General features: G+C 37.1%; 44 protein-coding genes. 5 read left to right on the top strand and 39 right to left on the bottom strand.

The window, feature by feature from the left end:
* Positions 1–44 precede the first annotated feature (44 nt).
* On the bottom strand, positions 45–605 hold the full coding sequence (locus M3175_RS13100; RefSeq protein ID WP_251519602.1) for an HPP family protein: 561 nt from the start codon (positions 603–605) through the stop codon (positions 45–47).
* 236 nt (positions 606–841) lie between these two features.
* Between M3175_RS13100 and M3175_RS13095 the strand changes: the two genes are divergently transcribed.
* The 3 genes from M3175_RS13095 to M3175_RS13085 are packed head-to-tail and all read left to right on the top strand — an operon-like array spanning position 842 to position 4,573.
* Positions 842–2,386, top strand: a complete 1,545-nt coding sequence (locus M3175_RS13095) for a spore germination protein (RefSeq protein ID WP_251519600.1) — start codon at positions 842–844, stop codon at positions 2,384–2,386.
* Entirely contained in the window at positions 2,367–3,467 is a 1,101-nt protein-coding gene (locus M3175_RS13090; RefSeq protein ID WP_251519598.1) for a GerAB/ArcD/ProY family transporter, read from the top strand. The genes M3175_RS13095 and M3175_RS13090 overlap by 20 nt, the downstream gene beginning before the upstream one ends.
* Entirely contained in the window at positions 3,464–4,573 is a 1,110-nt protein-coding gene (locus M3175_RS13085) for a Ger(x)C family spore germination protein (RefSeq protein WP_251519597.1), read from the top strand. The genes M3175_RS13090 and M3175_RS13085 overlap by 4 nt, the downstream gene beginning before the upstream one ends.
* Positions 4,574–4,623: 50 nt before the next feature.
* Here the strand turns inward: M3175_RS13085 and lacZ are convergent, their stop codons facing one another.
* The 7 genes from lacZ to M3175_RS13050 all read right to left on the bottom strand — a co-directional run bounded on the left by lacZ (position 4,624) and on the right by M3175_RS13050 (position 15,767).
* Complete coding sequence (lacZ, locus tag M3175_RS13080) at positions 4,624–7,650, bottom strand: beta-galactosidase, LacZ type (protein WP_251519596.1); 3,027 nt, start codon at positions 7,648–7,650, stop codon at positions 4,624–4,626.
* A 41-nt stretch (positions 7,651–7,691) separates the two neighbouring features.
* Positions 7,692–8,510, bottom strand: coding sequence for a carbohydrate ABC transporter permease (locus M3175_RS13075; protein WP_285852272.1), 819 nt, complete (start codon positions 8,508–8,510; stop codon positions 7,692–7,694).
* Positions 8,503–9,366 (bottom strand): carbohydrate ABC transporter permease, encoded by an 864-nt coding sequence (locus tag M3175_RS13070; RefSeq protein ID WP_371321692.1) that lies wholly within the window; start codon positions 9,364–9,366, stop codon positions 8,503–8,505. Before M3175_RS13070 ends, M3175_RS13075 begins: the two co-directional genes overlap by 8 nt.
* A 191-nt stretch (positions 9,367–9,557) precedes the next feature.
* A complete protein-coding gene (locus tag M3175_RS13065; protein ID WP_251519595.1) occupies positions 9,558–10,844 on the bottom strand; it encodes an ABC transporter substrate-binding protein in 1,287 nt (428 codons plus the stop codon).
* A gap of 179 nt (positions 10,845–11,023) precedes the next feature.
* Entirely contained in the window at positions 11,024–12,781 is a 1,758-nt protein-coding gene (locus tag M3175_RS13060; protein WP_251519594.1) for a cache domain-containing sensor histidine kinase, read from the bottom strand.
* A gap of 13 nt (positions 12,782–12,794) precedes the next feature.
* Complete coding sequence (locus tag M3175_RS13055) at positions 12,795–14,315, bottom strand: response regulator transcription factor (RefSeq protein WP_251519593.1); 1,521 nt, start codon at positions 14,313–14,315, stop codon at positions 12,795–12,797.
* 573 nt (positions 14,316–14,888) lie between these two features.
* Positions 14,889–15,767, bottom strand: coding sequence for an aldose 1-epimerase family protein (locus M3175_RS13050; protein WP_251519592.1), 879 nt, complete (start codon positions 15,765–15,767; stop codon positions 14,889–14,891).
* Between the two features lie 189 nt (positions 15,768–15,956).
* Between M3175_RS13050 and M3175_RS13045 the strand changes: the two genes are divergently transcribed.
* Entirely contained in the window at positions 15,957–16,583 is a 627-nt protein-coding gene (locus M3175_RS13045) for a metal-dependent hydrolase (RefSeq protein ID WP_251519591.1), read from the top strand.
* A gap of 101 nt (positions 16,584–16,684) precedes the next feature.
* Here the strand turns inward: M3175_RS13045 and M3175_RS13040 are convergent, their stop codons facing one another.
* From M3175_RS13040 to M3175_RS13000, 9 genes are all read right to left on the bottom strand, one after another.
* Entirely contained in the window at positions 16,685–17,191 is a 507-nt protein-coding gene (locus tag M3175_RS13040) for a M15 family metallopeptidase (RefSeq protein ID WP_371321691.1), read from the bottom strand.
* 143 nt (positions 17,192–17,334) lie between these two features.
* Positions 17,335–19,170 carry a carbohydrate-binding domain-containing protein gene (locus tag M3175_RS13035; protein WP_251519588.1) on the bottom strand — a complete coding sequence of 612 codons (1,836 nt, stop codon included), beginning with the start codon at positions 19,168–19,170 and terminating at the stop codon, positions 17,335–17,337.
* Between the two features lie 112 nt (positions 19,171–19,282).
* Entirely contained in the window at positions 19,283–21,214 is a 1,932-nt protein-coding gene (fbp, locus tag M3175_RS13030) for a fructose-1,6-bisphosphatase (protein WP_251519587.1), read from the bottom strand.
* 165 nt (positions 21,215–21,379) lie between these two features.
* Positions 21,380–21,865 carry a nitroreductase family protein gene (locus M3175_RS13025; protein WP_251519586.1) on the bottom strand — a complete coding sequence of 162 codons (486 nt, stop codon included), beginning with the start codon at positions 21,863–21,865 and terminating at the stop codon, positions 21,380–21,382.
* A 134-nt stretch (positions 21,866–21,999) separates the two neighbouring features.
* Entirely contained in the window at positions 22,000–22,455 is a 456-nt protein-coding gene (locus tag M3175_RS13020) for a MarR family winged helix-turn-helix transcriptional regulator (RefSeq protein ID WP_251519585.1), read from the bottom strand.
* Positions 22,456–22,660: 205 nt separating this feature from the next.
* A complete protein-coding gene (locus tag M3175_RS13015; RefSeq protein WP_251519584.1) occupies positions 22,661–23,623 on the bottom strand; it encodes a siderophore ABC transporter substrate-binding protein in 963 nt (320 codons plus the stop codon).
* Between the two features lie 308 nt (positions 23,624–23,931).
* The gene (locus M3175_RS13010; protein WP_371321688.1) at positions 23,932–25,746 is read right to left on the bottom strand and encodes an ABC transporter ATP-binding protein; all 1,815 of its coding nucleotides are present in this window, start codon (positions 25,744–25,746) and stop codon (positions 23,932–23,934) included.
* A complete protein-coding gene (locus M3175_RS13005) occupies positions 25,739–27,502 on the bottom strand; it encodes an ABC transporter ATP-binding protein (protein WP_251519583.1) in 1,764 nt (587 codons plus the stop codon). Before M3175_RS13005 ends, M3175_RS13010 begins: the two co-directional genes overlap by 8 nt.
* Positions 27,503–27,600: 98 nt before the next feature.
* Positions 27,601–28,026 (bottom strand): MarR family winged helix-turn-helix transcriptional regulator, encoded by a 426-nt coding sequence (locus M3175_RS13000; protein WP_251519582.1) that lies wholly within the window; start codon positions 28,024–28,026, stop codon positions 27,601–27,603.
* A 517-nt stretch (positions 28,027–28,543) separates the two neighbouring features.
* On the opposite strand from M3175_RS13000, the gene pdxR reads away from it, so the two are divergent.
* A complete protein-coding gene (pdxR, locus tag M3175_RS12995) occupies positions 28,544–29,983 on the top strand; it encodes a MocR-like pyridoxine biosynthesis transcription factor PdxR (RefSeq protein WP_251519581.1) in 1,440 nt (479 codons plus the stop codon).
* 51 nt (positions 29,984–30,034) lie between these two features.
* Here the strand turns inward: pdxR and M3175_RS12990 are convergent, their stop codons facing one another.
* The 22 genes from M3175_RS12990 to M3175_RS12885 form a co-directional block, all read right to left on the bottom strand.
* Positions 30,035–30,481 carry a YfmQ family protein gene (locus M3175_RS12990; protein ID WP_251519579.1) on the bottom strand — a complete coding sequence of 149 codons (447 nt, stop codon included), beginning with the start codon at positions 30,479–30,481 and terminating at the stop codon, positions 30,035–30,037.
* A 359-nt stretch (positions 30,482–30,840) separates the two neighbouring features.
* On the bottom strand, positions 30,841–31,929 hold the full coding sequence (locus tag M3175_RS12985; RefSeq protein WP_285852270.1) for a tartrate dehydrogenase: 1,089 nt from the start codon (positions 31,927–31,929) through the stop codon (positions 30,841–30,843).
* Between the two features lie 37 nt (positions 31,930–31,966).
* Positions 31,967–33,394 carry an aldehyde dehydrogenase family protein gene (locus tag M3175_RS12980; RefSeq protein WP_251519578.1) on the bottom strand — a complete coding sequence of 476 codons (1,428 nt, stop codon included), beginning with the start codon at positions 33,392–33,394 and terminating at the stop codon, positions 31,967–31,969.
* A gap of 24 nt (positions 33,395–33,418) precedes the next feature.
* Positions 33,419–34,378, bottom strand: a complete 960-nt coding sequence (locus M3175_RS12975; protein WP_251519577.1) for a transketolase family protein — start codon at positions 34,376–34,378, stop codon at positions 33,419–33,421.
* Complete coding sequence (locus M3175_RS12970; RefSeq protein ID WP_251519576.1) at positions 34,378–35,232, bottom strand: transketolase; 855 nt, start codon at positions 35,230–35,232, stop codon at positions 34,378–34,380. Before M3175_RS12970 ends, M3175_RS12975 begins: the two co-directional genes overlap by 1 nt.
* A gap of 115 nt (positions 35,233–35,347) precedes the next feature.
* Positions 35,348–36,622 (bottom strand): TRAP transporter large permease, encoded by a 1,275-nt coding sequence (locus M3175_RS12965; RefSeq protein ID WP_251519575.1) that lies wholly within the window; start codon positions 36,620–36,622, stop codon positions 35,348–35,350.
* 4 nt (positions 36,623–36,626) lie between these two features.
* On the bottom strand, positions 36,627–37,118 hold the full coding sequence (locus tag M3175_RS12960) for a TRAP transporter small permease (protein WP_251519574.1): 492 nt from the start codon (positions 37,116–37,118) through the stop codon (positions 36,627–36,629).
* 62 nt (positions 37,119–37,180) lie between these two features.
* Positions 37,181–38,200: a TRAP transporter substrate-binding protein DctP gene (gene dctP, locus M3175_RS12955; protein WP_251519573.1), complete on the bottom strand. Its 1,020-nt coding sequence runs from the start codon at positions 38,198–38,200 to the stop codon at positions 37,181–37,183.
* A gap of 87 nt (positions 38,201–38,287) precedes the next feature.
* The gene (locus M3175_RS12950; RefSeq protein WP_371321690.1) at positions 38,288–39,346 is read right to left on the bottom strand and encodes an NAD(P)-dependent alcohol dehydrogenase; all 1,059 of its coding nucleotides are present in this window, start codon (positions 39,344–39,346) and stop codon (positions 38,288–38,290) included.
* An 82-nt stretch (positions 39,347–39,428) separates the two neighbouring features.
* The gene (locus M3175_RS12945; RefSeq protein WP_251519570.1) at positions 39,429–40,460 is read right to left on the bottom strand and encodes a zinc-dependent alcohol dehydrogenase; all 1,032 of its coding nucleotides are present in this window, start codon (positions 40,458–40,460) and stop codon (positions 39,429–39,431) included.
* 295 nt (positions 40,461–40,755) lie between these two features.
* Positions 40,756–41,757: a LacI family DNA-binding transcriptional regulator gene (locus M3175_RS12940; protein ID WP_251519568.1), complete on the bottom strand. Its 1,002-nt coding sequence runs from the start codon at positions 41,755–41,757 to the stop codon at positions 40,756–40,758.
* A gap of 160 nt (positions 41,758–41,917) precedes the next feature.
* Positions 41,918–42,859 carry an agmatinase gene (gene speB / locus M3175_RS12935; protein WP_251519566.1) on the bottom strand — a complete coding sequence of 314 codons (942 nt, stop codon included), beginning with the start codon at positions 42,857–42,859 and terminating at the stop codon, positions 41,918–41,920.
* 326 nt (positions 42,860–43,185) lie between these two features.
* Positions 43,186–44,562: an APC family permease gene (locus M3175_RS12930; protein ID WP_251519564.1), complete on the bottom strand. Its 1,377-nt coding sequence runs from the start codon at positions 44,560–44,562 to the stop codon at positions 43,186–43,188.
* A gap of 365 nt (positions 44,563–44,927) precedes the next feature.
* The gene (locus M3175_RS12925) at positions 44,928–45,512 is read right to left on the bottom strand and encodes a TetR/AcrR family transcriptional regulator (RefSeq protein ID WP_251519671.1); all 585 of its coding nucleotides are present in this window, start codon (positions 45,510–45,512) and stop codon (positions 44,928–44,930) included.
* Between the two features lie 77 nt (positions 45,513–45,589).
* Complete coding sequence (gene ribD, locus M3175_RS12920) at positions 45,590–46,693, bottom strand: bifunctional diaminohydroxyphosphoribosylaminopyrimidine deaminase/5-amino-6-(5-phosphoribosylamino)uracil reductase RibD (RefSeq protein WP_251519562.1); 1,104 nt, start codon at positions 46,691–46,693, stop codon at positions 45,590–45,592.
* Positions 46,686–47,441: a GTP cyclohydrolase II gene (locus tag M3175_RS12915; RefSeq protein ID WP_251519560.1), complete on the bottom strand. Its 756-nt coding sequence runs from the start codon at positions 47,439–47,441 to the stop codon at positions 46,686–46,688. The genes ribD and M3175_RS12915 overlap by 8 nt, the downstream gene beginning before the upstream one ends.
* A gap of 33 nt (positions 47,442–47,474) precedes the next feature.
* Positions 47,475–48,533, bottom strand: coding sequence for an LLM class flavin-dependent oxidoreductase (locus M3175_RS12910; protein WP_251519558.1), 1,059 nt, complete (start codon positions 48,531–48,533; stop codon positions 47,475–47,477).
* A gap of 217 nt (positions 48,534–48,750) precedes the next feature.
* The gene (locus tag M3175_RS12905) at positions 48,751–49,929 is read right to left on the bottom strand and encodes a sulfite reductase subunit alpha (RefSeq protein WP_251519556.1); all 1,179 of its coding nucleotides are present in this window, start codon (positions 49,927–49,929) and stop codon (positions 48,751–48,753) included.
* Between the two features lie 207 nt (positions 49,930–50,136).
* Positions 50,137–51,762, bottom strand: a complete 1,626-nt coding sequence (abc-f, locus tag M3175_RS12900) for a ribosomal protection-like ABC-F family protein (RefSeq protein WP_251519554.1) — start codon at positions 51,760–51,762, stop codon at positions 50,137–50,139.
* 277 nt (positions 51,763–52,039) lie between these two features.
* Positions 52,040–53,806, bottom strand: a complete 1,767-nt coding sequence (locus M3175_RS12895; protein WP_251519553.1) for a CE1 family esterase — start codon at positions 53,804–53,806, stop codon at positions 52,040–52,042.
* A 64-nt stretch (positions 53,807–53,870) separates the two neighbouring features.
* On the bottom strand, positions 53,871–55,952 hold the full coding sequence (locus tag M3175_RS12890; RefSeq protein WP_251519552.1) for an S-layer homology domain-containing protein: 2,082 nt from the start codon (positions 55,950–55,952) through the stop codon (positions 53,871–53,873).
* A gap of 274 nt (positions 55,953–56,226) precedes the next feature.
* Positions 56,227–57,660 (bottom strand): aldehyde dehydrogenase family protein, encoded by a 1,434-nt coding sequence (locus M3175_RS12885; protein ID WP_251519551.1) that lies wholly within the window; start codon positions 57,658–57,660, stop codon positions 56,227–56,229.
* Positions 57,661–57,671: the final 11 nt, after the last annotated feature.

Below are 57,671 nucleotides of genomic sequence, written 5' to 3'. Positions count from 1 at the left end.
AATAACTCTACGGACGTACACTTTTACAATATGAATATCATGGTTTACAGCCAATGTTTGGGGTATTGTCTCTTAGGAAATAGATTATTATATAGCATGGAAACAAACACTAGTAAAAAGATGCCTATGAAAACTGGAATAAGATAGCCCCATCCTGTTTCAAAGTTAATCGCAACTAGAGCACTAGCTGCTGCCGGTGGGTGAATGGTTTTTGTTAGAGCCATTAAAAGTAGGACAATAACTAAGGTTATGACTATGATAAATAGACTCTTCCCAAATATACTCCATATGAGAATACCGGTAACAGTGGAAAGTATGTACCCTCCAATCACTTGCCTCGGCTGAGATAAAGGGCCGTTGTGCGCCGCGAATACTAAAATACTGCTCGCACCTAAAGGACCTATTACCATAGAGTAATTTGAGGAGAAAGCTAAAAAACAAATGATGCTTACAGCTAGAAAGACCCCTACTACACTTATAATAGAATCTATATAATCAAACTTAGTCTCATTTCTAGATTCACCCTTCATTTTATTAAAGTATACAATCAATCGTTCAAACGATTGATTTTTTATATTGTCATTTGACTTTTCTAAAGTATTCATTGAATTCCCCTATACTAACTAAAATGTCTATCTAATTCAGTTTCTACTACTGCTATGTTATATATCTTATAGGAATACTATGAATTTTTAAATACTTTTTTTAAATAAGCTATACTCGAGCTAAAAGGGGTAAAAAGAATTTCCTTTAAAAGCAGTAATGGATAATGATAGCCAAACTACATAGTTATTCCAATAGTGGGAATAGTAATAGAAACCGTATGAGATGGAGTTAGAAAATGAAACTCACTTCCCTTATTTTCAAAAGGCCCAAGAAGAGGGATAACAAACAAAATCCTTCCAAGCAAGAATCTCAAGTATTTAAGGAGGTATTCGATACAATCGATGATAATACTTCTTTCTTTAAACAAGCATTTTCTGGTTCAGATGATTTAAAAATTAATACATTAAATGTAAGGACTATCTCTGGAATTCTGGTCTTTTTAGAAACGATGGCAGATAAGGAAAAAATTCAAAAAGATATTTTAAAACCTATTATGGAATCAGATAATACTCAAGTGGGAGATCTACTGAAATCTACCTTCCAGAGATCAACTAATCTGTACCAAGCTCAACAAGAACTTTTAAACGGTACCTGTATTTTGATATTGGATGGAAATAAGAAATATTACATGTTGGATGTTGCTTTATCCAAGGACCGGCCAGTCCAAGAACCAAATAATGAACAAGTAATTCAGGGGTCTCATGAAGGTTTTGTAGAAAACCTTATGACGAATCTTCATTTAATTAGAAAAGCTATAAAAACTCCAAATTTGAAGTTAGAACATTTAAATGTTGGGGACCAGATTCAATCCAAATTATCCCTCGTTTATAGAGAAGATCTTGCAAATAAAGAATTAATAAAAGAATTCAAACAGCGAATTGACGGTGTCTCTATCGATTATATCCCTAGTTTTGGATATCTACAGGAATTAATTGAAGATTCCACCTGGTCACCCTTTCCGCAAATATTATATACAGAGAGAGTCGACCGTGTGGTAGGTCATTTAAATGAAGGAAGAGTTGCCGTTTTTATAGAAGGAAATCCCTCTTGTTTGCTAATACCTATTACATTTTTTGCCTTCTTCCATTCGCCAGATGATTATAATTCACGCTGGATTATTGGTTCATTTGTTCGTTCATTAAGGTTCTTGAGTATTGTTATTGCCGTTAATTTACCTGCTGTTTATATTGCAGTAATCGGCTTTCATTTCGAGGTATTGCCTGATGAGCTAGTACTTCCTGTAATAAGTTCAATTAGAAATATTCCTTTTCCACCTTTAATTGAAGCACTTGTTATGGAATTGACCATAGAATTGATCCGAGAAGCAGGGGTTCGTCTTCCCTCAAGAATTGGACAAACCATTGGTATTGTTGGAGGTCTTGTTATTGGTGACGCAGTTGTCCGTGCAGGTCTGATTTCAAATACTATGATTGTTGTTGTTGCCATTACTGCTGTAGCTGCATACAGCATTCCTACGTCTGCTATGAGTGATGCCGTACGTTTTTTGCGCTTTATTCTTATGTTACTTGCATCCACTTTTGGATTTGTTGGAATTGCTTTTGGAACAATGTTGATATTATCTCATTTATGTCGACTAGAATCTTTCGGTACTCCCTATTTTACACCTTGGGCTCCTTTTCATTTAAAGGACTTGAAAGATACTTTTATCCGCTTACCTATCTGGAAATTTAATACACGGCCATATGATTCGAAATCCACCAACCCTGATAGACAGTCTTTGGCAAGAGGATGGAAGTTTAATGGAAAAAGACAAAAATAAGGTCACGCATAAACAGCTAGTTTTTATGATTATTCAAGCTCAGATTGGTGTAGGAATTCTATCTTTGCCACATGATGTAGCATTAGTAGCTAAGCAGGATGGCTGGATTTCTACACTAATAGCTGGAGCTATCTCTCAAGTCATTATTTTAATCATTTGGGGACTTTGCATGAGATTTCCTTCCTTTTCTCTATACCAAATCCTTCCTCACTTACTTGGAAAAGTGATAGGAAAGTTTCTCACGCTCAGTTATTCCCTGTATTTTATGGTAACAGGAAGCTTAGTTTTAGCAAGATATAGTGATATCATTGATAAATGGATTTTACCACGGACCCCCAATTGGATTACTATGGTTTTAATCCTTATCACCTGTATTTACATTGTTAGTGCAGGTCTAACAAGTATTGCACGGTTTTATGTACTTGTATCTCCTATTCTTTTTTTATTACTCGTATTGATCTCGTATAGTATGAAAGATGCTAATTTCCTTTATATCCTTCCCATAGGGAGTCATAACATTTCTACTATCCTTAAAGGATCAAAGGAAGCCGCATTCTCGATGTTAGGCTTTGAACTCTTTTTATTTATCCATCCTTTTGTGCAATCCTCTGGTAAAAATAAGCTTAAATCCTTTACAACTGCCAATATTTTTGTCACGGTCTTTTATACCTTTATGGTGTTTGCGAGCCTTGTTTATTTCGAAACGAATGCTGATATTGCCCTAACTCCAGAGCCTTTGTTGTACATGATCAAAGCCTACTCTTTTCAGGTACTTGAAAGAACGGATTTATTTTTCTTATCGTTGTGGCTTATAATCGTTGCTACTTCCATTGCGAATTGGCTATTTTTATCTGCATGGGGCTTAGCAAGCCTAGGTAGGAAAAAAAAATATACTGCTTTTCTCCCACTTGTAGCAGGTTTCAATCTAGTTCTAGCTCTTGTTCCTGATCAGGAAAAAGATTTCGAAAATTTCAATCAATTTCTTGGTCCAACCCACTATATTTTTATTGTTATAATACCTTTTGTACTATTATTACTTTCAATCATTTTGTCAAAAAAAGAAGAGGTGAATAAGGTATGAAAAGGAAACTCAGTACCTTATTTCTCCTTTGTATATTGCTTACTGGTTGTTGGGACCAACATCTGATGAAGAATGCCATATTGGTACAGATTTTGAGTTATGATTTATCAGAAGACGAGGAATTTTTATTAGGGGTCTCCATTCCTATCATCGAGGAGCCATCCGGTGGCCCTCAAGCCTTGGTTAAAAGTGAAACATTCTCTGCAAAAGGTCTAACACCAAGGGAATCTCGAAAGAAAATAGCACGTGAAATATCTGGAAACTTAGATACATCCAAAAACAAATTAATCCTTTTCGGTGAACAAATCGCAGTTAATGATATCTATCCTACCTTAGATGTCATTTGGAGAGATCCGAGAAATTCATTAGGAGCTACATTAGGAATTGTAGAAGGACGAGCCGTTGACTTGCTAAATATCAAACCGAAACATCAGTCAAATGTAAGTGAATATATACAAGACGCCCTTACTAGTGCAGAAGAAAACACCATCATTCCAAATGAAACGATTCAGACATTAGCTTCAGAGATGTTAGATCCGGGAGAAGATATTGTACTGCCACACCTAAAACGAAATGACAAAAATAGTGCAGTTGTGGTCGGACTTGCCCTAATGAATGAAAGAAAATATGCGGGGAGCCTTTCCCCTCAAGACTCAACCCTTCTTCTCTTAATGAAAGATAAAAAAGGGAAATTCGCGCGATTCACTAAAAAAGTGAACGATGAAGAAGAGTTCAACATAAATAATTATATTTCATTTAATGTCCAACATTTGAAAAGGAAATTAAAAATACAAGTAAAAAATGGCCTTGTTTCTGTTAAGCTAAATCTTGATCTTAAAGTAAACATTGAGGAATATCCGAAGGGCGATGTACCAAAACAAATCAATCGGCTAAACAAAGAATTATCAGAAGAACTTACAAATGATGCGAACCGGGTTATAAAAACACTGCAACAGTTGAATTGTGACCCTTTCGGAATGGGAAGAAGATTAATGGCCTTTCATCCCAACACTTGGGAAATGCTAGATAAGAAGGATTATTTCAAAAACATTGAATTTACTACTAATGTGAAAGTTGATATCATATCACACGGTATAGTGATGTAAAGTACAGAGAATGAAGAAAGAGTCCCATCATCGGGACTCTTCTCATGCATTTAGATTCTTTCAATTATAAACTCAAATTCCATGTCTTTATCTGCCTTGATGAGATGTTCTTCATGAACAGGAGCACCCCAGCTGTCATCCCCCCCTACACCCATCTGTCTTCCAGCCACAGTAACAACTGTATAATGGATATTTGGAAGTTCATACATATGCTTTGCATTTTCAAGCTCAAACGCTGTATACGGGGATAAATTAACTTCCAATGGTTGCACCACAGAAGAAATTTTTAATCCGTGACCATTTAGGTTAGTTACATTAACACGTCGAACTCCTGTATGATTCCCAGACTCTTGTGGCATTAAATAACTTGATAGATTGTCAGTTACCTGATTTTTGAATATACCAAGCTTCGCTCCCATCGAACGGTCCGTATAATTCTCTTCCGGACCCATCGCATACCACTCTAATTGGTTGTAATCAGCCGGTAGTTTAAAAGAAACAGCAAAGATCGGCAGCTGAGGCAAGTTCTTCGTGCCTCTATAAGTTGAATTCACACGAACACATCCATTAGGGAATACGGTGTAATCTATTTTCACTTCTAATTCACTATTAATTGAGAAATGATACGTAAAAGATACCTTTACTTGATTCTCACTTTCTTCTAATGTAACATCCACGCATTTTCTAGCTAAACTTGCTACGTACCAAATTCCGGAATGAAAGCTTTGTGAAAATCCTCGATCATTATCCGTTGTTGCTCTCCAGAATAATGGTTCTGGAGGAAGAGCAATCAATTCCCTTCCGGCATATTTTAATGAAATTAAACTTCCCACCTGTTTGGAGAACATGACCGTGAAATCTTTCCCGTGTACACCAATATTCACATCCCCGTCAACCACACGCAGCTGTCCTTCAACATTGAACATTTCCTTTGAACCAACTTGGTAAACAAACTGTCCAAAGGCCATTTCATACCCTGCATCTGCCCAAATCGTGCTTTCTTTTAGCTTTAATGAAACTTGAACGCAATATTCACCATTGGTTTTTTTTATGTCCACAGGCCATTGAAACACATAGCTTCTTTCACTTTGAGGTTCCACATCCGTTACTAGTGTGTTTCGATATAACTCCAACCCTTCTAAAAACAAGGCATATTCAACCACATAATTTTTGGTATTTGAGAATAGATTGTCATTCTTAATCGTTACATCTGATTCAGTTGGGATCAGCTTAACATTTTGATATAAATATTTCACTTCCTGCATTTTTGGGGAGAGTTCTCGATTGGCATAGACAATTCCATTTGTACAAAAACCATAATCGGTTGGTCGGTCCTCAAAATCACCACCATAGGCTAAGTACTCTTTTCCATAGCGATCTATTTTATAGATGGATTGATCAATATAATCCCAAATAAATCCACCTTGATACATTGAATACTTTTGTTCTAATTCTGTGTATTTGTACATTCCACCAATTGAATTTCCCATCGCATGCATATACTCACAGCTTATATATGGCTTTTCTGGATTTTCCGTTAAGTATTTTTCAATATCCGCTGGCTTTGCATACATCCGGCTTTCCATATCACTAGTATCATTATAGTCACGGTTATGGAACACTCCTTCATAATGGACAAGACGACTTGGATCTACCCTTCTAAAATAATTAGAGACGTTTAGAATGACCTCCCCAGCATAAGATTCGTTTCCACAAGACCAGATAAGAATGGAAGGATGATTTTTATCCCGTTCGACCATTGAAATCGCTCGATCCATAACAATATCTTGCCATTCTAAATAATTCCCAGGTATATTCCAAGAAGGTTCGACCGCCCCCATCTTTTGCCAAGAACCGTGCGTTTCAAGATTCATTTCGTCAATTACATACACTCCATATTCGTCACATAATTCATACCAATAGCTTTGATTCGGATAATGTGACGTACGGACCGCATTGATATTATTTTGTTTTAATGTTTTAATATCCCAGATCATATCTTCTTTGGTAATTGCACGGCCCCGGCGAGGATTGAATTCATGACGGTTGACCCCTTTAAACACGATTCGTTCTCCATTTAGGCACATCACATTATTTATGAGTTCAAATCTTCTAAATCCAACCTTTTGCGGCACAACCTCGACCAATTGACCATCCTTGTTATAAAGCTGAATATATAATTGATACAAATATGGACTTTCCGCACTCCACAGCTCCGGCTTATCAAGTGTCATTGTCATAGAACATTTGCCGTCGTTTACTTTTCCATTTGTTGACGAAACAACGTCTCCGTTACTATTTACTAATTCAGCTGAAATTTTTGAAGCAGAACCTTGGAGCATTAAATCGGCCGACAAAGTACCTTTTGTGAAAGTTGAATCTAATTCCGGTCTAAGATGTAAATCACCAACATGTATGTCTGGTACTGTGTACAAAAACACATCACGGAAGATGCCTGAAAATCTCCAAAAATCCTGATCTTCCAACCAACTACCTGTACTTCTCTGATACACCTCCACTGCTAGCTTATTTTCTCCTTCTGTTACATAAGACGTAAGTTCGAATTCAGCCGGAGTAAACGAATCTTCACTATAACCAACAAACTTTCCATTCAACCAAACATAAAAAGCGGACTCGACCCCTTGAAAGGATATATATACCGGCTTCATTTTCATATTTTCAGGAATAGTAAAAGTTTTAATATAGCTCCCTACAGGATTATGATCGGTTGGAATTTCGGGTGGTCGAATGTCATTATGGCCGTCCCAAGGGTACATTGTATTCACATATTGAGGCTGACCATACCCTTGTAGCTGAATATGACCAGGAACTGAAATATTCCCCCATCCGGAACAATTAAAATCGAGTGTGTAAAAATGTTCTGGGCGGTTATCCGGGTTGACGGAATAACTAAATTTCCATTCTCCATTCAGACTTTTCCTCATATTCATTGTTGCCGAGTTTTTTGCTTCCTCCATGGTTTCGTAATAGCGATGATCAGAGTGTGCTGGAAGACGATTCACAGCGAACACATTTAGATCCGTAAGCCAGTTAATTGTTGGATTATTTGTTTTCATTTTTTCACACCTTCGATTAAATTTTGTAACTATATTCCGAACTATTTCACAGACCCCATCATCCCAGCCACAAACTGCTTTTGCATGATGAAGAAGATGAATGCAGCGGGTAATGTAGCAATTACTATCGCGGTCATGATCACCCCAAAGTCTGGGGAGTAGCTTGATCCGAGAACGGATATTAGTAAGGGTATGGTTTGATTTTCAGGTGACTGCAGAACAACTAACGGCCACAAGTAGCTATTCCAGCTAGCCATAAATGTAATAATTGCAGCGGCAGAGTAGGTTGTTTTCATTGTCGGAACATAGATTCTAAAGAAACAACCAATCTCGGTTAAACCATCGATTCTCCCTGCTTCCAGGATATCTTTAGGAAACATTTTCGTACTCTGTCGAAAGAAAAAGATTAGAAACGCAGTGGTTACTGTGGGTAGGATAACAGCTGCAAAGGTATCGATTCCAATAAAAGGCGCTGTCTGTGAAATCGATCCAAACATCCTAAACAACGGAACCATTAATGCGGCAAAAGGTATCATCATTGATAACAATAAGAAATTAAAAACCATATCTTTGGCTTTACTTTGATAAATCTCAAAGCCATACCCTGCAAGTGATGCGATCAATAACGAAAGGATAGTAGTTGTAATAGAGATTTTTGCTGAATTCATTAAAGCTGGCACCAAATCAACCGTCTCCAATAGATTGCTTAAATTCTCCAAAAAATAACTTCCCGGTAATAGCCGTCCTTTCGTAACATCAACTGATTTATTAGTTGAGCTGATAATCATCCATAAAAATGGAAAGAACGAGATTATTGCTGCAATAGTAAGAAATGCATAGCTGAACACTCTTTTAAGCATTTTTATCACCTGCCACTTTAAACTGGAAAATGGAGAAGATCACAATCATGATGACAATCGCGTAAGAGACTGTGGCTGCATAACCAAAGTCAGGTGTATATTTAAAAGACAGATTGTAAATATATTGAGAAATCGTAATGGTCGCATTTCCCGGTCCACCTTGCGTAATATTCATGACTTCATCAAACAATTGAAGTGTTCCGATTGTCGAAGTAATGGAAGTGAATAAAATAATGGGCTTTAATAACGGAATCGTAATCTTAAAAAATATTTGAAAGGGTGAAGCACCATCCATTTTTGCGGCTTCGTATATCGAGTGATCAATGTTTTGCAAGGCAGATAAGTAAAAGATCATATTGTATCCAGTCCATCTCCAGGTTATGGCAACAATAATGGCCACCTTTGCCCAGAAAGGATCTGTTAGCCATTGAATCGGCTCTGATATAATCGATAACTTCAATAAGAAAATATTAATAATTCCATCCTGACCGAACAAATATTTGAATATAACCGAATAGGCCACTAATGAGGTGACACAAGGAAGGAATATTGCCGTACGAAAGACGCCCTTTAGCTTCAATGTTTTATCATTTAACAACACAGAGATAAACAGAGCAAGAATAATCATGATGGGCACTTGAATGATTAAATAAATCACTGTATTTTTTACGGTTGTTAAAAACGTTGGGTCCTGCAATAAGCGTGCATAATTATCTAAACCAACAAAAGTTAAATTGGTTCCAGTCCCTGATTGCATTGACATAATTAATGCCTGCACCATTGGATAAAAATAAAACAAGCATATTAAAACGGTTGCAATCGCAATAAAGGACCAGCCAATTGCTGTATTTTTCATGCGAAGACTACGGGTAGAATGCATGGGTTGAATATTTTGCTTTGTTTTTACTGTGATCACACTTTTCATCTCCTCACCTAGTAAACAGAACTAGCCCCGGAACAAGTAGTTCCCCTCATTGATCAGATCCATTCAAAGACTGAATAGGAGAAGCCGCCGAGTTTCCGAGGCTATTTTATCAATTTACTAGCTTATTTCACTTGCGCTTCGGCTTGTTTTTGAGCATCTTCAAGTGCTTTATCAAGGTCTTTTCCTTTTATATAGTTTTGTGCTTCCACCGCTAGGATATCTTCAATGGCATAGGTGTGCAAACCATAGTTGATTTGAGGAATCTGCTCGGTCCATGCTGCAAAATCTGCTATAATTTTTTGACCTCCGAAGAAATCATCTCCTGCTTGATAAGCCTCGCCATCAGCTGCTGGTTTAAACGTACCGATCGCCCCAATTTCTTTATTGATGGTTTGATAGAACTCTACGTTTGATCCAAATGTTTTTGCTAGGAAATCAGCAGCATCCTCTTTACCTGGCACATTTAGAACATACCATGAACTTCCTCCCAGGTTCGACGCGTTCACTGATTCAGGTACGCCTGGAAGTCTTGGATGCGCAACAACTGCCCACTTACCAGCCTGCGAAGCTTCCGCCTTTATTGAAGGAGTAATCCAGTTACCTGTTGGAACTGTAGCAACATCACCGCTATTAAATCCAGCTAAAAACTGGCTCCAGTCAGAAATCGGTTTAACTAAATCGGCATCTAAAATTTCTTTATACGTTTCAAATGCTACTTTAAGTGCTTCATTTCCAGCTAGATTAGGAGTCTTGCCGTCATCCTTCAAATACCAAGAACCAGCAGATTGAATCATCATACGAATGAGACCTAGGTCGTTAGGATCTTGTGTAAGCATATGCTTCCCAGTAGCTTCTTTCACTTTCTTACCAATTTCAATATATTTCTTCCAATCCATATTTTGTAAATCTTCAACTGTGTATCCAGCCTGCTCTAGGTAATCTGTTCGAACATAAAGCCCTGATACACCCGTATCAAACGGAAGACCATAGTTTTTACCATCAACACTTGTCGGTGCAATCTTATACTGTGCAAAATCATCTGAATTAAAAGTACCTGTTAATTCATGAAACATATCAGGATAAGCTTGGAGGAAGCTTTGTGCACGATAATCTTCAATTAAAACAATATTGGGTAATCCTTTTGTTGTTCCAGAACTTAAGCTAGTATTTAACTTTTGAATAATATCATCCTGTGCATTTTCAATAATCTTAATCTCTAAATCCGGATTATCACTTTTATACGCATCCTTAGCAAGATTCATAGCTTTAATATTAAAATTTGGATCCCATGCCCATACAGTTATTTCATTTGAATCTTTTGTCTCTCCGGAAGTGTCCTTAGAAGAACCTGAAGAACAAGCTGCCAAAAATAAAATACTAACTAAAAATAGTGCAAGAACTTTTTTCATCGATTTGCCCCCCGTTGTATTTTCTGTTGTAAGCGCTCTCTCGCTTACAAGTATTATGGTAGCACCCCAATATGGTTAACAGTTAGGAAGAAATTTTTAAGTATTAGTAAATTATTCAGTTATTGAATACGCTTTCATTTTTTGGGATATTGTATTTATTTTAGATTATATGATTTTTTTTATAATGGTAGTGTTATTCGTACCTTTGTCCCTTCCCCTAACTCACTTGAGATTTGAACACCATATGATTCTCCGTAGGTCAGTTGAATACGTTCATCTACATTTCTGACACCAATACCTGAAAAAAACTCTTGCTTGCGATTAGAAGGAGGTAAATGACTGTCTGCTGAGACCTCCATACCATCCCCGTTATCTACAACCTCACAAATCAATAAATTTCCTTCTTTCCAAATAAGAACATGAATAAAACCTTCTGGCTTATGGTTGAATGCATGAAAAAAAGAATTTTCCATAAAAGGCTGTAGGATTAGCTTTGGAATTTTGTATTCCTCACAATCCCCTGAAACAAAAAAGTTTACTTTTATTCGATTTCCATATCGCTTCTGATTAATTAGGACATAGTTTCTTAGATTGGCGATTTCTTGGTTTACTGTTACGGTCTCATTCACATTACCTATGGTGTTTTGTAATAAAGAAATCAACGCATTAATCATTGACTCCGTTTCTTCTTTACTACCATGGTTTGCCATCATCTTGATTGATGTTAATGTATTATATAAGAAATGTGGATTTATTTGTTGCTGTAATGCAGCTAGTTCTGCATTCCGTCGTTGTTTTTGTGAAACGACAAGCTGGTCAACATACTCATGAAGTTCATCAAGCATAGAATTAAAGGCTTTTCCGATTTGTCTTGTTTCGTATGTACCAGAAACGGAAACATATTGGTGAAAATCGTGTTTTGAGGTATTCTCTATTTGCTTTACCATCTTTGATAAGGAATTAGTTAATCTTCTAGAGGCAAGTAACACAATAATAAGGGCAATACAAACAATACCCATTACAATAAGTAAAATTTTGTTTGTGTCAATTAAGCTACCAAATGCCGTTTGTTTATCAATAGTATTAAACATGTACATATCGAAGGATGGAATATATTCCATCAAAATAATCTGTTCCTTCCCCATAAAGTCACCGATTATATAGTCTTCATTTTTACCCTCACCACTTTTAGTAGCGTAACCTAAGAGCTCGTTTGATTTTTGCCCAATTAGTTTTGATTGATTACTAGAAACAATTATTCCATCCGAATTGACAAAGAATACATTATTGCCAGGACTAGTAAAGTTAGAATAAAATTTTTTAAACTCTGTTTCTTTTATAGCAAAATAGAGAGACCCATAGTTATTTCCAGACGTTCTTTCTAATAATGCCTTTGTAGCAACAATATACCGTCCATCCTCCCGGTTTGGCCGATAGTCATATTGATAAAAAAGTTTATTAGGATTTTCATACGTTTTTTTAGTCAAATAACTATTTTTCAACTCTTCGTCATGAATGGGCCAATAGGAACGATCGGTTGCATAGCTGATCCCGTTTATCCCTGTAACAATTATACTTACCTCATATGCATCCAAATTCGGTTCAAGCCGTTTCATTAGTTGACTCATCGTATAAATAGAACTTAAACGCTCAACATTGGATTCGTCTTCCTTCGTTAAAATTTCTTTTAGAGTAACACTTTGCTGTAGGTTATTTGATGCGATAACAATAGAGTAATTAAACTTATCGAGACTTTCATTTAACTGTTTCATCACTCTCGCATTTGTAATGCTAAACTTATCAAAAAAGAACTGCTCCGACATTCGAATAGTGGTCCAGGTAATCGTTACGGAAACGGTTACAATTATCAAAACCGTTATCGTAAACATGGTGATAAACAAATTATTGTGTTTGAATCGTTCGGGAATTAATCTCATTATCCACCAGCTCTTATCTCAAGTATTGTTTTCTTCTGAATTGACTTGGTGACAGTCCTTTTATTTTTTTAAATACCTTGCAAAAATAGCTGTGATCAGAATAGCCCACTATAACACTAATCTCCGAAATAGTCTCCGTCCCTTGCATAAGTAGTTTTGACGCTTCTTCGATTCGTACCTTATTTAGGTATTCATTAAAGCCCTCATGCGTATGAGTGGAGAAATAGCTTGATAGATAAGAAGGGTTAAAATGAAAATATTGAGCAACCTCTGAGAGTGTTAACGGTTCTGCAAAGTGTTCATGAATATAATCCAATATTTTTTTTATATGTACGTTTTCCGGTTGTTGCTGATTTGCGAAGATCACTTGTTTTGCCTCATTTATAAACTCTTCTAAAATCTCGATTGCTTCCTGTGCAGAACAGGATTCTTCTATCGATTTCAAATACAAATACCTAGATTGTTCTAATTCCTTCACATTGTACTCCATATTACTGAGAAGAATGGTGATGTTAAATATGATATTCCCGAAAAAATCCTTATACTCATGAATATCAGTGTTATAGCAAGTAGACAATTTTTTCACGTGTTCTTGTAAATAATCAAATGCTGAATTAAAATGCTTGCGTTTAAAATCACTAGTAAAACCATCCAAATTAAAATTCTTACATTTCGGTACAGGATTTGGAAGATCATCCTTCCTTAGTAACGGGTAATTAGAAAAATAAAAACGATAGCTTAATAGGATTAATAGTTCATCTCTATAGATTTTGCCTAACTGTGAAATATCCTCAAATTCCTCAGTCAAAACAAAGCCAATCCCAGGTTCTGACTCCGCCAGTTGCGGAACGTATTCAATCAGTTTCGTAAAATTATCTCCATTTACTAGGAGTACATGATCTTTAAAGTGATAAGAGTAATTTAGCTCCTGTAGAACAATTTTTAATTTATCAAAAATTCCTTTAAATAGTTCTGATCTTCCCATCTTAAGATTTGTTCCAAGTAGACAAAAACGTTTATGTAAAAATTCTGTGGTTATTTTTCCAAATTCTAGGCCTTTCACTATATAACCAGAAATTAATTTGTTTAATATCTGCTCGATAGATAGATGGTTTTCTATCTGTTGATTCACTAAATTAAGTGAAGGAATTCTACTCACGGCATTCTTTAATACCTTTAAAAGTGCTTCTGAATCAAGGGTTGGCTTTAATATGTAATCAACCACTCCACTTTGGAAGGTAGAGCGAACATAATCAAAATCGCCAAAGCTACTCAACACAATTACCTCAATTTGAGGATATCTCTCCTTGACGATTCTCGTTAGCTGTTCTCCATCCATAACGGGCATGACGATATCGGTAACAATAATATGCGGATTCGTTGCTTCAATTAATTCAAGTGCTTCCTGACCATTTGAAGCTTCACCAACAATGGTAAAACCCTCGTTTTCCCAGTTAAGATAATGCTTAATACCCTGTCTGATTAATATCTCATCATCTACGATCAGTACTCTCCCCAGTTCAGCTGCTGTCAACTTAATCCCCCCAAAACGTGAAGTCACTCTATAGTAATCATTCTACATTATTTAACTCTTTGGGGTTGGATAAAAATTTGTATTATGCTGAGGTCCAATAATTAGTAGAAACGATGCACTAGTTTCCTTTTAGGACATGTGGTTTCCAAGAATTAGTGGATTCAATGAATTAAGTCTCCATTTAGGACATGACGTTTCCAAGAATTAGTGGAATTGATGAACTTAGTTTCCCTTTATCACATTTGATTCCCAATAATTAGTAGATTCAATGAACTAAGTATCCGTTTAGTACATGACCTTTCCAAGAATTAGTGGAATTAGTGGAATTGGTGAACTAAGTTTCTTTTTAGCACATATTATTTCCAAGAATTAGTAGATTCAATGAACTAAGTTTCCGTTAGAACATATGATTTTTAAAGTTGGCTCCTTATTATGACCATTTCTTCCATCTCAATTAGAATTGTTTTAAAAAGGAGGGGATACATTCACACAAAAAAGAAGCCAAGGAATTCTTCTCCCTGACTTCACTAATATAAATGTAAGACTTAATGTTTTATACTTCTATTTTGTTTATTACTTAAATCTAATCAAATACTCCGCGTGGAAAGTATTTCCTGGTTCAAGCTTATTATTACCAAACTTTTCACTAAAGTTCCCTGTTGTATCATATGTATCAGCCACTCCGTACCATGGCTCGATGCATACAAATGGGGCAATACTATCATCTTCTGGGATATATTTTGACCAGATTCCAACAAACGGAAAATCTTCGAACAAAACTTCTACACCATGACTAGACTTTTTTGATACCAAGGTAATCTTGTCGATATTGCTGTATACGAGAGCGTCACACGCAAAAAGTGAATTCGTTAGTGGAAGCGTTCCGATCTCATTAACACTGCCTTTCTCTTTAAGAAGAGAGTTCTGAAGCTCATATTCTATTACATTCTTACCTACAGCAGGTGTAAAGTGTAGTTGATAATCCTCAATGGTTTCATTTTCTAAAAGTGGAATCTTAAATGCAGGATGAGCCCCGATTGCAAAATGCATTTCCTTCTCGTTTTCATTCACAATTTCCCAATGTACAATCAGTGAGTCTCCTTTAAGCATATATCGGATAATTGCTTTAAACTCATAAGGATACACCTCACTAAAACGGCCAGCAGATTCAAACATAAAAGCAGCATTTGTTGCTGTCTGCTCGAGTATATGAAATTCAACATCACGTAAAAAACCATGTTGTGACATCTTATACGTTTGATCATGGATTTGGTATTGATCATCTTTTAAACGGCCTACTATTGGAAACAAAACAGGTGACACTCTTCCCCAGTATTTGTTGTCTCCTGTCCACATATAATCTAAACCATTTTTCTTGTGCTTTACTTTTCGTACTTCTGCTCCATGACTTTCTATTTCTACCTTCAACCATTCATTTTCAACAGTTATCATATTCTCATTCCCTCTTCTTTCTGGTCTAACATGTATAAATTCTATACTAAAAGACTCACTTCGAAAAAGAAAGGCTTAGTGATTTGATACTAATAATAATTTTTCTCCTAAACAGAACAGATGTTTTGTAGTAGAATAGACAAAGTGTTTTGATTTACTACATAATAGATTTATAGAGGTGGAATAGAATTGAATGGTACATCACATGCAGCAGTAGGTGCAGCAACAGGATTTGTCGTTGCAAATTCATTACAAACATCACCGACTGCCACACTTTTGTTAGTCGGTTTGGGAGGCGTCTCTGGTTTAATCCCAGACCTAGATATTGATGGAAAGCTTCGGGGTAAAATCACTTTATCACATAAAGTGATTCGGCTGTCTGCTCTTATCATTGGAATCATGATGGTTATTTATAGTTTCTTTGAGAAGTCAGAGATTGAGAGATGGTTAGGAGTAGGCATCGGTTTAATAATCATATTGATCGCATCGCTTATTAAACAAAAACATATGTTAACCATTACCGGAATAGCTGTTTTTATAGGTGGATTTTCTATGGAGGAACTTTGGGTCATTTTATTGGGCATATATATTATAGTTGCATCTGTATCTTCACATCGAAGTTATACCCATTCATTAGTAGGAGTTGCTTTCTTTGGCTTTATTACATCCCTTTTTGAGTCCTCAATCGGAATTGAGGGAGTGTTCTATGCTTGTCTAGGCGGTTATATTAGTCATTTGATTGGAGACTTAAAAATACTTCCGTTCAATAAACGAGGAGTGAAGATGTTTTTGCCACTATCATCCAAGGAAATATAAATTTGCTCTGGTTAGTAGTATGAACGAAAAATTACAAACGCCGATCACCAAAGGAGGTAATCGGCTAATTCTTATTATTTTGAATAAAGCTAATTGATTGATTAATAGGCTGTCAGTGCCTCTTCTGTTGGCCTTTCACCTCTTTGCAATTCATTAAGGCTTAGTCCAAAATCTAGTTGTAGATGGGGATAATCTTCAAATCCAATCCAATCTCCTCCCCATTCAAACCCAAGTTCCTTAGCCCGCTCAACTACTTCCAGCCAATCTGCCGATCCGTTGCCATTTCCATCAAACTCCATATCCCAAATGACCCGTCCTTTTTCTGTCTTTAGTGCAAAGTCCACTGCAAGTCCAAAGTTATGAAGGGACTCTCCACCTTTTGCATACGTAACAATACTTCCTGCTGTCGTACGACCTTGTTCATATAGAATATTCTGTTCCTCCACACTACGGAATCCATCCGTAATAACAACCGTAATTCCCTGATCCGCCATATTTTCAATAAGTTGATTTGTCCGCTCCTCTACTACTGGATGAATAGTGGTTGGCAATGGGACATTTTCTTTTTTTATATATTGGTAGTATATTATAGTTGCAATCAGAATCATGCAAATGAACATCCAAAATCTTTTCATAGCTGCTTTTCCTTTCAAAGTGTAAATCATACATTATATAGACGAACGAGAGTATGAATAGTTTCATTTTCTCATAGGGAATATAAGAAAAAAAGAGGGTGACTTCACCCTCTTTCTTACCCATTCAGACTTGTCATCACATCTGAGATTGTAAAATCTACTATGATGGTTCCACCGCTATAATCGCTATCTGTATATAAACCATTTGTTTCAGTTCCAGTTGAAGCCCCCCCTGAATATAACTTATAGCTAGAATTCTTCTCTAAGTCCGGTGAACTGATGTATAGTGACTGATAATCTTTTTCTGGTGCAAATGTGGCGATCGTGTTTCCTTCACTATCCTCTATGTGAACAATGGTACCTGCCGCCTGCGCTTCTGAGTATGTCATCATAATGGCATATTGTCTAGACGTATCAGAACTAGTTTGTGTTTTCGTACTTCCAGCTGCTACTAATACTCCTCCCGAGATTTCAAACGTATCAACATAGTCTATTTGACCATTTCCATCATCTGTTGGTCCATTTACAACGACTGTCCCATCTGTCATAACAAATGATCCGTTGGAATCCAACCCATCTCCCAGTGAATTTACAGATACATATCCGCCAGTAATCTGAATTAGATGATCCTCTGAAATGGTTTCAACCATATTGTCTCCTGAGGAATCAGCTCCGCCACCCACATTTAGTCCATCATCAGCAGAAGTAATGTCGATCGTCCCCCCTGCAATCGCAACAATGTTACTTTCGATTCCTTCATATGTCTTTGTAATTGTAATACTTCCACCCTTAGTCACTACCGAAGAATCGGCGTGTATCCCATCGTCTCCAGATGCGATTGTAAGTTCCCCATCTACAAATAAAACACTCTTGCTACTGTGAATGGCATCATCAAATGAATCAATCACAAATGTTCCTCCACCTATCACAAGCTCCGTTGTGGCCTTCAGACCTTTTGCACTGGTAGTTTCGGTAGTGGTTGTGGAGTCCTCGGAGTGTCCTCCACTAGCAAACTCATTTATTCCAATTGTTTCAGGACTTCCCCCACCTGTTGCAATGGTATATTCTCCGTCTAAAACATACAGGGAAGCTTGCGCTTGGATCCCGTTATTGTCTGCCACAATATTATATGTTCCACCTTCAAGGGCAATATTTCCTTTTTCAGCATCTTCATCATTTGTTGATTTGATTCCATCACCACCAGCTGTAAGCATTAAATTCCCTTCTTGAACAGCTACTAAGTCTCGTCCAACAATGGCATCATCTTCAGCTGTTACCACAATATTACCGCCTGTAATTCTTAGCTCATCTTTTCCAATAATTCCATCATTAAAGTTCGCCTCTATAGTAAGCTTACCATCTCCATTAATAGTTAAATTATCTTTACTAAAAATAGCTGAGTTGGGCTCCTCTTTTTCTTTATCATCGTATACATATTGTGTTCCATCAGAAATTGTATTCTCGGTCCCCTCCGGCAAGGAAATCACTGTCTTTTCAGCATCCTTCACATAAATAGGAGCGGAAGTACTGCTATGAATGTCTACCCCATTTAAGACGAGTCGAACGGTACTCTTATCTTCCGCTTCCACAACGATTTGACCATCATCTAAAGTTCCAGTTAGAACATATACCCCACCCGTACGGATGTAAATCGTACTTTCAGAAACAACTACAGCACCTGATCCTTCATAGGTGGCAGTTTCCCCATTCAATTGAATATACGTTGGGTCCTCATTTTTCCACTCTGTATAAAGATCATCTTCGCTGTATGTAGCTAGCTCACTTACAACTGTTTGAATATCACTATCACCAATTGTATTTAAAGTGTTAATGTTAACTTCAGCATTTAAATTAGTTGATGTTACTGTTGATGAATCCTCACTTTTCCCACAAGCAAATAATATAGTTGTACACAAAAATGGTGTAATTAATTTTCTAAATTTTCTTTTCATAAGTAGGCTCCTCTTTTCTTGTTGAGCCTATTATGTTTTATCAACCTTAACAAAACCTTAAAGAGAGAAAGTTTATAAAAAAAAAAAACAGGACAGTAAATACTGTCCCAGTTCAATTCATATAACGGTATTCCCTCAGACTGTTCAAAATAGAGATTTCCTGTAATAACTCTTCTCCAACATTTGTTTCTCTTACCTTTTTTCTCTCTAACTCTTTATCTACTAATCTTTTTACTGATAAAACATCTGTTCCATTACGCAAAACCTCTTGTTTAGAATTAAATTGCTTATGAGCCACCAGCTGCATACCGTAGGAATTATATAATAATGTGTAGCCTGCTATCCCCGTCGTTGATTGATAAGCTTTGGAAAATCCCCCGTCAATGACAAGCATCTTACCGTTTGCTTTAATTGGATTTTCACCTTCAATTTCTTTGACCGGTGTATGGCCATTGATGATATGACCTTGATCTGGATTCAAATCAAACTCCATTAGAATTTTACGGCAGATGTCCTCGTTTTCACGTAAATGGTAGTATGGGTTCTTTTTTTCTTTATGGGTTTCCTTATCTTTAATGAAGTATCTCTCAAATGTTGTCATGGCTCTTTTTCCAAAGAGAGAGGAATACTCTCCTGTCCATAAATACCAGACCATATCTGTTGCTAGATCATTAGTCTCATCCGGATGAGCAAAAGCAAAACGTAAATACTGTTCAAATTTATCAAGTAATTCCCGACCAGCATAGGTCTTATTCTCAATCTCCATCTTCTCCATATGTCCTTCTTCGTCTAAAGGAATACAGCCATGGATTAATAAGTTCCCGTTGTACCTTAAATAAAGACTGCCTTTTTTCATTAGAAAATTCATATGCCTTGCTAGTTTTTCAGAATGTTGAACTGAAAATAACAGTCTTTCAATCACTTGAGCTTCTTCCTCTAATAATTGATCGGGTTGGTCTGGATTAACCGTTGCAAAGCAGCTATTTTCTAACTGATACGTTTTTCCATGAAGGGTGATAGTGTTATTATTATAATCAATTTTCTCAAGCAAAAGTCTTTCTGACATATTAAAGTTTGTTCTTCTCTTGATAATAGGCATTTCAAGTTTGAATTGAATTATCGCAATTGCTTGATGAATCTTTGTTATTTGTAACTGTTCATGCTCAGATAGTTTTTTATCTGAGTGTAATTTTGGTCTGAAGGCTGGATTATCTCCATAGTATTTTTCAGCAAGATTCAAAAGTGGTCGCAAATTAATTCCATAAACATCTTCAATAATATCTAAATTATCGTATCTGGCACAGATTCGAATAATATTGGCAAGACATACTTTTGACCCTGCAAAGGCACCGAGCCACAGGACATCATGATTTCCCCATTGAATATCAACGGAGTGATAATTGATAAGAGTCTCCATGATCTTATCAGGCTCTGGACCACGATCATAAATATCACCAACTACATGAAGATGGTCAACTACCAATCTTTGAGTCGTATACGCTAGACCAATTATGAGCTTTTCTGCCTGTCCTAAGGAAATAATTTGTTGAACAATCTTTGTATAATATTGTTCCTTATTGTTGGAATCATCTGCTTTATAAAGTAACTCTTCAATTATGTAAACAAAATGATTAGGCAATGCTTTACGTAATTTCGAGCGTGTATATTTGGAAGAAGCATAAGATATGAGTTTTATCATACGATAGATGATTACTATATACCATTGGTTAACCTCTTGATCACTTCTAAAAGTATTTTTTACTAACTGCAATTTTTCTTCTGGGTAATAAATTAATGTAGCAAACTCATTCATTTCTTTTTCAGTTAAAACATCTTGAAACAAGTCTTTTATTTTTTCTTTTACATTTCCCGATCCATTTCTTAACACATGCTGAAAAGCTTGATACTCCCCATGTAAATCACTGACAAAATGTTCTGTTCCCTTTGGAAGATTAAGGATCGCTTCAAGATTGATAATTTCCGTTACTACTTTTTCTTCACTATCATATTTTTGGGCCAGTAAATCTAAGTATTTTGGATTCAAGGTGTGTATCCCCTTTCATTGTTCACCACTATTTTACACTTTAATAGATTTAGAGGAAATACTATATTTTAAAAGAATCCGTACTCTACTACCCAATTGATCCCAAATTTATAATAAAAAAAGTAGTATCATCCCTTCTAGGAGACACTACTTTCAACACGTTAATTATGGAAGATATTTGATTTTTTCTTGTATAGACGTTCTTTCTTTCGGTTGACTAATCTCCTCTGGATAGCCAATCCCAAACACCCCAATAACATCGTATCCATCTGGAATACCCATAATTTCACGGTTTTTAGCTGCATACCCCATGGAAGACCAGAAAGTTCCTACACCTTCTGCCCAAGCAGCTAAATTAAGGTTCTGAACAAAGCAAGCTGTGGCAAGCGCATTTTCATAGGTCTCTATTTCTGTTGATCCATGTTTGGATAGGATCACTAGTACTACAGGTGCCTGACAAAAGTTTGTTTTATGGTTTAATTTTGTTCTGGTTTCTGGCCCAATCATATACACTTCCCAAGGCTGGGTCATTTTATGATTTGGAGCCATCGTTCCGGCTTCTAACCATTTGTTCATTTGTTCTGGTTCAACCATATCCGGTTTAAATTTTTTAATATTTCGTCTAGAATAAATGCTTTCTAAAATGTTCAATGTATTTCCTCCTCTTGGTTCTGATCATTAGCTTACACGTTTAAACTGACTGGTGTAGAGTTCGTAATAAAATCCTTTTTTCTCTACTAATTCATTATATTGCCGGCTATACAGCCGTGTAAGAATTGTAATTCTCATTTTTTACAACGTGAACCATGAAGCTTAAAATTTGTTGTCATTTTCATCATAATTTCAACCAGTGTGTTTTGTTCCTCCCGCGTAAGCTGATTAAAGGGACCAGCTATCATCTCCATTCGGGAATGTTTCATATTAGAAATCGTTTCTTTTCCAGCCTCAGTTAATTTTACGATGCGTGTTCTCGCATCATTTTTATCCGGTTCACGGTAAACCGTTCCAGCTAACTCTAATCGATCAATCATTTGAGACATGGAACTCGAACGAACTTCTAGCCGCTCCGCAAGCTGACCGATTGTACATCCATCCTGTTTGGCTAGAAAACGTAAAATGAGCCACTGTGTCTTGGTAATCTCCGTTCCTTCTTGACTATTCCTTTGACTCCTCTTCATATGTCGACCAATCGCCTGAACACAATCTACAAATTGCTCTAATTGTTTTTCCTGTGATTCCATTATTTAGTCACCTCATAATTAAATAATATAGCGACCCTAAATAACTGTCAATTAAAAACACATGCTACACCTCCTCAGGTACACGAAAATGACTTAACACTTTTGACTTGAGGATTTCTTTCATAAACTCTTCTACTGAAGAAGAATGTCCTTATTAAAGTTATTAGAATTAAAACAACCGGAACATTTGCCCCGGCTTCCTTCACTATTCTAGTGCTGCTTTTACTTCTTCCGTCATTGCTTGTGTAGATGCGATTCCGTTACCAGCGATATACCAGTTAACAGCATCTAAATAAATAATTTTTCCATTTTTATAAGCATTTGTTTTCTTAACTAGTTCGTTTTCGATCGTTTCTTTCGCTCCTACTTCTCCACCAACAGCTGCAGAGCGGTCAATAACAAAAATAATATCAGGATTTTTCTCGAGAATGTATTCAAATGTTATACTTTGACCGTGCTGAGAAACCTCTAAATTTTCATCTACTGCCTTAAAGCCAAACACATCATGTACGAATCCATAACGTGAACCTGGTCCATACGCACTTACTTTTCCTTCGTTAGCTAATAAAATCAGAGCTTTACTTTCAGACGCAGATGCTTCTTTATTTACCTGGTCTATGCTTGCTTGTAGCTCTTCCATTTTAGATTTTAGTACATCCTCTTTTCCAAACAGTTCAGCAACTAAGTTAAAGTTTTCTTCAAGAGAAGAAATGTAATTCGCATAATCAACATCAACAAATATTGTTGGGGCAATCTCAGCAAATTGATCATATAACTCAGCTTGTCTTCCTGAAATAAAAATAACATCTGGCTGTAATTCATGGATGGCTTCAAAGTCAGGTTCTTTTAAGCTACCTACATTTGTATATTCTGAGCCTTTATATTTTTCTAGACTTTCAGGTACAATTGCCTGTGGAAGCCCTGCTACTTCTACACCTAATGCATCTAATGCATCTAGTATTCCAAAATCAAAAACTACTACTTTCTCAGGATTTTTCTCAAGTGTTACTTCACCGTATTCATGTGTGAACGTAACTTCCTTAGATTCCTCTTCTGTTTTATCTTCTGTACTCGCGTTAGTGGTTGTGCTCACTTCCTCCTTACTTCCACATGCTGCTAGTAGAAAGAGCATGGTAAAAATAAGAGAAAATAAACCTAATTTTTTCATCTTTTCTTGTCTCCTTTTATGTATTGATAATGATTATCATTTTCATAGTTACAATCTTATATTGATAAACAAATAATGTCAACAGTAATTGAGAATATTTTTCAACTAGATATGCGTTATGGACCATGCGCTTAATTTCGAGAACTAAGATTTCACCAAAAAGAAATTCATAATCTTATAAAAGAACAGCCAAACGCTCATGCGATCAACCATTTTATTCAATTCTGATTGGAAGAAAATCAGAGAAAGCATACGCTTCAATAATTAATAAACACCCTGAAGAATAGATCTTCAGGGTGTTTCTATTTTTAGGATGCATCTTCAAACTGACTATTATATAAGTCTGCATAAAACCCATTTTTCAACAGCAATTCTTGATGCTTCCCACTTTCAATTATGTCTCCATCCTTCATTACAAGAATTAAGTCTGCATTCTTAATAGTTGAAAGTCTGTGTGCAATTACAAATGAAGTTTTGCCTACAGTCAGTTTATCCATTGCCGCTTGAATCAATAATTCTGTACGAGTATCAACAGAGCTTGTTGCTTCATCAAGGATCAGCAACGGAGCATCCTCTACCATGGCACGAGCGATGGTAATTAACTGTTTTTGTCCCGCAGATAGATTCGCTTTATCATCTAGTACCGTGTCATATCCATGAGGAAGGGTTGTAATAAAATGATGCAAACCAACTGCTTTACAGGCTTCCTCTACCTGTTCATTTGATACTCCTTTTCGAGAGTATACAATATTTTCTCGGATCGTCCCTTCAAACAACCATGTATCTTGAAGGACCATACAAAATAATTCATGAATATTTTGTCTTGTGAGATTACTTATTGGAACACCATCGATTAGGATTTCCCCACCGTTCACTTCATAAAAACGCATCAATAGATTAATCAAAGTAGTTTTCCCTGCACCTGTAGGGCCGACAATCGCCACTTTTTGCCCTGCATTTGCCTTTGCGGAAAAGTCTTTAATCACCATTTTATCTTGTTTATATCCAAAGTTAACATGCTTAAACTCCACATCACCTTTTGCACTTTCCAGTCTTCCTGTCTTGCCGCTTTCATTCGCCAGTTCTTCTTCTCCAAGAAATTCAAATACACGTTCACTCGCAGCGGTTGTGGACTGAAGATTTGTAGCTGCTTGTGCAAGCTGTGATAGTGGCTGTGTGAAGAGTCGAATGTAAATCATAAAGGCAACAATTACACCAAATGAAATACTACCATTAACTGCAAGCACAGCTCCGACTAAACAAACCACCACATATCCGAAGTTACCAACAAACATCATGAGCGGCATCATTAGACCAGACATGAATTGAGATTTCCATGCGCTATTATAAAGGCGTGTATTAATTTCGTGGAACGTTTCCTTTGCTTCTTTCTCCCCGTTATATACCTTTACAACATTATGTCCTGTATAAATTTCTTCAATATGACCATTCAATATCCCTAGCTCTTTTTGCTGCTGTGCAAAGTATTTTTGAGATTTTGAAATGATGAATGTCATGAGTGCAAACCCTAAAATTGTAGAAAGAACAGCTGAAAGAGCCATAATCCAGTTTGTGTAAAACATCATAATCAGTGAGCCAACAAACATGGTAATAGCTGATACCAATGTACTTAAACTCTGATTCATTGTTTGTCCAATCATGTCAACATCATTGGTTACACGGCTAAGGACGTCACCTGTACTTGTTGAGTCAAAATATTTAAGAGGCAATCGATTGATTTTCGTTGAAATCTCTGATCGTAACTTTTTTGACACTCTCTGAGTAACAGTCGCCATAATATACCCTTGAATGTAGTTAAAAATAAACCCTAACCCATATAGAAAGGCAAGAATCGTTGCAATATGAACCACTGCATCCAGATCAATACTTGTCATCAAACCCTCTGTAATGAAATCTGTTATTTGACTAAGTAGTTCTGGTCCAACGATGTTAAAAACTGAACCAAGCATAGCCAGGACTAAGGCAACAGAAATAATTGGGATATATGCTCTACAGTAGGATATGAGCTGCTTTAAGGAAGTTTTATTGATCCCTTTTGAAGGAGATGTTCCACCATGTTGAGGATGCTTCATTGCATGAGCGTTATGTTTTTTCTTATCCAATTTCAAGCTCCTCCTTTGACAATTGAGAATATGCAATTTCTTGATAGACCTCGCAATTGATCATAAGCTCTTGATGCGTTCCCATGCCGACAACTTCCCCATCGTCTAAAACAACAATTCGGTCTGCATCTTTAATGGTACCTATTCGTTGTGCAACAATGATCGTTGTGGCATCTTTGATTTCTTTTTTGAGTAACGATCGCAATATTCTATCTGTCTTATAATCTAATGCTGAAAATGAATCATCGAACAGATAAATTTCGGGTTGTTTGAAAATCGCACGTGCGATAGACAATCTTTGTTTCTGTCCCCCAGAAATATTAGTACCGCCCTGAGCAATTTCACCTTCGTACTGATTCTCCATTTTTTCAACAAATTCTGTTGCTTGTGCAATTTCTAACGCTTTTTTTATACTCGCAGTGTTTGAATCATTATTTGAATTGTGACCATAGGCTACATTGGAAGTCACGGTACCCCTAAATAAAACGGCTTTTTGAGATACGTACCCTAACTTATCGTGTAATGCTTCCTGAGAATAATTCTTCACGTTCACTCCATTAATGAATATTTCTCCCTCTGTAGCATCATAAAATCGAGGGATCAGATTAACTAATGACGTTTTCCCACTACCAGTCGACCCAATAATTGCCACTGTTTCACCTTTATGTGCTGAGAAGCTGACGTTACGAAGGATATAATCTTTTGCGTCTGGATATTTAAAGCTAACATTTCGGAATTCAATTTCTCCAGTAAGACCTTCTTTACCATTCGTCAGGTTTCCATCTATAATCTTTGCCTTTGTATTTAGTACTTCGTTAATACGTTTGGCAGAGACAGATGCACGAGGAAGCATGATAAACACAAACGAAAGCATCATAAAGGCCATGATTACCTGCACCGCATAAGACGAGAATACAACCATATCTGAGAACAAGGATAATCGATCGGGTATGGCAGCCTGGTTGATTAAAAATGCGCCAATCCAATAAATCACTAGACCGAGGCCAGACATTATGAGTCCCATTGTCGGCATCAATATCGCCATCACTCGGCTTGTAAATAAATTCGTACTCGTGAGATCATGGTTCGCTTTGTCAAATTTCTCTTCCTGATAGCTTCCAGCATTGTACGCATGAACCACCCGAATTCCAGACAAATGTTCTCTTGTTACTCGGTTTAAATTGTCCGTTAAGCTCTGAATTACTTTAAACTTTGGCAAAGCGACAATAATAATGACAGATAGCATGGCAATGAGAAACAATACGGCAAAACCAGTAGCAGCTGTCCATTGCCAGCTCTTCCCCATAATTTTAAGAACTGCCCAAACTGCTAAAATGGGAGCTTTGACTAAGACTTGAAGTCCAGTTGCAATAAGAAGTTGAATTTGAGTAATATCATTGGTTGAGCGTGTAATCAAACTCGATGTGGAAAAACCATTGATTTCTTCCATTGAGAAAGACATCGTCTTTTCAAATACCATTCCACGTAGACGAACAGAAAATCCGGCTGCAACTTTTGCGGCAAAAAAGCCAGTAATCATAGCAGCCAGCATACTCCCTACCGCACATAGAATCATGTATCCACCCTGAACGAGAACCTCACTCATTTGGCTTCCTTCTGTCTGGACAAGCATGGTGATTTCATACATATAGTCAGGGAGTTTTAAATCAAGCCACACCTGTGCGACAATAAACACCAAGCTGCACAAGATTAATAACCAGTCTTTTCCCTGAAGATGTTTAAATATTTTTATCATTCATTTACCCCCTAACGATACCTTCTCTCAAAAAATCTAATAGTGTTAGATACTTTACTAATTAAAAGCAGACTTATATTATGTGCCTGCATCATTGATTACTCACTTTCAATGGTAATGTCGGTTATTCTTTTCAAGATACGAACAAATTCTTTCGCATCATGTTCTCCCAGCTTTTCAAGGGTTTGCTCAATCATCGATAACGCCTCTTTGCGTTCATCTTCCATAAAGCGAATTCCCTCTTCAGTAATGGTGACAATGACAATGCGTTTATCACTAGCATCTCTGCTTCGTTCAACAAATCCTTTTTTGGATAAGCTATTGAGTGCCGATGCCACACGAGGAGTCGTAAGATATAGTGCCTCACTCAGTTCACCTGAAGTAGCACTGCATTTAGCAAACGTGAGGAATCCTAAAATTTTCTTTTCTCCATGTGAAATATCTTCTACTTTTTTCTGAAATGGCATCTTAGCTGTTCTCGTCATATTACGTAACAGCTCTTCTGCCAACTCTCTGTAATCCATCTTAAGCTCCCTTCTAATTTATCTAACCCTATTAGATAAATTACTCCTGTTCGAGCACTATTGTCAAGTGATATAGAAAAACTACCAAAAAATCATTGGTAGTTCAGAATTTGTTGTTATGAGATTTACATTTGCCACCATATATATCCTCCAAGAGCAACTAATGAGAGGACAATAATAACTACATAAATCAGGGTGAGGTTTATTGTATTCCTCTTAACAGAACTCCTATAGTTTTCGTCGCTCTTTCCTGTGATTACTAACGTAAGAATGACCGAAATAATCAGGACGATAAATACTAAAATAATAAGAAATAACATCATACACCTCTTGTAGACAGATTAATCAAAAATACTCTTCTATCAATTATACAGAGTAACCCAGTCATTTAACCCATCCAATTTTCTAAATTGCGGACCATCCAATCAGACCAACATTGTAATAAAGGATAATTATTTTCTTATTCTTACTTCCTTCGATATAATAAAGTATCTTATATTCAATGATGGTGAAGACAATGGAATGGAGACCAGACAAACAATTAGATATCCCTATTTATCAACAAATAGCTAATTATATTCAAAAGCGAATTGCCTACGGAGAGTATCCCCCTGGAACCATTCTGCCTTCTGAACGAAAGTTAGCAAAAGAATTAGAAGTGAATAGAGCGACCATTGTAACAGCCTATGATGTATTATATTCGAATGGCATGATTGAACGAATCAAAGGTAGTGGAACAAGGGTACACTCAGATGTTTGGGGTTTGACTCGATCACGGGTGCCAAATTGGGATCTCTATGTCGAACGCGGATCTTTTTTACCTAATCTTCCTCTATTCCAACAGATCAGGAGTGAAGTGTTAGAAAAAGATTTAATCAACTTTGCTAGCGGGGAATTGGCAAGTGATTTAATGCCAAATACGATTTTCAAAGAAATCTTATCCAAGAATGATTTTCAACAATCACTTGGATATGACCATCCACAAGGAAACCTTGAGCTTCGCAATAGGTTGGTAGCTCATCTGAAAACACATAAAAATATCGATTGCTCTAGTCAATCTATTCTTATAACGTCAGGAGCACAACAGGCATTGTATTTAGTGGCTCAATGCTTGTTGGAAAAGGGAGATGCTGTCGCCTATGAGGACCCTTCTTACGCCTACTCCCTCCCCATTTTTCGAACAATGGGTTTAAAAACCTTTAATCTACCTGTAAATGAAGATGGGATTAATCCAGAGGATATTATAAAATTATATCAAAAACATAATATTAAGATGCTATTTTTAAATCCAATTTTTCAAAATCCAACCGGTACCATTTTGCCTTTTAAAAAAAGAAAACGGGTACTAGAAATTACAAATGAACTAGGGATTCCTGTTGTCGAAGACGATCCTTATAGTCTAGTATCCTTTTCAAAAGAAATCGATACCTCTACCTTAAAGTCTATTGACGATGCAGGTAGTGTTTTATATATCAGTTCTTTTTCTAAAATTGCAGCCTCCGGATTGAGAATTGGTTGGATTATTGGACCGGATAAAATTATTCAGCGTCTGGCAGATGCCAAACAACAGATAGATTTTGGACATAGTATTTTTCCACAATGGTTGGCTAGTGAATATATACAGTCACACTACTTTGATCAAAACCTACAATTTTTAAAAGACCTACTAACTAAGAAAAGAAATATCCTTATATCCTGCCTAATGAAAGAGCTTTCTGACGAATTATCTTTCCATGTTCCTGCGGGTGGAATTCATATTTGGTGTAAATTGCATAGAGAAATAAATGAATATCAACTACTTGAGGAATCGTTACGTAATGGGGTAGCTTTTGTGCCAGGGTCTCTTTTTGGATCTAAAAAAGGCTATATCCGACTTACCTTTGGTCGTGTGGAATCACATCTCATTTCTGAAGGGGTACAAAGACTAAAACGATCGTTTCTAAAATTAAAAATATAAGAAAAACGAAAGGCACCTACAATGGTGTTTGCCTTTCGTTTCTCTTTACGATTAAATTACTTTCTCACCTTTTGAAATAAAGTATTCTTGTAATTTAGCTGAATGGATATTATACGCAATTACCTTTTTGTTAAATTGTTTGACAACATCAATGGAATTTTTGTCATTATATAGATGTAGTCTTACATCTTTGTTCCCCAATTTCGCGTCAATAATGATAGATTTCCCATTCTTTTGAGGTGGTAAAAATGACTGTTCTGTTCCAGGATAAATATAATATTTTTCCATAAAGATCGCTTCATTAAAGTAATTAATAAATACCATCTTCTCTTCATGATCTAAAGAATGATTATCTATAGTTACTGAAACCTTTTGATCATCAAGCTTCGCATGAGTTGCAAACTTGCTCATAATCCATTCAACTGCTCCAAGTGGAAGAACGGTTGGTAATACTTTAATTAGGCTGATTAGTATTAAAAACAAAATAGTCCAGAACATGCTTGACCCTTTCCTTAAATCATTTAGAATAATTTATTTTAATAAATGAATAATAACCTAAAATTCTTAAATAGAAACCATCCAATCTTAATAATAACAGGTCATCCACTTTATTAATTAGACAATTCGAAATAACTCTAAACTATTTTCACTAGTGAATGTACAAGTCATCATTTACTCATTCGGACTTCCATCGACTTTTCAGACTACCAGGCCTCTTGAAACTACTACTTATTTACGTTTAGCTGGTACTATAGTCTCCGAAAGTTCCCAAGATATTTATTAGATAGATTAGCTCAATCAAAAAAAGTAACTACCAACTAGTAGCTACTTTATATAATCCTAATAAAATTTAATACTTACACTCTTGCATTTGATTGAGCCACTTCAGTATATAATTCTGCAACACGTTCCCCAACTTCCGAAGTAGAAGCATTACCACCAAGATCCGGTGTAAGTACAGAACCTTCTTCTAGTGTTTTCTCCATAGACACAAGAATTTGTTTTCCAATATCTTCAAAACCGAAGAAGTAAAACATTTGGCTGACAGACCAAATAGCTGCTAAAGGGTTTGCAATTCCCTTTCCAGCAATGTCTGGAGCTGATCCATGAATCGGTTCAAACATGGAAGGATATTTTCTTTCCGGATTAATATTAGCTCCAGCGGCCAATCCTAATCCACCTGCAAGCGCAGCTCCCAAATCGGTTAATATATCACCAAATAAATTTGAAGTTACAACCACTTCAAATCTCTTTGGGTCCTTAATCATAAACATAGCTGCTGCATCCACTAAATAGGAGTAGGTTTGAACATTTGGATATTCCTTACCCACTTCCTCAAACACTTGATCCCAGAATACCATTGAATAGTTCAAGGCATTCCCTTTACTAATACTAGTTAAGGTCTTTCCTTCTCTAGACGCTGTTTCAAATGCATAACGAATAATACGCTCTGTACCTACTCTTGAAAAGACACTTGTCTGAAGAACCACTTCCTGAGGCTTTCCTTTGAAAAGCCAGTCTCCAGCTCCTGCATACTCTCCCTCACTATTTTCTCGAATGAAAAGCATATCAATCGTTTCTTTACTTCCTCCCACTATGGGAGATGGTGCACCATTTAATAGGGTAATAGGGCGAATATTTACGTACTGATCAAACTCTTTTCGGATACGTAAAAGAAGATCCCATAGGGAAATATGATCTGGAACACCTGGATAGCCAACTGCCCCAAGATAGATGGCATCAAAGCTTTTCAACTGCTCAATTCCGTCTTCGTCCATCATCCTCCTATGCTTCAAATAATATTCGCATCCCCATGAGAAATACGTAAACTGAAATTTCATTCGTCCGTCCAATTCGGCGATTCTATTCATCAGCTTGATTCCTTCATCAATCACTTCGGGACCTATACCATCACCTGGGATGACGGCAATCTTAAAGGTTTCCATAATAACCAACCCTTCTATAATATTAACTTTTAAATTATTAATCTTCGAGATTCACTACGACTGTTACTGTTTCAACAAGCTCCTGAATAGCATATGCTGGACCTTCCTTGCCATTCCCACTTTCTTTTACTCCACCATATGGCATCTGATCTGTCCGGAAACAACAAGTATCGTTGATTACAACTCCACCAACCTCAAGAAGATATGGAATTTTATAAGAAAGACTTAAGTCAGACGTGTATATCCCAGCTTGAAGGCCATATTTTGAATCATTCACCAATTCGATCGCCTCTTCTAAGATATCGTAAGAAGTCACAGTTACTACTGGAGCGAATACTTCTTCGTCTGACACTTTCATTCCCTTTTTTATATTTGTAATTACTGTAGGATAATAAATACTTCCCTCACGCTTTCCACCTGTTAATATTTCTGCTCCGGCAGATGCCGCTTCGTCTACCCACTGCTCAATTCGCTCCGCTTCTTTTACACTAATCATTGGACCAACAACGGTTTCTGGGTCGAGAGGATCCCCTACCTTTAAGCGAGATACTTCGTTCAAAAATATTTCTAGAAACTTTTCCTTTACGGAGTTCTGAACAAATATTCGTTGGACAGAAATACAAATTTGTCCAGCATGTGCAAATGCCATCTTAGCAAGCTTTGCTGCTGCTTTGTTGATGTCAGCATCTCCATGAACGATCGTAGCAGAGTTTGAACCAAGCTCTAACGTAGCTTTTCGTAATCCAATTGTTTTTTGTATATGCTTTCCTACTGATGGTGATCCAGTAAAAGTATAATGAGCAATTCGTTCATCGTGTAAGAGCTGTTCCCCCACTGTCCCACCGCTTCCAATTACACATTGTAAATAACCTTTAGGAACACCCGCTTTTTCTAATAATTCACATAGTTTAATAGCAATGGTGGCTGTGTCGGATGCCGGCTTTAGAATAACTGGATTACCTGCTGCTAATGCTGGCGCTACTTTATGCACCACTAGATTCAGTGGGAAGTTAAACGGTGTAATCGCAGCGACTACTCCGACCGGCTTTTTTATTGTATAAAGAAAGCGACCTTGTACATTGTAGTTCGGTATGATTTCACCCACTAACTTTTTTGCTTCATCAGCAGCGATCTGTAAGGTAGATGCCGAACGTCTCACTTCTGTCTTAGCGTCAGTGATAGGCTTTCCTCCTTCCTTCGCAATGATTTCTGCTAAAGCATCAACATCCTTTAACAATAGGTCAGCCGTTTTCATCAATACTTGGTAGCGGAAATCTGCTGGAAACTGTGTATGTTTATGTGCATAGACCGCTGCTTCGACTGCCTGATTTACTTTCAATTCATCAGCAACACAAATTTCTGAGAATAGCTCTCCCGTAAATTTGTTATACACTTTGTGTGTATTTGACGTTTCAACCCACTTACCATCTATAAAAAGCTTTTCCGTTACAATACTCGTTTGCATGCTTTCCAATCCCCTCTCATTTGTTTAATTTCGTTTCTTCTTTAGTGCTTCTTTCACTGTTTTAACAATATGTCCTTCAGAAAGCCCATACTTTTCGAGCAAGTCGTCATTTTTGGCAGATTCAGCGTTTACATCCTTCACACCTACACGTAACATCGGCGCTGGACATTCTTCAACTAGTACCTCTGCCACAGCGCTTCCTAATCCACCATAGATACTATGTTCCTCTGCGGTTACAATAACTCCTGTGCTTTTAGCTGCATTAATAATTGCGTCAGTATCTAGAGGTTTGATCGTAGGCATGTGAACAACCGCGACTGAAATCCCTTCCGCTTCTAATTGTTCCGCAGCAGCTAATGAACGACTAGTTTGTGTTCCTGTTGAAATAATCGTTATATCCTTTCCATCTTTTAAGGTAGTAGCTTTCCCGAATTCAAATTGATACTTGCCATCAACAATTACAGGATACGGATCACGTGCGATTCGCATATAGACAGGGCCTTCGTATTTATGTGCAAACTCCATCATTTGCTTCATTTCAATAGCATCTGCTGGAGCAAGAACAACCATATTGGCAAGAGAGCGGAAGATCGCAATGTCTTCAAGTGCCTGGTGTGTTTTTCCAGTAACACCCGTTAATAAGCCGCTATAAGCACCAATCATTTTTACATCTAGCTTTGGCTGTGCAATTTGAACCTGTATTTGGTCAATTGCCCGTTTCGACAAAAAGGCAGCAAATGTACATGCCCATGGCTGTAAGCCAGTAGTCGCAAGGCCAGCAGCAACACTCATCATATTCTGTTCAGCTATTCCCATTTGTAGAAACTTCTTTGGATTGCCATTAGCGACTGTATCTAATTTGGTAGAGTTCGCTAAGTCACCATCTATCGCATATACTCGACTAGATTCCAATGAAAATTTAAGTAGTGTATCGCCAAACACGTCTCTCATTGATACATTTTTTTGCGGAACTACACTTTTCATTACAATGCCCCCATTTCAAGTTCTTTTTTCGCCTGATTTAGCTCAGAATCTGTCGGAATACGCGAATGCCATAGAAATTGGTTTTCCATAAAAGAAACACCCTTGCCTTTTACTGTGTTAGCAATGATCATAACTGGTTTTGACTTTACCTCTCTAGCTTCATTAAACGCTTTCTCTATTTCCTCTTGGTTATGTCCGTCAATTTCAATCACGTGCCAGCCAAAGGATTCCCATCTTTCTTTTGGGTCATGAATTGGACTCTTTCTAGATTTCTCATCATCACTCCAACCAAATTGCTGCAGCTTATTATAATCAAGGATGCCAACTAAATTATCGAGTTCATATTTCGAAGCAATATCAGCAGCCTCCCATACTTGCCCCTCTTGAGATTCTCCATCTCCAATCATGCAGTACGTTCGGTACCTTTTACCTTGAAGCTTCGCCCCTAAAGCAATTCCAACAGCCGCCGAGATCCCCTGACCTAAAGAACCAGTAGACATGTCAAGACCAGGTAGGGTGTTCATATCTGGATGAGCCTGTAGACGGGAGTTTAATGAATCAAAGGTTTGGAGCTCCTCAACTGGCATATATCCTCTCAATGCCAAAACCGCATAAAGACCAATTGCTGAGTGTCCTTTAGACAATACAAATCGATCTCTTTCCTCATTCCTTGGATCATTAGGATCGATATTCATTTCATGAAAATATAGATTCGTTATAATATCAGTAGCTGACATAGGACCACCAATATGACCTGCCTCTGCATGGTGCACGGTCTCAATAATTAGTTTCCTAGCCTCAGATGCTTTCTCTTTTAGAAGCATTATTTTTTCCTTACTTAACGACGAATTCATAATAAAATCCTCCTATTGTTCAAATTATCATATTTAGTTAAGCGCTTTACCAAACGGTGAAAAATAAACAAGATAAGAAGATGAACTTATCTTGCTTTTCAATCAAATAATCTAGCTATTTCAATAGAGATGGCAGCCATGTAGAAAGTGGTGGGAAGAAAGAAATCACTAGCACATCTACGATTAATATAAAGATTAATGGAATGACTGCTTTGGCAATTCTAACAATCGATAATTTCGTTAGCTGTGAAACCACGAATAAATCAATGCCAACTGGTGGTGTTACCAGACCAATCGCTAAGTTACACACCATAATGACACCAAAGTGAACAGGATCAATTCCTAAATTAACTGCAGTACCTAATAATAATGGCACAAAAATTAGTATTGCTGCTCCACCCTCTAGGAACATACCAGCCACAAATAATATGATATTAACGATAATTAAGAATATATATTTATTTGTAATGACATCTGATATAGAACTATAAATCATACCAGGTACACCATTCATTTCAATAAAGAATCCAAATAATCCAGCGGTCCCAATTACTATCATAATGACAGAACTGCTTATAGCGGATTTCTTCAATGTATCAGCCACTTGTAGGATGGTCAGATCACGGTATACGAAATACCCGACAACAAAAGAATAAACAACTGCTACAACTGAAGCTTCAGTTGGAGTGAAAATACCAGAGTATATCCCACCTAATACGATAATTGGCATTAATAAAGCTAGAATTGATTCTTTAAATGACTTTAATACATCTGGAAAACTTTTTCGTTCTTCCCCAACATAACCATTTCGATTTGCAATAATATAGGCACTTACTAGTAGAGAGAAAGTAATTAATAACCCAGGTAGAATCCCTGCAATAAACAGATCTCCTATTGAGACTTCAGCAGCCACTCCGTACAGAATCATAGCAATACTAGGTGGAATAATAATTCCTAATGCTCCTGAAACGGCTTGATTTGCTGCTGCATACTCAATTTTATAACCTCTAGCTACCATGGCTGGAATCAGTATGGATCCAATAGCAGCTGTAGTTGCTGCTCCCGAACCTGAAATAGCCGCAAAAAACATGGAGGTCACTATTGCAACCATGGCTAAGCCGCCGGTAAAATGGCCAACAAGTGAGCTAGCAAAATTGACTAGCCTCTTTGACATACTCCCGGCACCCATTAAGTTTCCTGCTAGGATAAAGAAAGGAATGGCCATCAAAGGAAAGGAGTTCATAGAAACAAAAATCCTTTGAGGAACAATTTCTAAAGGGAGAGTATCATGTAGCCACACTCCTAATACAGTAGACAACCCTAAAGAAAATGCGACTGGTACACTTAAGAAAATAAAAACAAATAGTGATATAAAAAATACTGGTAACATCCCATCACTCCTTTCTTCCTATAAACTGTTCTAAAATACATGTAATTGTATTTAATAGAAGCAGTAACCCTCCAAGAGGTAAGGAAAGGTAAATAAAGAACATTGAAATTCCTGTTCCAGGAGCGATTTGATTTCCGAAACTTTGCGCTACCTTCCACCCATAGAACATTAATACGATATAAAAGAAAGTTGATATGAAATGCACCAAGATAATTAACCATTTTTTAGCTTTTCCTTTTAATACTTCTGGAAGAATTTCCACGGATATTAACTCGTTATCTCTAAGCGCTAAGGAAGAGCCAATTAAAATCATTAAGATCATCAAGAATCGTGACAGTTCCTCAGACCAAGCTAAGGAAGAGCCTGCTACGTACCTTGCAATGACTTGCCAGAAGATAATGACTGTCATAAATGCCAATATGCAAGCTAAGGCATAGCCAAAAAATTTGTTCAACTTATCGATAGTACGAATATACATTCCGCTAATGCTCTTCATTTTTTCAACTCCTTAAAGGAGAGGACAATATATTCATCGCTCATATTGCCCCCAAGAAAATCTTAATACTTAAAATTCTTAACCTTTTCAATCATTTCTTCACCAATTTTTGGTGCCCATTTCTTATATACTGAATCGGTCTTTGCTTTAAACGATTCCTTGTCTGGTTCTGTTAACTCTAAGCCCTGTTCTTTAAGGAAATCAGCAGCTGCACTAATTTTGTCATCGTTTGCTTGTCTTCCAATTGGTTCTGCATGCTCAGCTGCCTTAATAACTGCCTCTTGTTGCTCTGGTGTAAGACTATCAAACGTCTTTTTACTAATAGAAATCGGACCTGGGGCATAACGGTCTTCTAATAAAGCAACATGGCTTTGAACTTCAAAGATTTTGGATGTTTGAATGGTCGCTAAAGAGTTAGAATGACCATCAATAACCCCTTGTTGTAATCCAGTAAAAACCTCAGTCCATGCCATTGGTGTAGCATCAGCTCCATATGCTTTCCACGCATCAATCTGCAACTCATTTTCCTGCACACGAACTTTTAATCCCTTTACATCATCTACAGAATTAATAGGTTTATTTGAAGATGTTGCAACAAAACCATTTTCAACCCATCCAAGTACTTTTACATTCGTTTCTGTTTCAAATTTTTGAGCAAGTTCATCTCCTATTTCACCATCTAATACAGCTCGTGCGTGTTCAAGATTGTCAAAAAGGAATGGAAGATCAAACATATTAAATTCTGGAACCCAGTTACCCATTGGCCCAGCAGATTGGATGGCCATATCCAACGATCCCATACCCATTAATTCAAACACTTCTCGTTCTCCACCAAGCGAGTTATTATAATGAATTTTTACGGTTAGTTGATCGTCCGTTAACTCTTCTAATTCATCTTTGAAAGCCTTTGCTGCCACATCAAACTTTGCTCCTTCTGGCTCAGGTATACTTAAATCCAGTACAATTTGTTTTTTTTCAGAAGCATCAGCATTGGCAGACTGAGTTTCTGACCCACCCCCGCAACCTGCTAACACCATTGCAAGTATTGCTGCTAGTGTAGTCCCTTTTACCAGTTTCTTCATTTCTGTTTCCCCCTTTAATTTAATGAGTAATTTTAATGAAAAAATTACTTCTTCTCGCCTTGTTACCACACTCTATTAAACTAAAAATTAGTTTGGAAAAATGATTACTTTCAAACTTTGACTTCGATTCGCATATGCTTGATACATCGCCTCGTTTATTTGATCTAAAGCATATCGATCTGTAATAATTGGTTCAATTTTGCTCCCTAAATCTTCTAATATTTTAATTGCTAACGGATAAGTATTGGTATAGCGGTACACAGAGAAAAGATCTATTTCCTTCTGAAGCATTAGTGTCACATTCAAAGGGACCTCCTCTGCATTGGGAAAACCAATTGTTACTACTGAACCGCCTCGCTTGACCATCTCTACAGTGGATTGCAAGGCTCTTACATTTCCAGAAGTCTCAAAGACTAGGTCAGCCCCAATCCCTGAAGTTACATGGTTTATCTCTTTAATTGTATCTGATTTTGAAATGTCAATAATTTGGGTAGCACCAAGCTTTCGAGCGGTCTCGAGTCGTAATGGCTCCATATCCGTTACAATTATCTCCTTTGCTCCATAAGCTTTAGCTGCCACTACCGTCATTAACCCAACTGGCCCCATTCCTGTAATGACTACAGTTGAGCCTGGTTTTAACTTACCTCTATTGACTGCATGAATGGCTACCGAAAGAGGTTCTGCTAAAGACGCATGTTCAAATGAGAGAGAATCCGGGATAGGAAATAGAAATTCTTCAGGATGCTTTAAAAATTGAACAAATGCCCCTTTTACTGGTGGTGTAGATAAAAACTTTACATCCGGACAGAGATTATACCTGCCCTCCTTACACCACGAACAGGACATGCAGGCTACACCTGGTTCAACAGCAACACGGTCTCCGACTTTAAACCGAGTCACTTTATCTCCTGTTGCAACGACGATCCCCGCACATTCATGTCCTTGAATATGAGGATAGGTAACAAGTCTATTTCCAATCCTGCCGTGAGCATAGTAATGGACATCCGATCCGCAAATTCCAACTGCCATCACCTTAACTAGCACTTCTCTTCCAGAGACAGTAGGTACATCCTCTTGATTCACACTCACTTCCAATGGTTTTTGTAGATAAGCTACATTCATTTTTTGGGGTATAGCCAGGTCCAGATTATCTGAAGCCTCTACTTTTATGCTAGTCATCCCAATTCTCCTCCTCTATTCCATATTAAATCCTGAGGTTGATTTCCACTTAATCATGACTAAGTAATACTTTTCCACATTGCTTATCCTCACATAATTGAAAAGCCTCTTCCCATTTAGACAGTGGAAGCATATGAGTAATAATTGGGGTTAAGTTGACCTTCTTCTGTTCTAAGATTTGGATTACACGATCCCACGTTTTCATCGAATGTGCAAGTGAGCCGAAAACCTTGATTTGCTTATAAAGAATTAAGTCAAAATCTAAAGTAATCTCTTTACCAGCTATGCCGACTTGAATATGTTTTCCTAACTTTTTAAGTGCCTTCAAACAACTCTTTATGGATGGACCAGCACCCGCACACTCAACTGTTACATCTACTCCCAAACCATTGGTTTCTTCCTCAATAATTTTGTCAAGATTCTGTTCATCAATATTGACGACAACATCAGCACCTAATTCTTTTGCAATCTTCAATCGCAATACATCTGAAGATGTACCCGCTACTATTACCTTGCACCCTTTAACTGCTAGAAGAGATAAGCAAATCAATCCTATTGGACCTGGGCCAGATAATAAAACGATATCCCCAGTGTGAATCGTCGTTAATTCTTCAATGGCTTGGACGGCACACGCAAGTGGTTCAGACATCGCAGCTTCCTCAAGACTCACATGCTGAGGTAACTTATAAATCATATCTTCACGAACAACTGCATATTTCGTGAAACTTCCATCCACTCCATGTCCCATACCTCTTCGATTGGAGCAAAACATATAATGTCCAGTTTTACAGTAGTGGCAATCCCCACATGTTAAAGCAGTGGAACCAAGAACAGTGACTCGATCTCCTACCTTTACTTTGGTGATCTTAGTACCTACCTCGGAAACAATTCCAGAGAACTCATGGCCCATAATGACAGGAGGATAGTTTTTAAACGTTTCATGGTAGATATGTAAATCCGTTCCACAAATTCCGGTGTATTTCACCTCAACCTTAACTTTATCTGGTGCACATGCTGGATCATTGATATCTATTAAAGAAACATTACCTACTCCTGCTTGCACTTTAACTAATGCTTTCAAATGATCCTCTCCTTCCCCCTTGTAATAGAAAGCGCTTACTCTAATTTCAAAAAAAATATAATGATCATGCTGTTATGTATCAATGCTAGAACTAATATGTAAAGCGCTTACTTTAAAGGTTAAAAATAAAGTGTTTTATTCTATTAGCCTATTAAGCTAGGTTAGTTACTCACTTTTGGTTAAGCGCTTTATCAAATTCTCGATGATTAAATTGTATTCAATACGCTTAAAAAAATCAACCATTTTATTAAAAAATTTTGAATATTTTATACTAGTATATCAGTATACCATTAGCTTACACTAATGGTGCAGTTGAGTTTCTTTCTACAAGCGAAGGCAATAATGTTAATCGCATTACCTCCTTTTTTTCGCCTTTGATCATGGATATAATTAAATCCAAAACCTCTTTACCCATGTTCTGAATCGGTTGTGCAATGGTAGTTAGTGGTGGTTCCACAATAGTTGCAATAAGTGTATTATCAAACCCCATAATAGAAACGTCGTTAGGAACACTTTTTCCTAGTTCTTTTACTGCCTGGATAGCACCAATCGCCAATAAATCATTGCAAGCAAAAATAGCAGTAGGAACATCATCACCAGTAAGATATTTGAGTGCCATTTTCTTACCTGGTTCCACATGACTCGGACCATCAATATATTCAAAGTTACTCATAAACTCGATGTTTTTCTCTTCTAAGGCCTGCTTAAACCCACGAAGTCTTTCTCTATTACTCCATACATCCCTAGCAATAACGGCAATTTTTTGATGACCGAGCTTCATTAGATGAGAAGCGGCTAAATATCCACCCATAAAATCATCTAGGGCAACAGTATTAATTGAAAACATTGGAAAGTCTCTAGCAACAATCGCCACAGGCACTTTTTCCTTCACCATTTCTTCCACTTTTTCTAAGTTTTCAAAGCCTGACGCTAATATAAAACCATCTACATTCTTTCTTTTAAGCAGATTCAGGTACTTATTTTCTTTTTCCGGTAAATAATCTGTGCTACAGATCACTAAGTTATATCCAAACTCATGGGCACGGTCCTCAATACTTCGTGCAAGCTCAGAAAAAAATGGATTGGCTAAATCAGGAATAAGAAGGCCAATTGTTTTTGTTTGTTTCCCCATTAAAGCAGAAGCCATCATATTGGGTTGATAATCCAACCTCTTCATCACTTCTTCTACTTTTCTTTTTGTTTTTTCTCCGATTCTCCCTGTATTGTTAATTACTTTAGAGACTGTTGCAATTGATACGTTCGCCTCTCTTGCAACATCATATATAGTTACTTTCATCGTTCCACTCCTAAATTTAAATCTGAGATGCACTAATTTAGTTAAGCGCTTACTTAATTTTTATACAAATTAGCAATTTTTGCAAGGTTTTTTTTATAAACAAGTAAATTGTTTTTAAAACATCAAAAAAGAGGAAGTCTTGGTACTCCCTCTCTATATTCTATTCCTGCTTCTCTTTTATCTTCAAAGCAGCCAAACTAGCAAAATCATGCACAATGGTTGCTGCTAATAAAGCGGTTATTTGAGTTTGATCATACTGAGGTAGCACTTCTACCACATCAAATCCGATATAGTTGAATCCAGTAAGTGATCGAATCATTTGTAATGTTTCTCTACTACTGAAACCACCTACCTCTAACGTACCTGTCCCTGGGGCACAGGATGGGTCAACAAAGTCGATATCAAAGGTTAAAAAGACGGGAGTATCACCAATGACAGTCCGCATTTTTTTAAGCACGCTTTCGAATCCCATTTGTTCAAGATCGTGAGTAGTTATGACGTTATACCCTAATTCATGGCTTTCTTGAACGTCACCAGGATGGTTGAGGGTACCTCTTATCCCGATTTGAAATACCTTGGACGGATCAACCAAACCTTCCTCATGTGCTCGAATAAAAGGAGAGCCATGCCAATACTTTTCTTCGTAATACGTATCCCATGTATCCGTGTGGGAATCAAAGTGAATCAATGCTACGGGTCCATGGACTTTAGCAGTGGCACGTAAGCTTGCAAGAGTAATGGAATGATCTCCACCTAACCCAATAGGGATGATCCCTTTTTTCATAAGTCCTTTAACTGCCTCTTCCATCAACTCGTAGCTTTTATGAATATTATGTGGGATAACGGAAACATCTCCGATATCAATAGCATTTGTTTCATCAAAAGGATACACCTTGTGAATCGGATGGTATGGAAATAAAGTCATCGATGCCTGTCGTATAGCCTGCGGAGCAAAACGCGCTCCTACCCGAAAGGAAGCGGCTGTATCAAAAGGCATGCCTATTATGGCTAGTTTGGCATTCTCTCTTTGTTCTGGTAGTCTCACAAAAGATCCTGTTGTACAAAATTCAGGTTTTACCTCGGGCGATAATGGATATTTCATTTTTTATTTTCCTCCTGTAATTAATTTTGAATGGTTGAATCACCATCAAAATTAAATTCATTGAAAGGAGTACTGGAATCAAAAAATATAACATGTTCATTTTATCGCCTCGACTTTCTATTCATGAATATGAATGACTGTCATTCATTTTTCTGCCTAAAAAATAAAATAATGAAAAATTATTTTTAATAATCTGAATATAAGTGAAAATCAAAAAAATATCAAGTGAAATTCTACACCTTTTTCCAATTTAGAAGGGGAGTTATTTATTCCGTGTAGTGTAGGTGCATGGTGTTCTTCTCGCACCCCCTCTATTTCAAAAAAACTTACATCTTAATTAATGTTGTTGGCTCAAGCTCTTCCATTTCATTAAATTCAATATTACTAACCTTTCTAGTAAACATTCTTGTAAGATATATTAAGTACAAAAGTCCAAGGGCAAGCCATGTAGCACCAAGAATAATTGAACTTTTTTCAAGATTTAGCCATAATACCAAAATGGCTCCCGCACCTAGCAATGGCATAATGACATATGAAAACAATCCCTTTAGTGTTCTATACTGTTTGTTTTTAATGGCATAATGTGCAATGACTGATAAATTTACAAATGTAAAAGCAATTAAAGCTCCAAAATTAATAAATGAAGCAGCAGTTGCCAGACTGAAAAAGAGCGCCGATAAAGAAGCAATTCCTACTATAATAATATTTAAAGCTGGAGTTCTAAGCTTCGGATGTACATAACCAAAGATTCTCTCAGGTAGGATCTTATCTCTCCCCATAACATACAACAGTCTCGATACACTTGCATGTGAAGCAATACCAGATGAGAGTGTACCAGCTATTCCCCCAGCAATAAAGATAATCTGAAATATAGATCCTCCGATCGAGGCAGCAATTTCTGGAGAGGATGCTTCTAGGTCAGAAAAGTCTTGTGGATTAGGGAAAACGAGCTGAATAAAATACGAGGTGACAATAAACATCAAGCCACCTAGTAACGCAGTAAGAAAAATAGCCTTCGGGATCGTCTTCCTAGGGTGGGGTGTCTCTTCTGCTAGCATAGCCACTGCATCAAATCCTAAGTAAGAAAAACACATTAATGTCGCTCCTGCAATAAGAAGCGATGAATCTAACCCTTGTTCAAAAAATGGCTGAATGGAAAATGCTTGTGCTACACCACCATCACTTAATAAATATTTAATAGCGACTCCAATAAACAATAGTATAATCGTTCCTTGAAGAATAACTAGGAAAGTATTAAAGTTTGCCGTTGAATTTACACTCATTAAGTTAAAGAAGGTCACCACCATAACAAATCCTGCCACCCAAATCCACTCAGGTATTGCTGGAAAGATAGAAGATAAATAGATTTGAAATATAAGGGCATTGACCATTGGTAAAAATAAATAGTCCATGAGCGCTGCCCATCCAACTAAAAATCCTAAATGTGAATTAATTGACTTTTGAGTGTACGTATAAGCAGATCCAGCAGTTGGATAAACTTGAATCATTTGTTTATAGCTAAGTGCCGTTAACAACATCGCAACCAAGGCGAGGATATATGCTGTAGGAACATGACCTGCTGTAGCTTCGGAAGCAATCCCAAAGGTATCGAAAACAACCATTGGTGTCATATACCCAATACCCATTAACACAATATGCGATAGCTTAAGTGACCTTCTTAATTCAACTCTTTCAGCCGGCATGTATCTTCCCCCGATCAAACGTTTTTTTTGAATATTTAGATAATTATAAACATGTCGTGAACTCTATTTGTTAAAAACTGTATAACCTCCCTCCTCTTTTCCTTAAATGACTGAATGTCATTCATAAAATTATAATTTGAGTAACCTTTTTAGTTAATATACTCATACTTTTCTCTTCTTTCCACTTCTTCGATAGACTTTCTTACATACTTATTGTAAACACCAAAATGAAATCGCTTTCAATTGAGACTATCTTATTTCATGATGAATGAGATTGCAAGGTATTTTTAATCAAGAATATATTCTATAGAGCAAATAAAAAACGACAAAAATTGTGTTTTGTCGTTTTTTATAGAATCATTTCCTCATTTTATTGATAATGACCTCTTTAGGAATCGGAAAAGCTCTTCCTTCGAGTCTTGGAGTTCCATGTCTTGATCTTTAGCAATGTAAAAACGTTCTGCTGCATTTTCAACGAGATTAATAATCATTTTTGATGTCCACTCTACATGAAAACTACTAATAATTTCATCATGTACAATCGCATGCTGTAAGATATCCTCAAACCATTGATAATACGGTGTATAAATCGTTTCCCAAGTTTCTAGAGAATACTCTAATGCGAGACCGGAATAACAAAGAACAAGCACTTCTTTGTACTCATCCGTAATACGGTACGTTTCATCAATAAACACCTTTATTTTTTCCCAAAAAGTCGAGGAATCTACCACTCTCTTTTTTATATTGCTGAGTGAATACATGAGTAAGTTTTCAGCAATAGCTGGAATAAGAGCATTTTTTGATCGAAAATAAAGATAAAAAGTTCCCTGAGCAACACCGGCTTTCCTTACGATATCGGAAATAGATGTTTTGTCTAGACCTTTTTCAGAAATAACCTCAATGGCAGCCTGTAAAATTTTATCATATTTTTCATTGGAGTGACTCATCATTACCACCTCAAAATGAATGAACTCCATTCATTTTACTATAGTTTTCTAAGAACGAGCAAATAAGGATATCTCTGTTATCAAAGATGATCACCTTTATAAATGGGATAACCAACAAATTTAAAATCTTTCCCAATTTGGGTAATCGATGCATCTGAAAGCTCCAGAGCATCCTTCATTTTATCTACACCGGTACCTCCAAGGAACGACGGAGACATACTCCCACCAATTAACTTTGGAGCCATATAGAGAACAACCTTGTCTATCAAGTCATTTTCAAAGAAAGACGCATTAATTCCTCCCCCACCTTCAATTAGTAGAGAAGAAACCAGCTTTTCACCTAATATACTTACCACTTCGTTAGGGTCTACTTGGTTTTTGCCAGGTGTGTGGAATACGGTAATTCCCATACTTTCTAATGTTTGTTTCTTTTCTCTATCGTAGGTGTCACTAGTAAAAATCCATGTTTCCGCCTTCTTATCAGTTACAACTTTTGATTCAAGGGGAAGCTTTAAGGTGGAATCCATAATTATCCGAATAGGGTTACGTCCATTAGGGATACGAGCAGTTAATTCCGGATCATCCTTAATCACTGTATTTACACCTACCAATATAGCCATATGTTGATTTCTAAGGTGGTGAACGTCCTCCCTAGCCTCTGCAGACGTAATCCATTTGCTATCGGAAGTGTGTGTGGCAATTTTTCCATCTAGGGTAATACCGGATTTTAATGTGACAAATGGCTTTTTCTGAACAATAAATTTATTAAAGACTTCGTTCATTCGTTGAGATTTTTCCATTCCTACCCCAACAACTACTTCAATACCCGCATCCTTAAGGATTTTCACACCATTACCTGAAACAACAGGATTTGGATCGAGGGTAGCAATGACCACCTTCTTTATACCTGCTTTGACAATCGCGACTGCACAAGGACCAGTTCTCCCGTGATGAGAGCAAGGCTCCAGGGTTACATAGATGGTTCCCCCTCTCGCTTGATCACCAGCCATCCGTATGGCGTGAATTTCAGCATGTGGTTCGCCCGCTTTTAAATGCGCCCCAATTCCTACTACGCGATTATTATTGACGATGACAGACCCAACTAAAGGATTTGGATCCGTCTGTCCTTTCATGGCAATGGCATTATTCAATGCCAAGTCCATATAAAATTCATCGTTAGTCATTTGGACAAGTCCCTTCTTCTTCTAAATGGCCAGATCGTTTGATCTTTGTTTGAAGATAATTTTCATTGTATTCAGATACATCTCCCCACAACGGTTTTCTATCTGAGACTGTTAACCCTGCATTTTTTAATGCTTCAAGCTTTTTCGGATTATTTGTCATAAGGGTAACTGGTTTTGAGCGAAGTGCCTTTAGTACTTGAATCGCATCTGAATAATTTCTAGAATCATCTACAAAACCAAGACTTTCGTTTGCATCGACTGTATCATAGCCATTTTCCTGGAGAATATAGGCCATCGCTTTACTAAATAAACCAATCCCTCTCCCTTCATGGTTAGCTAAGTAAAATAATGCACCTGTTCCATGGTCAACGATCATTTTCATCGATTGTTTTAATTGGTATCCACAATCACATCTCTTACTTCCGAAGATATCTCCTGTGTGACAGATAGAATGCATTCGAATGAGGCAATCTTCTCCATAAGAAAAATCTCCATATACAAGAACGCTGGATTGTTGTAGTTCTGCTAAATTAACAGAAGATAACTTATTGATGATTCTTTCGAAGTCTTCTGTTACTTCATCACAATTTAACCAACAATACCATTGAAAAACAACTGTTTCATCGTAAAGATTAACCGGTAGTTTGATCGGTCCAACTAAATAAATGGCTCCTTTGTCCGTTTTAATTAATTGAATTTTATCTTCTAAAACAGAAAGAATTTTTGAATCAAATTTTATCTGCGTCAACTAAGTAACCCCTTTTCATTCTTATTTTCACTTCTATTTACTGGTTTCTCTCCTAACGATAGGAGCTATCTTTGTGGCTAATATCTCGATTCCTTCGGCAACTTTTTCGAATGGTAATCCACCAATATCAATTTGCGCTATAAAGCGCTGATGGCCAAAAAGTTCATGTTGACGGAGAATTTTCTCTACGATTTGTTGCGGGCTACCCACAAAAAGGGCAGTATCAGGATCCGTTAATTGGTCAAATTCGTCTCTTGATAATTTTCCTGTTTTCCCTAATTGCTGATTAACATATGCCTTGTATACAGAATAATAAGGGTAAAATTCATCTTTTGCTTTTTGTGAGGTACTTGCAAAATATCCATGGCCTGTAACTCCTACTTTTAGTTTATCCGATGTGTGACCTGCCTTACTACCAGCTTGTCGATATAAATCAACTAATGGCTTAAACTTCATCGAATCTCCACTTAATATCGCTACAGCCATCCCAACTCCAAGTATTCCCGCACGTTCAGCACTTTCTGGTGAACCACCAACACCCACCCAAATGGGTATCTCTTGTTGAAAAGGTCTTGGAGCAATTTCCGCGTTCAATAATGATGCTCGAAATTGACCATTCCAAGTGATCTTCTCTTGTTGATTTAATTGTAAAAATAGATCCATGTTTTCTAAAAACAAGTCATTATATTCATTAATATCAAAACCGAAGAGAGGGAAAGATTCTAAAAACGCCCCTCGGCCAGCAATGATTTCTGCGCGCCCATTAGAAAGTAAATCCAATGTTGCAAAATCCTCAAACAACCGAACGGGGTCAACAGTACTTAGAACAGTAGTTGCACTCGTTAGTTTGATTTTTTGAGTTAGTTGAGCCATTGCTGACAGTATAACTGGGGTAGAAGATATTGCATAATCTAATCGGTGATGCTCTCCAACCCCAAAAACATCAAGCCCGGCTTCATCAGCAAGCTTTGCTGCTTCGAGTATTTCCTTAAGTCTTTGCCCAGGACTAATCACTTTTCCCGTATGAGGATCTGGTACAATATCACCAAGCGTATATAAACCAATCTCTATTCCTGAATTTTTCAAACCCATTCCCATATTCTCCTCATTTATTACTACTTAGTTACTTTATGTAAGTAACTATAATATCACAACAAGATAGTGTCAAGTAAGTTTTTTGCGAAAAATGACTTTCTATCTTTCACGATAAGGCCATCCTTAAAAATATTATTCCAAGAATAGAGTTTTTGTCTCCTAACAAACCATATAAAAAAGCTATTCGAAAAATCGAATAGCTCTTTTCTATTAATTAATATACATCACGCTGGTATCGACCTTGCTTTTTCAAATCATTTAAATAGCTTTCAGCCTCTTCACGTGAAATCGAACCTTCTGTTTCAATAATAGTGATCAGTGCTTCATGCACATCTTTTGCCATATAGGTTTTGTCACCACAAACGTAGAAGAATCCACCTTTTTCTAGCCACTCATAAATTTCCTTACTATTTTCAAGCATTTTGTGCTGTACATACACCTTTTGATCTGTATCACGAGAAAATGCAGTGTCTAATTTTGTTAAAGAGCCTTCCTTTACATAGCCCTCTAACTCTTCTTTGTATAAGAAATCTGTTGCCTCATGCTGGTCCCCAAAGAACAACCACGATCTACCTGCTGCTTTATCCACTGCACGTTCTTGAATGAATGAACGGAACGGAGCAATTCCTGTTCCTGGTCCAACCATAATAATATCTACTTCGCTTGATTCAGGTAGATTAAAGTGCTTGTTTTGTTGAATAAATACAGGAATTGTATCGCCTTCTTCAAGACGTTCTGCACATTGTACTGAACATACTCCCTTGCGATCACGACCATGAGCTGTATATCTTACAGCACCAATTGTTAAATGTACTTGCCCAGGATTAGCGACAAAACTGCTTGCAATTGAATAAAGACGTGGTGGCAATTTTCTTAAAAGAGAGACGATTTCTTGAGCCGATCCGTTCCATGGTCCAAAATCTTGTAATAAATCAAGTAAGTCTCGACCATCCACATATTCCTTTAGTTCAGCAATATTTTCAGCCGCTACTAGCCTTTTTAACTCGTCATTATCAGTTAGTCCTGTAGCTTGCTGTAAAATCTTCTTTGTTAATAAAGTAATTTCAAAGTGAGTGGATAAAGCTTCTTTCAGTGGTAATGTTGTACCAGCTTTATCAATGATTACAGGCGCTTCTGCATCCCACTTCATTTCTTCAAGAATAGAAGCAACTAAATCAGGATCATTTTGTGGAAAAATCCCAAGGCAATCTCCCGGTACGTATGAAAGGCCAGAAGTTTCTAATGACAACTCTATATGTCTTGTTTCTTTATTTGAATCAGGGCCATTTAAATTAATATTTTTAAGGACCTTTGCTTGAAATGGATTTGTTCTAGAATAAGCCATAGTCTCTTCCTTTTTTTGTTCTGAAATATTTTCTGCAGTTCGTTGCATGTTCGCCACCTCACAAATTTGTATAACAATACTATTATAACATTTTTTAATTTTTCAGAAACTTATTTTTTAAAGCTTCGGTTATTTGGTATTTAAATCAGGATTATAGAATGATTCCATATGTATTGTAATATTTACTCCATACAGATTACAAGTTAGAACTCTATGAAGAGCCTCTATATATATGAGGCTCTCTAAGATTTTATTTCACTTAAGCTCTTTTAATTTTCGTGTCAGTTCATTAAATTTATTATCAAGTTCTTTATATGCTTGATCTTTAGTGGTCATAAAGCTTAGTTTTCCTAGAACTTCTTGTCTCTCGGTTTCCAGCTTTAGCCGCAATTCGTCTAGATTACTTGATTTTGGTGATATGTCACTAAGTTGCTTTTGAATCGTCATTTTATTCATAATAAGTTTTGTATTCGTCGTTTTATCTAAAAAATAACGGTCATGTGAAACAATTATTAACGTTCCATTATACTCTGCCAATGTATTTTCTAGCTGCTCTCGGGAAGGTAAGTCGAGATGATTAGTTGGTTCATCCAATACAAGCACATCTTTTTCTTCTAAAATATATCCCATCAGTTTACACTTTACCCGTTCACCCATGCTCATATTTTGAAGCGGTTCTTTCCATTGAGAAGCTGTAAAACCTAAATGCTTCATGAGATTTTGAACTTTTCCTCTTGCATCAAAGGTTTCCTTGTAATAAAGATCCTCTGGTGTTTTTTCTAATGGTAAATCAAACACTTCTTGCGTCAAATAACCAACTGTGGCTGTTGGAGAAATCCAAACATCTCCTTCTGACGGTTCTTGACCAAGTATGATTTTTAACAATGTGGTTTTACCACTTCCATTCGGACCAGTAATGGCGACCTTTTCACCGTGGAGAAGTGTAAAATTAACTTTCTTAAATAGCACTCGACCTTCAAAATTCTTTGACAAATTCTTCACCTCAAGAAACCGTTTCCCTACCTTGTGATGATTTTCAATCGTAAAATGGACATCATACTCTGGTTCAACCCGCTCCACTTTAGCTTTTTCTAACTCTTTTTCAAGACGCTTTCGTTTCGACTTCACCTGTGCATCCATTCGTTTTGCTTTTACTCGCCAGTATTCCTTTGTTCCTTCTTTTTTGGTTGATTGAGCATGACCTTTCTTTGACCAAGAAGTGAGCTCATTCATTTGTGCTTCTATTCGCTCGACCATTTTTTGTTGCTTATCATATTCTCGTTGCTGCGATTGCCTTTTCTGTTCGCGAGCTAACATATAATTAGAGTAATTTCCTTTCTGTTCAAAAATGCTAGAGCCTTCAATAGACCAAATTTTTGTAGCTACTTTATCTAAAAAATACCGATCATGTGAAACAAGAATAATTGAACCTTTATAATTTTTAATTTGCTCTATCAAAAAATTAGTGCCTTGTTCGTCTAAATGATTGGTAGGTTCATCCAATAGCAATAGGTCAGCTTCCTTTGCAAATCCATGTGCTAATCGAAGCTTTAGCCTTTCTCCTCCACTTAGATTGGAAAAAGCAGTGTGTGTTGGCACCATCCATCTTTTATTGAAGACTGGTGAATCTTCCTCCTTTGAAAAAACTTCTGTTTCTTGTTCAACTAAGGTCATTTTTACATTTTTTTCTACCCACTGAATACTTCCTTCTGTAGGAGTTAGTTGGTTGTAAATAACATGTAGGAGGGTCGATTTCCCAGCTCCATTTTTTCCAATAATCCCTATAACATCTCCTTCATGTACATGAACATTTACACCGTTAAAAAGGGTCACGTCATTGATTTCATAGCTAACATCTTTACATTTAAAAAGTTCTCTCATTTTTGCATCCCCTCGATTTACAGGGAGAATAAAAAAATCCTCCCAGTTGAATTGGAAGGATTAGTCGTTTCATACCATAATCAAATAAAGCTTTTCCGTAAAAAAGCTAAGAACCGTATAGATAATGGGCAGACTAATCCTATTTTGTGTGATTGGAAATATAAAATTTCAATCGTTTTAAAATAAGATTAGTTCTTCATCGTTCACCCATCATCCCTTTCGAGTTAGTTACATCATTATAACACAACTTCCTCTATATGGTAAATAACTGTTGAACTTACTCCGTATAATGACGGTTTCTTTCACCATCCATTTCCCAATGAGAGAACCAGTTTTCCCATAGTTCCCACACTTCTGACACAATGAAGTTATGGGCTCTATCCTTTGTCTGAGTATATTTGTACATCGGTGTTTCATTGTTATCGTACCAAGTGTAGGTCGTATATCTGTCCTTGGTGGTAACAATAGCATCGCTCAGCTCTCCGAGTTCGTTTCGATCCAGCCAGTATTGAACAGTAGTATTTGTTTGTCCTGGTATCGTGTGGTCCCAACTCCAAATATCATATTCACCAAAAAGCAGATAAAACGGTACTTTATCATTTTTCCCTTCAACAGGTCTTAAGAGCGGACCCGAAGTTGAACCAAAAGCAGCAAAGTATTCGGGCATGACGGCACTCGCATAGTTCGTAAACATTGAGCCAAGAGATTGACCAGTTAAATATCTCTTCCCAGGATCAATATTGTAATCTTTATCAACTTGCTTAACTATTTCCTCAAGGAAGACAAAATCATCTTGCTTATTGGTTGCATAGTTAACATTCCATGTTACGTCTGTGGATGAATTGTATTGTTCACTAGGCATAACAAGCATAAATCCGTGTTTGTCTGCGACCTCCCACCAATGGCTGGCGTCAAAGAATACTCGTGCCGTTTGTGTGTTTCCTGCAAGAACGAACACAACCGGAATGTTTTCCTCAGGTGCAGAATCCGGGACATAAACTAAATACTCGCGAGTATATCCATCCAAGTTCATTTCCTTGATTTCAACACCCAATTTTTCGTAATCAGGTCTTACACCTAGTACATTTCCGTTAACGGTTGTATTGTCATAGCGCGTATAGTAAGAAAGGAAATCATATACTTTCTTAGTGAAACCCGTTTTATATACTCCATCTCCGCCTTGATTAAGAACAGCTACTTTGGAACGTACCTCGCTGTAGGAAGTGACAATACGATCAGAATCCTCTTTTTGTATATAGATGGTACTTCCCAACAATCCCTCCCTTGATCCTTTCTCTCCTAAAACAACTGTGTCATTAGCCGCCTTCCAGTATTCGACTAAGTTTTCTACTGAACTTGGGTTATCATTTACAATCCAAGTAGGAACAGGTACCTCAGAGTAAGAAATCTCTTTATTTTCAGCAAAAGTCTTACCTCCTGTTTCCCGAATAAATTCTGATTTAAGATCTTCTGTTTCTACAAAAACGGAGCTAATGACAAAAAGAGGATTTTGCATCGCCCAAGCTTGAAGTGCTGTTCCTCCGTCCCCATATCCCGCTAAATAAAAGACACCAAATGTATTGTAATACTTCGTATCTTTTAATACCTTTACTGCTTCATTGATATAGGCAAGTTCTTCTTCCGCACTTCCCCAACCTTTCACTCCAGGCTCGAGTATGAACAACCCCTCGGATTTCTTATCCGCAATATCCAGCCATCCGCTTTTGTGAAGGAACTCTTCTGTCGTCATACCATCCGGAACAGCTATGACCGTAAAGTAATCTCGGACAGTCGTTTCTGGCGCTACATAAATTTTCACCGTACGCGTCTTATCCCCCACAGTAACATTTCGAGTAAAATACCCGTTTAATGGCAACTTGTTACCTAATGTAATATCAATAGCTGGTTTTTCCATTCCATCTAAGGAGGTTGCTTCTAGTTTAAAAGCATTTTTATTGTATATTGATTCAGCTGAAACTGGCAGGACAATGCTAAGTAGCATTAGTGAAATCACCATCAAAAACATGATTTTTTTACCATTCATCCTATTTCACTCCTAACATATGAGTCTCGTAGGAACCAGTACCATATGGTTCCTACGAAGATATTTAATATTTTTCTACCGTGAAGGTATAGGTACTTGTTGTTACTTTGTCAGGTGCTACTATGTCAATCTTAATAACGGAGCCATCTTCAACAGAAACCTTATTAGTTGAACGATAATCTACTTTTTTGCCATTCATTCTTATTGACTTTACTTTAGTGGACATTGTTGTAGGTATAACAGTTATTTCATCATTAGCCTCAGGCACTTTAATCGTATAAGCATAAGACCAAGGATCAAATTTATTTGGTAACGAATTGCTAACGGTAATGGTTTTACCAGCCCAAGTAAATGGTTGAGAATCCGGAGCGAACTGAACGGTTTTACCAACGAGTTCTCCACCTTCAAACTCAATATTTGAAAGGACAGAATACTTCATATAACCAGTATCTCCGTTATAGTTGATCGGATTTGAGGTTAAATATTCTGTATCATCACCGATAATACCCGCAAGCTTTAACGAAATCCAATTTGTTCCATCTGTCCACATATCCCCGATGGTTGTAGTTCGACTATATGGAGCATCATTATTTCCACGTAACGTAGGGGATGTACCTGCTTCGCCCCTATCAATTACTTGTTGTAAAGCAGCCTCAAACAATCTTAAATTGTTGTCTCCAAGTGGTGTCTCATCGTGACCAGTAAATAATTTTGTAGCCTTTCCACCATCTTTTTGATAATTAGAATAAGTTTGTTGTGCAAGTGAAAGTAGCAGATCTACTCTTACACCTGATACGTTTACATTATCTGCTGAACCGGCGCGGGTACAACCATAGATATCAGATGCGAACAACAGACCGTTTTTTTTATCTTGCAGCATGATTAAACTATTGCTATGACCCGGTAATGCATAGACATCAAGTTTACTACCTCCAAGATCAAATTCATCACCTTCATCGATATTCTTAACTTTAGCCTGATCTTCCGGATTGGTAATTACTTGTCTCGAAATCTCTGCCCACCCACGCTCATTAATATAAACCTCATGATCTTTTAAGAAATTAGGAATTTGCATAATATGGTCGACATGTGTATGGGAAACGATCATAGAGTAAGGCTTTGTCGCTATGTTCTTATCAATATACTCTTTTAGGTTTTTCACATTAAACTGGGTCTGTAAAGCATCGAACATGATCCCACTCTCGTGCCCTTCAATGTAGTAAGCCATGGCACGGACAGATTCTGAATCATTATACAGTTGATAAACTGCAGGACTATTGGCCGTTTTCTCCTGGATAACAACATGTTGAAAATCAGCAACGGCCGGACGATAAAGTTTCCAAGTGAAAGTCTGGACTGGGCTTGTGATCATTCCGTCCTTTACAGCAATAGCCTTGTATACCACTGTTCGCTCAGGTAATTGACTATTACTTAACATTTCATTTATATGACCTTTTGATTCTACTGAATAAATTTGACTAGATGTAGTTGGAGTTGAACCGTCAGTAGTGTAGTAGATAGTAGCGCCTGGTGTAGGAGTATATAACTTAATGTAACGTCTAGGAGCAATTGCGTTTTGTTTAGGAAGAGCTTGGACAGGAGTCACCATTGCAGTGATAATTTTGTCAAAAATCTGATTAACCTCAGATCTTTTAATAGGCTCATTTGGTTTAAATAGCTTTGCTGTCTTGCCAGACATATAGCCTAGTTCTACTAGAGCATTTACGCTTCCTATAGCCTCGGAACTTATCATTTCATAGTCTGTAAAGGGTGCAGGCTGATTTGACTCTGTGATTTTAAATGCATCTACGAGTATGACAGCTGCATCTTCCCGAGATATCTCACTATCTGGATTAAAGTTGCCTGAAGCATCAGGGCTTATAAGACCTTCCTCATAAGCTGCCTCAATCTGTTTCCCAAATGGATCAGTTGCCTTTACGTCATTGAACTGTTTATGTGATGCTTTCCAAATATCGTTATAATCACTAGGATGTGGCCACGCGAAATAGTTAGAAATTTTCCCGATAAACTCTGCTTTTGTAATGTTGTCTCCACTCGCAGCAGATGCAAAGGGAGAGCTTGGTATTAACATGACGACCATAATCAAGGCTAAAAAAATCTTAAATTGCTTCCTAGGTTTAGACATTATCTTCCTCCTCATGGTTTCCTTTTAAGTACTTTACTGAATCGCTTTTATTACTTCCTAACTACACTCTTGTTACGTTAATAATGGTGTAAATAGGATAGTTAAGTATGGAAAGCTTTCAAGCACCCTCTTGTTTGTATACGCTTTCAAAATTACATTTAGCATCACCTCCTATCAATTAACTTCAGAGGTATAATAGATGAAAATAAAGAGGCCACTCAAAAGTCACAATTTATTGTTTCTACGAGTCTGCCTCTTTATCTATCTAACTAGCTTATTTTTCTAGCTCTGGATCAAAAAATTCACCAAATAACTCCGCATCTGAAGGTTTATCTTCTGGGATTGGTTTCGACACCCATGTATAGTTCATATAATGTTTAAGATTCACGTTCTCTGAGATGATATTTCCTCCCCATGTTCCACAACCAAGACTGGATGTCATTGGCATACCATTCGTAAACGAACCAGCGTTTGCTTTTGACTGGGCTTGACGTACCATAATCCTGCTCACTGGTGCTGCTAACCCAAGCCGATGAATATGATCGTCGTCAAACGAGTAAATACCACATGAATGTCCTTTTCCTCCCACTTCGTAAATGGCTCTCATCATATCAAGCGCATGTTCAAACTCACCTTCATATTTATACACCGCTAACAATGTAGTTAATTTTTCACCCGAAAAAGGATATTCTTTTCCGATTTGATCGCCTTTTACAATGATGAATTTTCGATCTTCTGGAATCGAAAAACCTGCTTCCTTTGCTAGTTGTTGTGGAGCAACAGCGACCGTGTTAGGAAGTCTATGCCCCTCTGTATCCCACATAACAGAACGAAGGCTAGCCTTTTCGTCATCATTTGCTAAGTAGCCACCCACCTTCACCAATTCTTCTAGCATCGCTTCATATACTTTGTCACTAATAATTAAATTTCCATCCGCTGAACAACCAGAACCAAAATCTGATGTTTTACTTAGCATGGTGTTTAGTGCCGCTTCCTTCACATCAGCTGTATCATCAATGATCATCGTTGAGTTACCAGCTCCTACACCGTAAGCCGGTGTCCCTGAACTATACGCACTTTTGACCATATCTTTCCCACCCGTAGCAAGGACTAGATCTGCCCTTGACATAAGCGCTTTTGTCATTGGTATATTAACTAATGTTAAGCATTGAAGAAGATCAGCTGGCGCCCCTTCCTTCTCAAGCGCTTCTCTCATGAGCCTAACCGTTTCAAAAGTAGTTTTTTTCGAACGAGGATGTGGTGAAAAGACAACCGCATCTCTTGCCTTAATTGCATAAATAGCTGTGCCTGCTGGGGTTAGATCAGGATTCGTTGTTGGCACAATTGAACCGATAATACCTACAGGCTTCGCATATTTTACAATTCCTTTTTCAGGTATTTCCTCAACCGCACCAACGCTTTTTTGCCTGAGGGCATCTCGTAAAATTCCTCGAATTTTCATTCGTTTTCCCATGCGACTCTCATGGTCACCTAGCTTACTTTCCTCAATTCCCATATCAACTAATTCAGTAAAAGTTTTTTTATTAGAGACTGCCCATGCGACTGCCTGGCATAAGCGATCCAGTTGTTCCTGACTATAAGTCTCAATCGTATCCATTGCCTTTTTTGCTTTCTCAAACGCAAGATCTAATTCCTTTTGTTGTTCTTCCGTGAGTTCGGTTTGTTTTTTGACTGCATTGGTAGACAATAACATTACCT

The organism is Robertmurraya korlensis, from assembly GCF_023715225.1.
Taxonomy (GTDB): Bacteria; Bacillota; Bacilli; order Bacillales; family Cytobacillaceae; genus Robertmurraya_A.
The sequence above is the reverse complement of the archived record's forward strand: the minus strand, read 5'-3'. Positions and strand labels throughout refer to the sequence as shown.

Excerpts from the sequence above, each read along its gene's own strand:
- M3175_RS12925 (WP_251519671.1), bottom strand. The coding sequence starts at position 45,512 with ATGATGAGTCACTCCAATGAAAAATATGATAAAATTTTACAGGCTGCC.
- M3175_RS13065 (WP_251519595.1), bottom strand. The coding sequence starts at position 10,844 with ATGAAAAAAGTTCTTGCACTATTTTTAGTTAGTATTTTATTTTTGGCA.
- M3175_RS12970 (WP_251519576.1), bottom strand. The coding sequence starts at position 35,232 with ATGAATTCGTCGTTAAGTAAGGAAAAAATAATGCTTCTAAAAGAGAAA.
- M3175_RS13020 (WP_251519585.1), bottom strand. The coding sequence starts at position 22,455 with ATGGAATCACAGGAAAAACAATTAGAGCAATTTGTAGATTGTGTTCAG.
- M3175_RS13075 (WP_285852272.1), bottom strand. The coding sequence starts at position 8,510 with ATGCTTAAAAGAGTGTTCAGCTATGCATTTCTTACTATTGCAGCAATA.
- M3175_RS12910 (WP_251519558.1), bottom strand. The coding sequence starts at position 48,533 with ATGGGTTTGAAAAATTCAGGAATAGAGATTGGTTTATATACGCTTGGT.
- M3175_RS13100 (WP_251519602.1), bottom strand. The coding sequence starts at position 605 with ATGAATACTTTAGAAAAGTCAAATGACAATATAAAAAATCAATCGTTT.
- M3175_RS12940 (WP_251519568.1), bottom strand. The coding sequence starts at position 41,757 with ATGAAAGTAACTATATATGATGTTGCAAGAGAGGCGAACGTATCAATT.
- M3175_RS13050 (WP_251519592.1), bottom strand. The coding sequence starts at position 15,767 with ATGATAACTGTTGAAAATGAATGGTTGAAGGTAGAAATAGAAAGTCAT.
- M3175_RS13000 (WP_251519582.1), bottom strand. The coding sequence starts at position 28,026 with ATGGATTACAGAGAGTTGGCAGAAGAGCTGTTACGTAATATGACGAGA.
- M3175_RS12985 (WP_285852270.1), bottom strand. The coding sequence starts at position 31,929 with ATGGAAACCTTTAAGATTGCCGTCATCCCAGGTGATGGTATAGGTCCC.
- M3175_RS12905 (WP_251519556.1), bottom strand. The coding sequence starts at position 49,929 with ATGCAACGAACTGCAGAAAATATTTCAGAACAAAAAAAGGAAGAGACT.
- M3175_RS12930 (WP_251519564.1), bottom strand. The coding sequence starts at position 44,562 with ATGCCGGCTGAAAGAGTTGAATTAAGAAGGTCACTTAAGCTATCGCAT.
- M3175_RS13085 (WP_251519597.1), top strand. The coding sequence starts at position 3,464 with ATGAAAAGGAAACTCAGTACCTTATTTCTCCTTTGTATATTGCTTACT.
- M3175_RS13090 (WP_251519598.1), top strand. The coding sequence starts at position 2,367 with ATGGAAAAAGACAAAAATAAGGTCACGCATAAACAGCTAGTTTTTATG.
- lacZ (WP_251519596.1), bottom strand. The coding sequence starts at position 7,650 with ATGAAAACAAATAATCCAACAATTAACTGGCTTACGGATCTAAATGTG.
- M3175_RS13040 (WP_371321691.1), bottom strand. The coding sequence starts at position 17,191 with ATGATTCTGATTGCAACTATAATATACTACCAATATATAAAAAAAGAA.
- M3175_RS13015 (WP_251519584.1), bottom strand. The coding sequence starts at position 23,623 with ATGAAAAAATTAGGTTTATTTTCTCTTATTTTTACCATGCTCTTTCTA.
- M3175_RS12990 (WP_251519579.1), bottom strand. The coding sequence starts at position 30,481 with ATGTTCTGGACTATTTTGTTTTTAATACTAATCAGCCTAATTAAAGTA.
- M3175_RS12975 (WP_251519577.1), bottom strand. The coding sequence starts at position 34,378 with ATGAAAAGTGTAGTTCCGCAAAAAAATGTATCAATGAGAGACGTGTTT.
- M3175_RS12965 (WP_251519575.1), bottom strand. The coding sequence starts at position 36,622 with ATGTTACCAGTATTTTTTATATCACTATTTGTTTTTATTTTCTTAAGT.
- ribD (WP_251519562.1), bottom strand. The coding sequence starts at position 46,693 with ATGACTAACGATGAATTTTATATGGACTTGGCATTGAATAATGCCATT.
- abc-f (WP_251519554.1), bottom strand. The coding sequence starts at position 51,762 with ATGAGAGAACTTTTTAAATGTAAAGATGTTAGCTATGAAATCAATGAC.
- M3175_RS13070 (WP_371321692.1), bottom strand. The coding sequence starts at position 9,366 with ATGAAAAATACAGCAATTGGCTGGTCCTTTATTGCGATTGCAACCGTT.
- speB (WP_251519566.1), bottom strand. The coding sequence starts at position 42,859 with ATGAAATATCCATTATCGCCCGAGGTAAAACCTGAATTTTGTACAACA.
- M3175_RS13035 (WP_251519588.1), bottom strand. The coding sequence starts at position 19,170 with ATGAAAAGAAAATTTAGAAAATTAATTACACCATTTTTGTGTACAACT.
- M3175_RS12960 (WP_251519574.1), bottom strand. The coding sequence starts at position 37,118 with ATGAAGAGCATTAGCGGAATGTATATTCGTACTATCGATAAGTTGAAC.
- M3175_RS12895 (WP_251519553.1), bottom strand. The coding sequence starts at position 53,806 with ATGAATGGTAAAAAAATCATGTTTTTGATGGTGATTTCACTAATGCTA.
- M3175_RS12890 (WP_251519552.1), bottom strand. The coding sequence starts at position 55,952 with ATGTCTAAACCTAGGAAGCAATTTAAGATTTTTTTAGCCTTGATTATG.
- M3175_RS13095 (WP_251519600.1), top strand. The coding sequence starts at position 842 with ATGAAACTCACTTCCCTTATTTTCAAAAGGCCCAAGAAGAGGGATAAC.
- dctP (WP_251519573.1), bottom strand. The coding sequence starts at position 38,200 with ATGAAGAAACTGGTAAAAGGGACTACACTAGCAGCAATACTTGCAATG.
- M3175_RS13005 (WP_251519583.1), bottom strand. The coding sequence starts at position 27,502 with ATGATAAAAATATTTAAACATCTTCAGGGAAAAGACTGGTTATTAATC.
- pdxR (WP_251519581.1), top strand. The coding sequence starts at position 28,544 with ATGGAATGGAGACCAGACAAACAATTAGATATCCCTATTTATCAACAA.
- M3175_RS13060 (WP_251519594.1), bottom strand. The coding sequence starts at position 12,781 with ATGAGATTAATTCCCGAACGATTCAAACACAATAATTTGTTTATCACC.
- M3175_RS12980 (WP_251519578.1), bottom strand. The coding sequence starts at position 33,394 with ATGCAAACGAGTATTGTAACGGAAAAGCTTTTTATAGATGGTAAGTGG.